Source organism: Acinetobacter sp. YH12155 (assembly GCF_013418255.1).
Lineage (GTDB): Bacteria > Pseudomonadota > Gammaproteobacteria > Pseudomonadales > Moraxellaceae > Acinetobacter > Acinetobacter indicus.
Genome location: NZ_VPCK01000007.1, coordinates 113,468 through 160,889, shown reverse-complemented (window position 1 = coordinate 160,889; position 47,422 = coordinate 113,468). Strand labels below are relative to the sequence as shown.

General features: G+C 47.0%; 48 protein-coding genes and 4 tRNA genes (1 of these 52 only partly in view). 30 read left to right on the top strand and 22 right to left on the bottom strand.

Features of this window, described 5'->3' with window-relative positions; all coding sequences use genetic code 11:
• Nucleotides 1–156 precede the first annotated feature (156 nt).
• Nucleotides 157–1,488 carry a trigger factor gene (gene tig, locus FTU86_RS07325; RefSeq protein ID WP_075167430.1) on the bottom strand — a complete coding sequence of 444 codons (1,332 nt, stop codon included), beginning with the start codon at nucleotides 1,486–1,488 and terminating at the stop codon, nucleotides 157–159.
• Between the two features lie 245 nt (nucleotides 1,489–1,733).
• Between tig and FTU86_RS07320 the strand changes: the two genes are divergently transcribed.
• The 9 genes from FTU86_RS07320 (at nucleotide 1,734) to rdgB (ending at nucleotide 13,498) form a co-directional block, all read left to right on the top strand.
• Nucleotides 1,734–3,932 (top strand): TonB-dependent receptor domain-containing protein, encoded by a 2,199-nt coding sequence (locus tag FTU86_RS07320; RefSeq protein ID WP_180048349.1) that lies wholly within the window; start codon nucleotides 1,734–1,736, stop codon nucleotides 3,930–3,932.
• A gap of 321 nt (nucleotides 3,933–4,253) precedes the next feature.
• Nucleotides 4,254–6,488, top strand: a complete 2,235-nt coding sequence (locus tag FTU86_RS07315; protein ID WP_180048350.1) for a catecholate siderophore receptor Fiu — start codon at nucleotides 4,254–4,256, stop codon at nucleotides 6,486–6,488.
• A 107-nt stretch (nucleotides 6,489–6,595) separates the two neighbouring features.
• Nucleotides 6,596–7,279, top strand: a complete 684-nt coding sequence (locus tag FTU86_RS07310) for a Fe2+-dependent dioxygenase (protein ID WP_005180172.1) — start codon at nucleotides 6,596–6,598, stop codon at nucleotides 7,277–7,279.
• Entirely contained in the window at nucleotides 7,276–8,388 is a 1,113-nt protein-coding gene (locus tag FTU86_RS07305; RefSeq protein ID WP_373684794.1) for an alpha-hydroxy acid oxidase, read from the top strand. The genes FTU86_RS07310 and FTU86_RS07305 overlap by 4 nt, the downstream gene beginning before the upstream one ends.
• A 255-nt stretch (nucleotides 8,389–8,643) precedes the next feature.
• Nucleotides 8,644–10,341 carry a 2-isopropylmalate synthase gene (gene leuA, locus FTU86_RS07300; RefSeq protein WP_005180175.1) on the top strand — a complete coding sequence of 566 codons (1,698 nt, stop codon included), beginning with the start codon at nucleotides 8,644–8,646 and terminating at the stop codon, nucleotides 10,339–10,341.
• Nucleotides 10,342–10,425: 84 nt separating this feature from the next.
• Entirely contained in the window at nucleotides 10,426–11,586 is a 1,161-nt protein-coding gene (locus FTU86_RS07295) for a homoserine O-acetyltransferase (RefSeq protein WP_005180176.1), read from the top strand.
• Nucleotides 11,586–12,179 carry a methionine biosynthesis protein MetW gene (gene metW, locus FTU86_RS07290; RefSeq protein ID WP_045796675.1) on the top strand — a complete coding sequence of 198 codons (594 nt, stop codon included), beginning with the start codon at nucleotides 11,586–11,588 and terminating at the stop codon, nucleotides 12,177–12,179. The genes FTU86_RS07295 and metW overlap by 1 nt, the downstream gene beginning before the upstream one ends.
• The gene (locus FTU86_RS07285; protein ID WP_005180179.1) at nucleotides 12,176–12,766 is read left to right on the top strand and encodes a tetratricopeptide repeat protein; all 591 of its coding nucleotides are present in this window, start codon (nucleotides 12,176–12,178) and stop codon (nucleotides 12,764–12,766) included. Before metW ends, FTU86_RS07285 begins: the two co-directional genes overlap by 4 nt.
• A gap of 105 nt (nucleotides 12,767–12,871) precedes the next feature.
• Nucleotides 12,872–13,498, top strand: coding sequence for an RdgB/HAM1 family non-canonical purine NTP pyrophosphatase (rdgB, locus tag FTU86_RS07280; protein ID WP_104494687.1), 627 nt, complete (start codon nucleotides 12,872–12,874; stop codon nucleotides 13,496–13,498).
• 195 nt (nucleotides 13,499–13,693) lie between these two features.
• Here the strand turns inward: rdgB and FTU86_RS07275 are convergent, their stop codons facing one another.
• Nucleotides 13,694–14,575 carry a permease gene (locus tag FTU86_RS07275; protein ID WP_180048351.1) on the bottom strand — a complete coding sequence of 294 codons (882 nt, stop codon included), beginning with the start codon at nucleotides 14,573–14,575 and terminating at the stop codon, nucleotides 13,694–13,696.
• A gap of 161 nt (nucleotides 14,576–14,736) precedes the next feature.
• Between FTU86_RS07275 and tatA the strand changes: the two genes are divergently transcribed.
• The 4 genes from tatA (at nucleotide 14,737) to FTU86_RS07255 (ending at nucleotide 18,603) form a co-directional block, all read left to right on the top strand.
• Nucleotides 14,737–14,961 carry a Sec-independent protein translocase subunit TatA gene (gene tatA, locus FTU86_RS07270; RefSeq protein WP_005180185.1) on the top strand — a complete coding sequence of 75 codons (225 nt, stop codon included), beginning with the start codon at nucleotides 14,737–14,739 and terminating at the stop codon, nucleotides 14,959–14,961.
• Nucleotides 14,962–14,980: 19 nt separating this feature from the next.
• Complete coding sequence (gene tatB, locus FTU86_RS07265) at nucleotides 14,981–15,427, top strand: Sec-independent protein translocase protein TatB (RefSeq protein WP_104489093.1); 447 nt, start codon at nucleotides 14,981–14,983, stop codon at nucleotides 15,425–15,427.
• Complete coding sequence (tatC, locus tag FTU86_RS07260; protein ID WP_005180188.1) at nucleotides 15,424–16,206, top strand: twin-arginine translocase subunit TatC; 783 nt, start codon at nucleotides 15,424–15,426, stop codon at nucleotides 16,204–16,206. Before tatB ends, tatC begins: the two co-directional genes overlap by 4 nt.
• 171 nt (nucleotides 16,207–16,377) lie before the next feature.
• Entirely contained in the window at nucleotides 16,378–18,603 is a 2,226-nt protein-coding gene (locus FTU86_RS07255) for a PhoX family phosphatase (protein WP_180036535.1), read from the top strand.
• A gap of 42 nt (nucleotides 18,604–18,645) precedes the next feature.
• Here the strand turns inward: FTU86_RS07255 and FTU86_RS07250 are convergent, their stop codons facing one another.
• Nucleotides 18,646–19,428 carry an NRDE family protein gene (locus FTU86_RS07250; RefSeq protein ID WP_180036559.1) on the bottom strand — a complete coding sequence of 261 codons (783 nt, stop codon included), beginning with the start codon at nucleotides 19,426–19,428 and terminating at the stop codon, nucleotides 18,646–18,648.
• Nucleotides 19,429–19,522: 94 nt separating this feature from the next.
• Between FTU86_RS07250 and lgt the strand changes: the two genes are divergently transcribed.
• The 9 genes from lgt (at nucleotide 19,523) to msrA (ending at nucleotide 25,725) form a co-directional block, all read left to right on the top strand.
• Nucleotides 19,523–20,332 (top strand): prolipoprotein diacylglyceryl transferase, encoded by an 810-nt coding sequence (gene lgt, locus FTU86_RS07245; RefSeq protein WP_016658551.1) that lies wholly within the window; start codon nucleotides 19,523–19,525, stop codon nucleotides 20,330–20,332.
• Between the two features lie 83 nt (nucleotides 20,333–20,415).
• Complete coding sequence (locus FTU86_RS07240; RefSeq protein ID WP_016658550.1) at nucleotides 20,416–20,793, top strand: hypothetical protein; 378 nt, start codon at nucleotides 20,416–20,418, stop codon at nucleotides 20,791–20,793.
• On the top strand, nucleotides 20,794–21,168 hold the full coding sequence (locus FTU86_RS07235) for a hypothetical protein (RefSeq protein ID WP_005180197.1): 375 nt from the start codon (nucleotides 20,794–20,796) through the stop codon (nucleotides 21,166–21,168). It begins immediately after the preceding gene.
• Between the two features lie 184 nt (nucleotides 21,169–21,352).
• On the top strand, nucleotides 21,353–21,844 hold the full coding sequence (locus FTU86_RS07230; protein WP_180036536.1) for a lipocalin family protein: 492 nt from the start codon (nucleotides 21,353–21,355) through the stop codon (nucleotides 21,842–21,844).
• 201 nt (nucleotides 21,845–22,045) lie between these two features.
• On the top strand, nucleotides 22,046–22,888 hold the full coding sequence (gene thyA / locus FTU86_RS07225; protein WP_005180203.1) for a thymidylate synthase: 843 nt from the start codon (nucleotides 22,046–22,048) through the stop codon (nucleotides 22,886–22,888).
• A 100-nt stretch (nucleotides 22,889–22,988) separates the two neighbouring features.
• Nucleotides 22,989–23,501 (top strand): dihydrofolate reductase, encoded by a 513-nt coding sequence (locus FTU86_RS07220; protein ID WP_016658548.1) that lies wholly within the window; start codon nucleotides 22,989–22,991, stop codon nucleotides 23,499–23,501.
• 29 nt (nucleotides 23,502–23,530) lie between these two features.
• Entirely contained in the window at nucleotides 23,531–24,601 is a 1,071-nt protein-coding gene (locus FTU86_RS07215; RefSeq protein WP_180036537.1) for a DUF4105 domain-containing protein, read from the top strand.
• A gap of 75 nt (nucleotides 24,602–24,676) precedes the next feature.
• Entirely contained in the window at nucleotides 24,677–25,138 is a 462-nt protein-coding gene (locus tag FTU86_RS07210) for an META domain-containing protein (RefSeq protein WP_005180208.1), read from the top strand.
• A gap of 65 nt (nucleotides 25,139–25,203) precedes the next feature.
• Nucleotides 25,204–25,725: a peptide-methionine (S)-S-oxide reductase MsrA gene (gene msrA / locus FTU86_RS07205; RefSeq protein WP_016658546.1), complete on the top strand. Its 522-nt coding sequence runs from the start codon at nucleotides 25,204–25,206 to the stop codon at nucleotides 25,723–25,725.
• Between the two features lie 69 nt (nucleotides 25,726–25,794).
• On the opposite strand, the gene FTU86_RS07200 is transcribed toward msrA, so the two are convergent.
• Nucleotides 25,795–26,436: a fumarylacetoacetate hydrolase family protein gene (locus FTU86_RS07200; protein ID WP_016658545.1), complete on the bottom strand. Its 642-nt coding sequence runs from the start codon at nucleotides 26,434–26,436 to the stop codon at nucleotides 25,795–25,797.
• A 36-nt stretch (nucleotides 26,437–26,472) separates the two neighbouring features.
• Nucleotides 26,473–26,970, bottom strand: a complete 498-nt coding sequence (locus FTU86_RS07195) for a YcxB family protein (protein WP_005180217.1) — start codon at nucleotides 26,968–26,970, stop codon at nucleotides 26,473–26,475.
• Between the two features lie 169 nt (nucleotides 26,971–27,139).
• On the opposite strand from FTU86_RS07195, the gene FTU86_RS07190 reads away from it, so the two are divergent.
• Nucleotides 27,140–28,438, top strand: coding sequence for an SRPBCC family protein (locus FTU86_RS07190; RefSeq protein ID WP_180036538.1), 1,299 nt, complete (start codon nucleotides 27,140–27,142; stop codon nucleotides 28,436–28,438).
• 77 nt (nucleotides 28,439–28,515) lie between these two features.
• Here FTU86_RS07190 and FTU86_RS07185 read toward each other — a convergent pair.
• From FTU86_RS07185 to FTU86_RS07170, 4 genes are all read right to left on the bottom strand, one after another.
• Nucleotides 28,516–28,592: transfer RNA gene (locus FTU86_RS07185), tRNA-Arg, on the bottom strand.
• Nucleotides 28,593–28,823: 231 nt separating this feature from the next.
• Nucleotides 28,824–28,900, bottom strand: a tRNA-Arg gene (locus FTU86_RS07180).
• Between the two features lie 49 nt (nucleotides 28,901–28,949).
• A tRNA-Arg gene (locus FTU86_RS07175) sits at nucleotides 28,950–29,026 on the bottom strand.
• 13 nt (nucleotides 29,027–29,039) lie between these two features.
• Nucleotides 29,040–29,129: transfer RNA gene (locus tag FTU86_RS07170), tRNA-Ser, on the bottom strand.
• A 265-nt stretch (nucleotides 29,130–29,394) separates the two neighbouring features.
• Here FTU86_RS07170 and rnr point away from each other — a divergent pair.
• The 5 genes from rnr (at nucleotide 29,395) to FTU86_RS07145 (ending at nucleotide 35,639) form a co-directional block, all read left to right on the top strand.
• Nucleotides 29,395–31,827 carry a ribonuclease R gene (gene rnr / locus FTU86_RS07165; protein ID WP_180036539.1) on the top strand — a complete coding sequence of 811 codons (2,433 nt, stop codon included), beginning with the start codon at nucleotides 29,395–29,397 and terminating at the stop codon, nucleotides 31,825–31,827.
• Between the two features lie 135 nt (nucleotides 31,828–31,962).
• The gene (locus FTU86_RS07160; protein ID WP_104511469.1) at nucleotides 31,963–34,002 is read left to right on the top strand and encodes a M3 family metallopeptidase; all 2,040 of its coding nucleotides are present in this window, start codon (nucleotides 31,963–31,965) and stop codon (nucleotides 34,000–34,002) included.
• Nucleotides 34,003–34,042: 40 nt separating this feature from the next.
• The gene (locus tag FTU86_RS07155; protein ID WP_171065117.1) at nucleotides 34,043–34,252 is read left to right on the top strand and encodes a YheV family putative zinc ribbon protein; all 210 of its coding nucleotides are present in this window, start codon (nucleotides 34,043–34,045) and stop codon (nucleotides 34,250–34,252) included.
• A 22-nt stretch (nucleotides 34,253–34,274) separates the two neighbouring features.
• Nucleotides 34,275–34,691 carry a hypothetical protein gene (locus FTU86_RS07150; RefSeq protein WP_075167410.1) on the top strand — a complete coding sequence of 139 codons (417 nt, stop codon included), beginning with the start codon at nucleotides 34,275–34,277 and terminating at the stop codon, nucleotides 34,689–34,691.
• A 60-nt stretch (nucleotides 34,692–34,751) separates the two neighbouring features.
• A complete protein-coding gene (locus tag FTU86_RS07145) occupies nucleotides 34,752–35,639 on the top strand; it encodes a DMT family transporter (protein ID WP_373683647.1) in 888 nt (295 codons plus the stop codon).
• A 61-nt stretch (nucleotides 35,640–35,700) separates the two neighbouring features.
• On the opposite strand, the gene FTU86_RS13880 is transcribed toward FTU86_RS07145, so the two are convergent.
• The 3 genes from FTU86_RS13880 to FTU86_RS07130 form a co-directional block, all read right to left on the bottom strand.
• The gene (locus FTU86_RS13880; RefSeq protein WP_373684728.1) at nucleotides 35,701–37,143 is read right to left on the bottom strand and encodes a TRAP transporter large permease subunit; all 1,443 of its coding nucleotides are present in this window, start codon (nucleotides 37,141–37,143) and stop codon (nucleotides 35,701–35,703) included.
• 1,014 nt (nucleotides 37,144–38,157) lie between these two features.
• Nucleotides 38,158–38,730 carry a rhombosortase gene (rrtA, locus tag FTU86_RS07135; protein WP_127799341.1) on the bottom strand — a complete coding sequence of 191 codons (573 nt, stop codon included), beginning with the start codon at nucleotides 38,728–38,730 and terminating at the stop codon, nucleotides 38,158–38,160.
• Between the two features lie 55 nt (nucleotides 38,731–38,785).
• Nucleotides 38,786–39,859, bottom strand: coding sequence for a hypothetical protein (locus FTU86_RS07130; RefSeq protein WP_005180236.1), 1,074 nt, complete (start codon nucleotides 39,857–39,859; stop codon nucleotides 38,786–38,788).
• Between the two features lie 189 nt (nucleotides 39,860–40,048).
• Between FTU86_RS07130 and FTU86_RS07125 the strand changes: the two genes are divergently transcribed.
• Nucleotides 40,049–40,228, top strand: a complete 180-nt coding sequence (locus FTU86_RS07125) for a hypothetical protein (protein WP_127801044.1) — start codon at nucleotides 40,049–40,051, stop codon at nucleotides 40,226–40,228.
• A 147-nt stretch (nucleotides 40,229–40,375) separates the two neighbouring features.
• Here FTU86_RS07125 and FTU86_RS07120 read toward each other — a convergent pair whose 3' ends face one another.
• Together FTU86_RS07120 and FTU86_RS07115 are read right to left on the bottom strand one after the other, a co-directional pair.
• Complete coding sequence (locus FTU86_RS07120; RefSeq protein WP_180036541.1) at nucleotides 40,376–40,768, bottom strand: hypothetical protein; 393 nt, start codon at nucleotides 40,766–40,768, stop codon at nucleotides 40,376–40,378.
• Complete coding sequence (locus FTU86_RS07115; protein WP_005180238.1) at nucleotides 40,755–41,012, bottom strand: succinate dehydrogenase assembly factor 2; 258 nt, start codon at nucleotides 41,010–41,012, stop codon at nucleotides 40,755–40,757. The genes FTU86_RS07120 and FTU86_RS07115 overlap by 14 nt, the downstream gene beginning before the upstream one ends.
• A gap of 183 nt (nucleotides 41,013–41,195) precedes the next feature.
• On the opposite strand from FTU86_RS07115, the gene FTU86_RS07110 reads away from it, so the two are divergent.
• Nucleotides 41,196–42,368 (top strand): acyl-CoA dehydrogenase family protein, encoded by a 1,173-nt coding sequence (locus FTU86_RS07110; protein ID WP_075167404.1) that lies wholly within the window; start codon nucleotides 41,196–41,198, stop codon nucleotides 42,366–42,368.
• Nucleotides 42,369–42,455: 87 nt separating this feature from the next.
• On the opposite strand, the gene FTU86_RS07105 is transcribed toward FTU86_RS07110, so the two are convergent.
• The 8 genes from FTU86_RS07105 to secY form a co-directional block, all read right to left on the bottom strand.
• A complete protein-coding gene (locus FTU86_RS07105; RefSeq protein WP_180036542.1) occupies nucleotides 42,456–43,946 on the bottom strand; it encodes an NAD(P)/FAD-dependent oxidoreductase in 1,491 nt (496 codons plus the stop codon).
• Between the two features lie 198 nt (nucleotides 43,947–44,144).
• Complete coding sequence (gene rplQ / locus FTU86_RS07100) at nucleotides 44,145–44,510, bottom strand: 50S ribosomal protein L17 (RefSeq protein WP_004754212.1); 366 nt, start codon at nucleotides 44,508–44,510, stop codon at nucleotides 44,145–44,147.
• Between the two features lie 19 nt (nucleotides 44,511–44,529).
• A complete protein-coding gene (locus FTU86_RS07095; RefSeq protein ID WP_005180245.1) occupies nucleotides 44,530–45,537 on the bottom strand; it encodes a DNA-directed RNA polymerase subunit alpha in 1,008 nt (335 codons plus the stop codon).
• Between the two features lie 17 nt (nucleotides 45,538–45,554).
• Nucleotides 45,555–46,178, bottom strand: a complete 624-nt coding sequence (rpsD, locus tag FTU86_RS07090; RefSeq protein WP_016658534.1) for a 30S ribosomal protein S4 — start codon at nucleotides 46,176–46,178, stop codon at nucleotides 45,555–45,557.
• A 12-nt stretch (nucleotides 46,179–46,190) separates the two neighbouring features.
• Nucleotides 46,191–46,577, bottom strand: a complete 387-nt coding sequence (rpsK, locus tag FTU86_RS07085; RefSeq protein ID WP_001040166.1) for a 30S ribosomal protein S11 — start codon at nucleotides 46,575–46,577, stop codon at nucleotides 46,191–46,193.
• Between the two features lie 19 nt (nucleotides 46,578–46,596).
• Nucleotides 46,597–46,953, bottom strand: a complete 357-nt coding sequence (gene rpsM, locus FTU86_RS07080; RefSeq protein ID WP_005012957.1) for a 30S ribosomal protein S13 — start codon at nucleotides 46,951–46,953, stop codon at nucleotides 46,597–46,599.
• Between the two features lie 107 nt (nucleotides 46,954–47,060).
• Nucleotides 47,061–47,177 (bottom strand): 50S ribosomal protein L36, encoded by a 117-nt coding sequence (gene rpmJ, locus FTU86_RS07075; protein WP_000867907.1) that lies wholly within the window; start codon nucleotides 47,175–47,177, stop codon nucleotides 47,061–47,063.
• Between the two features lie 20 nt (nucleotides 47,178–47,197).
• On the bottom strand, nucleotides 47,198–47,422 hold the 3' portion of the coding sequence (gene secY, locus FTU86_RS07070) for a preprotein translocase subunit SecY (protein ID WP_171065119.1). Its footprint extends 1,095 nt past the window's final position; only the last 225 of its 1,320 coding nucleotides appear in the window; the start codon falls outside the window, past its right edge; it ends in the stop codon at nucleotides 47,198–47,200.

Here is a 47,422-nt window from a genome sequence, read left to right as displayed (position 1 = left end):
ATAATTCAAGTGAATTTGTTTGAAAGAAGAACTTTAAAAGCTTTATTTTCACCCGATAAAATACCCATAAAACAAGAGGAAGCTCAAATGAGCTTCCTCTTGTGAAAAATTGTGGGACAGCAATGGCCTTAGGCGCCTTTTTTACTTCAGCTGAAATTAGCCTTGTTGACGAGCTTGTTGCTCTTTCAATAAGTCTTCGTAGCTGACTTGTTTGTCAGTCACTTTTGCAGCTGCAAGAATGTGATCAACCACCTGGTCTTCTAACACAACTGCTTCAATTTGAGCACGTTGCTGTTTGTCATTTTTGAAGTATTCAATTACTTCGTTTGGATCTTCATAAGAAGATGCCATGTCTTCGATGTAAGCATCAACACGTGCAGCATCCACTTCAAGTTTCGCGTCTGCTAAAACTTTGCTCACCAATACGCCAAGTTTTACAGATTTTTCAGCTTGTTCTTTGAACAGTTCGTCTGGAAGCATGCTTGAGTCAAATGCTTTCGCACCTTGCGCACCAAACTGCTGCGTGAACTGTTGGATCATTTGTTGACGTTGACGGTCAATTTCTTGCTTAACCATAGATTCTGGAACTTCGATTTCGTTCGCAGCAACCAGTGCATCAAACGTTGCACCTTTCACCTGGTTACGAAGACCGTTTTTCACTTCACGTTCCATGTTTTTACGAACGTCAGCTTTTAACTTTTCAACACCTTCTTCTTCAGTTAAACCAAAGATTTTTAAGAATTCAGCATCAACTTCTGGAAGTTTTTGTTTTTCAACTAGTTTTACATTGATTTTGAACTGAGCTGCTTTACCTGCCAGCTGTTCAGCTTGGTAGTCTTCCGGGAAAGTTACATCAATAACTTTCTCTTCGCCTTTTTTCATGCCCACGATGCCATCTTCAAAGCCCGGGATCATACGGCCAGAACCTAATACCAGTTTGAAGTCTTCAGCAGAACCGCCTTCAAATTTCTCGCCATCTACTGTGCCTTCGAAATCAAAAGTTACTTGCATGTCTTTTTTCGCCATGCCTTTGGTTTCAGCCCAAGTTGCGCGCTGCTTTTGCAGGTTTTCGATCATTTGATCTACATCTTTGTCGCTAACTTCAGATGCTTTACGCTCAACTTCCAGACCTTCGAATTTCACTTCAACTTCTGGATAAACTTCAACAGTCGCTTCATATACTAAAGCGTCGTCTTTCATTTCAGTTTTTTCAATATTTGGCATACCAACAGCATTGATTTTTTCTTGTTGGATTGCTTCAAATACGGTGTCACGAATGATGTCGTTTACAACTTCTTGATAGATACCCGCGCCATATTCACGACGTACAACGTTTACAGGCACTTTACCTGGACGGAAGCCGTTAATCTTCGCAGTTTTAGCTGTGCGTTTTAAGCGAGCTTCGAACTGCTCGTTAATACGGCTCGTCGGTACAGATACATTTAAACGACGGGCAACGCCCGAAACCGCTTCAGAAGTTACTTGCATGGCTTCCTCGATATTTAGTAATAACAGTTTTTAAAAAAGTGCCATATTATATGACAACATTTAAAGATATACAAAATAACAAGCGATCAGAACAATTTTTCGGCTTAAATTCTCCATATTCCCTTCGCTTTTTTTATCTATTGTCTAATATTTGTTGCAAATGATAAGTACTATCATTAATATTCAATAGTTTTTAACTCATATTTTTAACTATTCTTCTTATATCCCAATACTGGAATTCGGTTATGCGCACCTTTAACCTTCGCCCGCTTTCGCTCGCGATTCTTGGAATTTCTGCTAGTTCCGCATTTGCAAATACAACCACTGAAACAACAGCCGACCCGACACATCAATTATCCACAATTGTGGTCTCTGCGGCGGGTTTTGAACAAGATATTAAAAATGCACCTGCTTCTATTAGTGTGGTCACAAAAGAAGATATTGAAAAGAAAAATGCCACCAGTATTGCTGATTTGTTAGTTGATGTACCTGGTATTGATATTCGTGATGGTGTAGGCAAAACCTCCGGCTTAAATATTAAAATGCGCGGTTTAGGTAACGAATACTCTTTGATTTTAATTGATGGACGTCGCCAAACCACCTCTTCTGATGTTGCGCCTAATGGTTTTGGTGAATCGTCAAATGGTTACTTACCGCCTCTTTCATCAATTGAACGTATTGAGGTCATCCGTGGACCAATGGCAACCCGCTATGGCTCAGAAGCGATGGGTGGTGTAATCAACATCATCACCAAAAAAGTCAGTAATGAATGGAATGGCAATGTCACGGTTAGTGGCAATGCAATGGAACATAATGGTGAAGCTGATTCCTGGAAAACTAGCGTTGTTGTTAATGGTCCGATTATCAATGATCGACTTGGTATGCAACTACGTGGCTCATATTTAGACCGTCAACGTTCAGAGCGAGTACCTGGCTCAACAGGTCGTGATCCACGCCCAAGTAAAGCAGACAATTATGATGCAGGTGCTAAGCTTACTTACCAGTTAAATGATACAAATACTTTATGGATAGACGGCTTCCATTCCAGTCAAAAATATAAAAATGAAGACAACCGTTTAGGTAATATTGATAAACCTAACAAAGCAAATGGCTATAAAGATGAATTAGAGTTTAACCGTACACAAGTTTCTGTAGGACATGATGGTGACTATAGTTTTGGTCAATGGAAAACTTATGTTAGCCATACTGAAACAGAAACTATAGGCCGTACGATTCCTAATGGCACCTTCCCAAACAATGCATATGAAGGTCAAGATCGTACTTTAGAAAATACAGATTTAGTTGTTGACTCACACATTGTCATGCCTTTGGCAAATCACACCGTGACTGCAGGTGCTGAATATAAAGATGCAATAGTTGCTGATGATATTGCAGGTATTGGCCAAGAATTCTCTAAAGATTCCTGGTCGTTATACGCAGAAGATGAGTGGGCATTACGAGATAATCTCCGCTTTACCTTTGGGGGACGTTACGAAGATCACTCAGGTTTTGGTGGACAATTTAGTCCACGTGCTTACTTAGTTTGGAACACCAACGATATCTTCACTGTGAAAGGTGGTGTGAGTACAGGTTATAAAGTTCCATCTCCAAAAGCTTTACATGACGGAATTATTAACTACAGCGGACAAGGTGAAACTCCGACTTTAGGCAACTCAAACTTAAAGCCTGAAACTTCGATTAACTATGAATTAGGTTTTAATTTCCAACCTAGTGATCAATTAAATCTAACTGCAACAGCTTTCTTTAACCAAATTGAAGACAAAATTATATCTTCACGATTCAACTGCCCGGCCTCTCCTGAATGTGCCAATTTAGCTACAGGTGTGACCGAATACACACAAAGTGCCAATGCAGATGAAGCTGAAACAAAGGGTTTAGAAGTTAGCCTAAATTATTCAATATTGCCAGAATGGGATATTAAAACAGCCTATACGCTGATGGAAACTGAGATCACCAAAGGTAAAAATAAAGGCGCTTACTTCAGCAACGTACCAAAACACGCGCTGAATACGACCTCGACTTGGCATATTAACCCTGCTTTAGATATCTGGTTACAACACGAATATCGTTCAAGTAAAGACCGATTCCAGACCCAACCCAAAACACCAGCATCTGGACTTGGTTCTTCAGACTATCAAGAGTCTTTGATTTTTGGAGATAAATTTGCAGGCTATAACGTGTTTAACTTAGGTGCAAGTTATACAGTGAATGATCAGATCCGAATTAATATGGCGGTAAATAACTTATTAGACAAAGATTTTACTGAAGACAATCAAACCTACCAATATGATTCAACTGATAAGAGCGGTAATCCAATTATCGCCAGCGCAACTGCTTACAAATACTTAGACATTGCCTCTGGTATGTCTGGTACTTACCTCCCAGGCCGCAACTACTGGTTATCTATCTCTTATGACTTCTAACCCAGATTTCACATAAGAACCCAAAACCCTGCCCCGGCAGGGTTTTTTAATTCCAAAAACCGATCAAATTAAATCAAAAATACGATTATTCAAATATTCTTATTGATTTATTTCATTAAATACGAACACTCCATAAATATTTTCTTAATTGTTTAGCTTGTTTTAACCAATTTTCATATTGTTACTGAGAATTATTATCACTAAAATTCGCATTACTTATTGAACACATACAATAAGTCCATCATTACTCTGCATTTGAACTGCGCACTCAAATCATTGTGGTAAGGGAATTTTGTCATTCATATCAGGAAATACACCACCATGGCACAGATTAAGAGCCGTAAACATCAACGCACTGCATCATTCGTTGCCCTTGCAGCCACCCTGCCGCTCATGGCACATGCAACCACAGCAACCGAAGAAGTCACCCAGCTTCCTGAAATCACGGTGAAATCTCAGGCTGAAAATAAATATAAAACCAATCAGCTCAGCTCCGCGAAACAGACCCAGCCACTGGTCGATACCCCACAAACAGTTTCTGTTATTAATCAAACCTTATTAAAAGAACAAGGCGCGACGTCACTGGTTGAAGCGCTACGCAACACCCCGGGCATTACCTTACAAATGGGTGAAAACGGCAATACCAGCGCCGGCGATACCTTCCAGATGCGTGGTTTCTCAACCCAAACCTCTACCTATGTCGATGGTATCCGTGATTTGGGCGCAGTCAGCCGCGATGTATTTAACCTGGAACAGGTCGAAGTCGTGAAAGGCCCGGCCGGTGCAGAAGCCGGTCGTGGTTCAGCATCCGGTTATATCAACCTGGTCAGCAAACTGCCACATCTGCAAAACAGTAGCGAAGTCTCTGCCAGCTACAATACCGCAGAAAATGCCCGCCTCTCGGCCGATATCAACCAAGCCATCAATGACAATACCGCTTTTCGTCTCAATGTCATGGGACAAGAAGGGGGCGTGCAAGGCCGTGATGTGCTCGAACACAATAGCTATGCCATTGCCCCATCTGTTGCCTTTGGCCTGAATACTCCGACCCGCCTGTATTTATATTCACAGCACGTCCGTCAACGTAATATCCCTGATGGCGGTATTCCAACCATTGGTATGGAAGGCTTCTGGAATGCCAATCCGGATATTGCCCAAGCTGGCAAGGTTAATCGTGAAAACTATTATGGCCATGTAGATGATTACGAAGATGTCGATGCCGACATGTTCACCGCGAAAATTGAAAGTGATCTGGCAGATAATCTAAAACTGACTAATATCACCCGTTTGGGTCAAACCCAGATGAACCGAGTCCTGACCGGGATTAACACCATTTCTGCACATGATTCGACCAATCCAGCCGACTGGACCATCAGCCGTTCACGTCAGGGGGTTGATCAGGAAAATAAAATTCTGGCCAACCAGACCACTTTAAATTTGAACCTGAAAACCGGTGCTATTGAACATGATGTGGTAGCTGGCCTGGAATTTTTAAAAGAGCAGCAATACACCCGCAATCTGGCCACCCAAATGCCGGATGAGCCTGCAGTATCCACCACTGAAGCCAACCTGTATAACCCAAACCCCAATGATCCAATGGCCGACCTGATCTATAACGGTGCTTATAGCGATGGTGAAACCCAGACGGCTGCGGCTTATCTGTTTGATACCTTAAAGTTTGGCGAACGCTTCCAGTTAAACGGTGGAGTACGGGTAGATTATTACGAAACTGACTATCAAGGCCTGTCCTTACCTCGCGGCACAAATGCCCTTGTAGCTTCAGATATCAGTGCACATGACACCCTGCTGAGCTGGAAACTTGGCGGTCTGTACAAACCAACTGCTTACAGCAGCGTTTATGCTTCTTATGGCAAATCCTTAACCCCACCGGGCAGCACCAACTTTGTGATGTCTGAGTCGGGCATTAACAGTGCAGCGGCAGAACCGCAAGAAACCCATCATTATGAACTGGGTAGCAAATGGGATCTGCTTGATGGTCGTCTAGCCCTGAATGCCGCAGTCTATCGCACGGAAAATGAAAACCAGTTTACCCAGGATGCGATTACCCAGGAATCCATCCAGGAAGGTAAAACTATTGTCGATGGGGTTGAGCTGAGTGCAGTCGGCCAGATTACCGATGCCTGGAATATTTCTGCCGGTGTGGCGCATATGAAAACCAAACAGGAAGATCAGCAAAGTTTCCGTGACAATGTCATGACCCGTACCGATAGCGTGCGCTGGTCACCGGAATGGACCGCCTCATTATGGACCACCTATGACATTGCCGGCTTTAAACTGGGTCTGGGTGCACGTTATGTCGATGAGCAAAAACGTGTCGTCACCGACAGCACTGCTCCAGCCAATATGCCAAGCATTCCAAGCTATGTGGTATTTGATGCCATGGCCGGTTATCAGTTCAATGAGAATGCCTCACTGAACCTGAATGTCTATAACCTGGCAGATGAAGAATACATCAGCACCTTGAACAACGGCGGTTCGCGTATGACGCTTGGTCAGGAGCGCAGTGCCAGCCTGACCTTTAACTATAAGTTCTAAGTTTTATTTTGTTCTGTTGAAGCAGCATTTATCTGAAATGCTGCTTCATTTTTTATTTGGCTTTATGATGACAGACAGCGCTCTGTCTGAAGGATGATTCAAGTCTCATGATGCTGCATGTTCCTCAAGTTCTCAGTAAAGCGGCCGTGGCTGACATTCGTCAGCAGCTTAACCAGCATACCGCCTGGATTGATGGCCAGCACAGTGCCGGGCCACAGGCCAAGAAAAGCAAACACAATCTGCAATTTGACCCACAGCATCTGGTGTATCCAGCGCTGGCTGAACAGATTGAACAGGCACTGAGACAGCATCCGCTGGTACAATCTGCGACCTTAGCCAAACATATTCTACGGCCAATGTTTAACTGCTATCAGCAGCAAGGGACGTATGGCAATCATGTCGACAGCGCCGTGCATTATTCGGCTGCACATCAGCAGCTGATTCGTACTGATGTTTCCATGACCTTATTTTTGTCTGAACCGGAAGAATATCAGGGCGGTGAACTGGTGATTGAAGACACTTACGGGGCTCATGAAGTCAAGCTGGATGCCGGTGATGTGATTCTCTATCCTGCCACCAGCCTGCACCGGGTAGAACCGGTCACTGCCGGGCGGCGCATTGCCGCCTTTACCTGGGCACAAAGCATGATTCGCGATGACTGGCAGCGCAGCATGCTGTTTAATCTGGATATGACCATTGGCCAACTGCGTCAGCAACTTGGCGATAATGAACAAGTGCTGCAACTGACCGCGCATTATCATAATCTGCTGCGTCAATGGGGCGAACTATGATGCCTGCCCAGCCACTGCCGCCACTTACCCAGATTCCAGCCTATCTGCAAACCATTGCTGACTATGAAGCTCAGGCCAGCAAACATTTAACGCCGGCCACCTGGCACTATTTACAAGGCGGCGCCATGGATGAGCGCAGCCTGCAACAGAATCTGGACCAGTTTCAGCAGCTGCAACTGCTGCCCAGAATGCTGCGTGACCTGAGCCAAGGCCATACCCGCTGCGAACTGTTCGGGCAGGAATTTCCCCATCCAATTTTTCTAGCCCCGGTTGGCCATCAGCAACTGTTTCATCCACAGGGTGAACTAGCCACTGCCCTCGCAGCAGAAGCGGTGGGCAGTAATCTGGTCCTGAGTCATTTAAGTACTACCGATCTGCGTGAAGTTGCGCCAACAACCTCTCTTAAATGGTTTCAGCTGTATTGGCAAGGCAATCGCGAACAATCGCTGGCACTGGTGCAACTGGCAGAGCAACAACAGTTTAAAGCCATTGTGGTGACCGTCGATTCACCGCATAGCGGCGTTCGTGACCGTGAACGTCGGGCCGGTTTTCAAGTGCCGGCGCATCTGCCTCATCCGCATCTATCTTCCTTTACATCCCCCATCCTCAGGCCAGAGCAACATCCCCTGTTTGATGGTCTGATGCAACAGGCACCGACCTGGGAAGATATCGCCTGGCTGGTACAGCAAACGTCTTTACCGGTGCTGCTCAAAGGCATTGTGCATCCTGAAGATGCTCAACTGGCATTGCAATACGGTGTACAGGGACTGGTCATTTCCAATCATGGTGGCCGGGTGCTAGATGACTGCATTAGCCCACTGACAGCTCTACAGATGATACGCGCACAACTGCCGGCAAATTTTCCCTTAGTGCTGGATGGTGGCATCCGCCGCGGCTCCGATATTTTTAAGGCGCTGGCCTTGGGCGCATCCGCCGTGCTGATTGGCCGGCCGTATATTTATGGTCTGGCAGTAGCCGGTGCGTTAGGTGTGGCGCATGTGATTAAAATTTTGCAGGAAGAACTGGAAGTGACCATGGCTTTAATGGGAACGGCGCGCCTGCAAGAGATCAATAGTCGCTATATTTTTCACAAAAACCAGATCCAGTGAAATTTTTTATCTCCACAACCTTTAATGATGCAAATTAAGAGAATAATTTCCACTTCAGTTGGCTTATATTTATCTTAGGAATTTGCAAGACCGCGAACGGTACCAGCCAGGTAGCAACTCTTTCTGAGAATGTGGACTGATCCTAATATTTTCCGGAAATACGCTTGTAAATTGATACCATAGATACCATCTATATAAGTAGTACGTTGCTTTTTTATAAGCTTAAGCAACCCATGCTTCACAAGGAGTTACCTCATGATGTTGGCTGATCCAAGTAAAAAATATCGTCGCATGTATCAACGTGTTGACTTGCCAGACCGTCAATGGCCGAATAACGAAATTACAAAAGCGCCTATCTGGATGAGCACCGACCTGCGTGATGGTAACCAGGCAATTTTCGAACCAATGAGCATTGAACAGAAGTTCAAAATGTTCCAGATGTTGGTGAAAATTGGCTTTAAGCATATTGAAATTGGCTTCCCGTCTGCTTCACAAATTGACTTCGATTTCACCCGTAAATTGATTGAAGAAAACCACATTCCAGATGATGTGTATATCGAGGTTTTGGTTCAGGCACGTGACCATTTGATTCAGCGTACCTTTGAAGCATTGGAAGGTGCAAAACGCGCGATTGTACATATCTATAACTCCAACTCGCCAACCTTCCGTCAAAAAGTCTTGAATGTTGATGTCGCGGGTGCCAAACAGTTGGCCATTAACGCTGCTGAAAAAGTGAAAGAATACGCAGCGCAATATCCTGAAACCGACTGGATTTTCCAGTACAGCCCGGAATGTTTCACCGCAACCGAATTGGAAGTGGCTAAAGATGTCTGTGACGCCGTGACTGAAATCTGGGAAGCTTCTCCTGAAAACAAAGTCATCTTAAACTTGCCTGCGACTGTAGAAGTTTCGACTCCAAACGTATATGCCGACCAGGTCGAGTGGATGCACCGCAACATCAAACGTCGTGACGGGGTGATCATCTCTGTTCACTGTCATAACGACCGTGGCTGTGGTATTGCTGCCTCTGAATTGGCGATTATGGCCGGTGCTGACCGTGTTGAAGGTTGTGTGTTTGGTAACGGCGAGCGTACCGGTAACGTTGACGTGGCAGCAATTGCCTTGAACATGTACACCCAGGGCGTGGCACCAGAATTGGATTTCTCCAACATCAACGAAATTATTGCGACCGTAGAAGAATGTACCGGTTTACCTGTGCATCCACGTCATCCATATGCCGGTGATTTGGTGTTCACGGCGTTCTCGGGTTCACACCAGGATGCGATTAAAAAAGGCTTTGAATACCAGAAAAACGAAGAAATCTGGGATATGCCTTACTTGCCAATCGATCCGAAAGACTTGGGCCGTGACTATGATGCCGTGATTCGGGTGAACTCGCAGTCAGGTAAAGGCGGGATTGCTTACTTGTTAGAATCGAACTACAACGTGGTGTTGCCGCGTCGTGTACAAATCGAGTTCTCGCAAGTGGTGCAGCAAGTGACCGATGAAGAAGGCACTGAAATTTCAGCACAGCAAATCTGGTCATTGTTCCAGCAAACCTATGTCGATGCCAAAGATTCACATTATTCTGCCAAGAGCTATAAATTGTCTGATGACAATGGCAAACAGGTAATTGAACTTGAAGTGGTGGTGAATGGCTCGACACAGCAGTTGCGCGGTGAAGGTAACGGTCCGATCTCGGCCATTTTGGATGCCTTGCAGTTACCAATTGATGTCTTGAACTATGAAGAACGCGGCATCAGCTCGGGTGCCAATGCCAAAGCCTTGGCCTTGGTTGAGTTGCAGGTGAAAGGTACCGGTAAATCTGCCTTTGGTGCCGGGGTGCATGACAACATTGTGACTTCATCCATTGAAGCCATTATTGCCAGCACTAACCGTCTGATTGATCAGGGCGTATTAAGCAAAGAACAATTGGTTGCTGCTGCCGTTTAAGCACATAAAGTACTTTAGAAAGGATACCCCAAGTGGTATCCTTTTTATTTATTCATTCTAAAGATTCTAAGGCGAATTATTCCTGTGTCTTTCCCTGCTAACTCTGTGGGTGTCGTAACGCCACAACAGTTTCAATTTGAAGAGCCGTTAGAGCTGGAATGTGGACGCATTCTGCCACGTTTTGAACTGATGGTTGAAACTTACGGAAGCTTGAATGCCGACAAATCCAATGCCATTTTAATCTGCCATGCCCTGTCCGGGCATCATCATGCGGCGGGCTATCATCATGAAGATGATAAAAAGTCTGGCTGGTGGGACAGCTGTATTGGTCCGGGCAAAGCCATTGATACCTCTAAATTCTTTGTGGTGGCACTGAACAATATTGGCGGCTGTCATGGTTCGACCGGCCCGACCTCACCCAACCCGGAAAATGAAAACCGCCCTTATGGTCCAGATTTCCCGCTGGTGACGGTGCGTGACTGGGTCAAAACCCAGGCCATGCTATCAGACCGCTTAGGCATTCAAAAATGGTATGCAGTAATTGGCGGTTCTTTGGGGGGCATGCAGGCCTTGCAATGGTCGGTTGATTATCCGGACCGTCTGGAAAAATGTGTGATTATTGCCAGTGCGCCAAAACTCTCGGCACAGAATATTGCCTTTAACGAAGTCGCGCGTCAGTCGATTCTTTCAGATCCTGATTTTCATCATGGCCGTTATCTGGAACATGACAGCTATCCAAAACGTGGCCTGATTCTGGCACGGATGGTCGGACACATCACCTATCTGTCTGAAGAAGCCATGAAGCAGAAATTTGGCCGTGACCTGAAACTGGGCAAATTCATGTACGGTTTCGATGTCGAGTTTCAGGTGGAAAGCTATTTGCGCTATCAAGGTGAACAGTTCAGCCGTAACTTTGATGCCAACACCTATTTAATTATGACCAAGGCGCTGGATTATTTTGATCCGTCGCGTGAATACGAACAGTCGCTGGTACAGGCCATGGCCCATACCCAATGTCAGTTCCTGGTGATTTCATTTACCACCGACTGGCGTTTCTCGCCTTCGCGTTCGCAGGAAATTGTCGATGCGCTGATTAGCAACCATAAACCAGTCAGCTATTTAGACATTGATGCCGAACAGGGCCATGACTCCTTCCTGTTCCCGATTCCGTTATATGTCAAATCTTTAAGAGCATTTTTGGGAGGTGCTGAACACCTCAAGGCGACCCCGCAGGAGGCTGTGTAATGCGTATTGATCAGCAACTTGCCGAAAAGTGGATTAAACCCGGTTCCCGCGTTTTAGACCTTGGTTGTGGTGATGGTGAACTGCTGGCCCACATGAGTAAAAAGCACAATATTCGTGCTTACGGCCTGGAAATTGACCAAGAAAAGATTGCAATTGCCGTCAGTCGGGGGTTAAATATCATCCAACAAGACTTAAACCTCGGTTTAAGCCGCTTTGCCGACCAGTCTTTTGACTATGTGGTCATGGCACAAGCCTTGCAAGCTGTAGATGCACCTGACGTATTATTGCGTGATATGGTGCGTGTTGGAAAACAGGCGATTATTACCTTTCCGAACTTTGCCCACTGGAAGACCCGTTCTTTCCTGGCACTGAAAGGGAAAATGCCGGTTTCAGAAGCTTTGCCGTATATGTGGTACAACACCCCGAACATCCACCTCTGTACTTTCCGTGATTTCGAAGCACTCTGTGCTGAAAACAATATCCGTATTATTAATCGACTCGCTGTGAATGGGGATCAACAAGTTAGTTTACTCAGTAAACATATCCCGAATCTGTTTGGTGAAGTCGCAATTTATCGAGTGAGCGCTCTATGAAAAAATTATTATTAAGCACGACGCTACTGGTTGGACTTTTTAGCCTGCAGGCGCATGCAGATTACGTGGCACCAGGCAGCTCGGTGTCGAGCCAGGCCGCCCAGTATTCGGTGATGGACATTCAAGGTCTGATTAAAGCCGCCAAAGCCGGTCAGGCCGGTGCGCAGTTCTATCTGGCAACCAAATATCTACATGGTCAGGATGTCGCCAAAGATGAACGTCAGGCCTTTGCCTGGTATAAAGCCGCTGCCGATCAGGGACTGTCTTCAGCCCAACTGAACGTAGGCCGTATGCTGGCCGATGGCATTGGCACCAAAAAAGATGAAGTCCTGGCCCGTCAGTATTTTGAAAAAGCGGCCAGCCGCGGTGATAATCGCGCCAGCTTTAACTTGGCGATGATGGAAGAGAAAAAGAAAAACTATATGGGTGCTTATCAGTGGTATGAACTGTCTACCCGTGATGGCATGCTCGACAATAAAGTGATTTCTTTATCTGAAGGCAAAAAAACGGCTTTAGCTGCCAACCTGACCCAGGAACAGATTCGTCAGGCGCGTGACCGTGCCGACAAATGGATTCAGGCGCAATAAGCCAGGTTCAAAAACACTAGCACCTTCGGGTGCTTTTTTCATGCCTGCTGTCTGGTGGTTTTCGGTTAAACTAGCCGGCATGTTTTCAATCATGAGTAATTCGAGATGACTGCACCTGCTTGGCTCTCTCAAGGCACCCTGGTTCTGGCCAGCAATAACAAAGGCAAAATTGCGGAATTTGAAAAACTGTTTGCAGAACTGAATTTACCGGTTGATGTCATCCCGCAAGGCCAGCTTAATATTGAAGATGCCATTGAAGATGGCCTGAGCTTTGTTGAAAATGCGATTATTAAAGCGCGTCATGCCTCTAAAATTTCTGGCAAACCCGCGATTGCTGATGATTCCGGGATTTGCGTACCGGCACTGGACGGCGCACCGGGAATTTACTCTGCCCGTTATGCCGGCGCACATGGCAATGATGCCGCCAATAATGAAAAACTGCTAGCAGACTTACTGCCTTTACGCAAAGATGGAACAGCGATTGAAGGTATGTTTGTTTGTGTGCTGGCCCTAGTGCAGCATGCCGAAGATCCATTGCCACAAATTTTCCAGGGCATCTGGCAAGGTGAAATTCTGGATGCACCACGTGGTGAAAATGGTTTTGGTTATGATCCACTGTTCTGGTTACCGGAGCTGGGTATTTCCAGCGCCGAGATGAGCAAGGAAGAAAAAAATAAGATCAGCCATCGAGGTCAGGCGATGCAGCTGTTTAAAGCGAGTTTGGAGAAGTAACATCCTTTTAAAACTCCTCCCTTTGAAAAAGGGAGGCTGGGAGAGATTCTTCTATACATCTTTCTTCTGACGCTAAAATATTGCTCATTTCTACAAAGGGTTTCCGTAAATCCCCCTCTTTAATAAAGAAGGACTTTCAAAAACTTTTATACCCTCTCTCTAACTCTCTCCCAAAGGGAGAGAGAACTTTTTGATTTATAAACCCGGCACCACCGCATGCATCACCACGCCATATACGCCAATCAAAATCGCACTGGCAATCGTTCCTGAGGCAATATATTTGGCAGAATCACCGGTACCCTGATAATGGGTTTCTAGCGCCACAATATTGGCAGCCGGTGGCAGCAGAAAAAACATCAGCATCACGGCGTATATCAAGCCCTGCTGCGGAATGGGTAAACACCAGTACGCCACAGCACATAGCAATAAGGCCAGTGGAATACGTGCGACCAGTAAACCCAGGCTGCGCTTTAAGTCAGCCCAGCCAATCCGGACTTTACTCAGCCACATCCCCAGCACGCACATGCCGGCAAAGGTCACCAGTACTTTATTGCTTTGGTAAATCACTTGCACCCAGGTCTGATGTTCAAACTGGCTCACATCCCAAAAAGACAGAATACCCGCCAGACTCAGGGCAATCACCGGCGGTGAAAGCAGCACATTTTTAACAATAAACTTTAATTCTTGCTGGGTCTGGCTCACCGCCATCACCGCACAAACATTGCCAAATAAGGATCCGCCAATATACAGCGCTACAATAATACTGCTGGCCGCAGGTCCAAACAGAGCCAAGGCAAAGGGAAAACCCAGCCAGGCCCCATTTAAATAACTGAAGCACAGTGCGATCAGTTTATCTTTTTGCAAGATATAAAAGACTGCAAAGAAAAGGATGGAACTGATCAGACTAAAACCAATCAGCCACAAGCTGCCGTCCTGATAAAACACCATGTTGTAGATAATCAGTAACGGAATAAACAGCCGGGCCAGCAACATCGCTAGCACCGGACGCAACGGCTTTAAATACGCGACCCCGAAGTATCCAATCAGAAATGAAATTAGCGGAAGCAGCAGCGCCATGCGGGTACACAGGAAGGCAGAAAAGTGGTGATTATCCTAACATAATTGATGGCGAAACATGCTTTTAGCCCATCTGCTGTCTTTGAATCGCAATATTCCTGTCACCTCGCTGTCATCTAGACCTGTTGAGATATGTCTTGAATTAAAAAGAGGTAAATATTATGGCTGGTTTATCGATCTGGCACGTTCTGATTTTTGCAATTGTGGTGATTCTTCTGTTTGGTACATCTAAACTGAAAAACTTAGGCAAAGATGTGGGCGGTGCGGTTAAAGACTTTAAAAAATCAATTAAAGATGATGAAACGACCACTGCGGCCCTGAACGAGCCACGGACCATTGAACATCAAGCGACATCATCTGATGTTAACACGACTGTAAAACAATAATTTTTCAGGTAATTTTGTTATGCTCAATATTGGAATGACGGAGCTGCTGTTTTTCGGCATCATTGCATTATTGGTGCTGGGTCCAGAAAAGCTGCCTGAAGCTGCACGTTTTGTTGGAAAGTGGTACGGCAAAATTAAACGTACCATCAGCAATGTGCAAAATGATATTGATCGGGAACTTCGACTTTCTGAACTGCGTGAACAGATGCAACAGGAAATGGCACGTATTCAGGAACTTGAGCAAAAAATGCAATCTCAGATGCATGAGCTAAAACAACAAAAAATATTCGCGGAAGAACAACCGAACCAGACCGCTGCAACGGATAATAAAAATTTGCCGACGCGTTATACCTTTATTGCCCCGCAACCTTCGCTGTTGCTGCGTCCTCAGCATCAACCGCTAAATTCGGCTGAAGCTATTCCTCCGACCACGTCACAATTTACCGATTATAAGGTGGCTGTATGAGTCAAAGTTCTCCTTCTCAATTGCCAGCGGCGACAGTGGGCGAGCAGGCTGCTTTAGAAGAAATGCCGATCACCAAACATCTGGTGATTCTGCGCAAGCATCTATTTAAAATTGTGGGTCTGGTCATTGCGCTGTTTTTCTGCTTATTGCCTTTTGCCAATCGCACCTATCAGATTTTATCTGAGCCGCTGCGTGCGCAGTTGCCGACCTCATCGACCATGATTGCTACCGATGTCACGGCCACCTTTATGGCACCGTTTAAGCTGAACTTTTTTGTGGCATTGATGATTGCGATGCCGTTTATTATTTATCAGCTGTGGGCTTTCGTAAAACCGGCATTATATGAAAAAGAGAAAAGTCTGGCGCTGCCATTGCTCATAAGCAGTATTGCCCTGTTCTATATTGGGATTTCATTTGCTTACTTTATTGCACTGCCGTCAATTCTGCACTTTTTCATCAGTGTGTCACCGGAAACAGTTGCCCCGATGACCGATATTAATAGCTATCTGACTTTTTGTTTGAAACTGTTTTTGGTGTTCGGATTTACCTTTGAAATTCCGATTATTACCCTATTGCTGATTTTAATTGGTGTGGTTAGTACCCAGCAGCTGGTCGAAAAACGTCGCTTTATTATTGTCGGCTGTTTCTTTGTTTCGATGTTTGTTACCCCACCGGATGCGCTGTCGATGATTATGCTGGCCATTCCAATGTGGATGCTATTCGAATTGGGCTTATTTGCTGGCAAGCTGATTGAGAAGCGTCGGCTGACTGCAGAATAGGTTTTTACAAACCTGATTAAAAAAGAGCAGCTCCGGCTGCTCTTTTTTATTTCAATAAAACATTGTTCTCATTTAACTTTTTTGAAATATTTTCTTCAAGGTACTGTCATATTGACTCGCTAAGTTGTTAGCAACTTTAAAACAACTCAGCTAATTTTGCTAGGGAACAACATGACTGATCAACATTACCTTGATGAAAATTATGATATGAACGATTCGGGGAACCCAGAATTCTTTGAATTATTAAACAAACAAATGAATCGTCGCGATTTAATTAAAAAGACTGCAGGTGGGGCTGTCGCAATGACACTGGCTGCAAGCTTAACAGGTTGTGGTAGTGATGATAACGATAACAACAATAGTGCACCTCCAGCGACAGAAACACCGAATCCGGATGTAGATTTAACGACTCGTCCTTCATCACTTTCATTTACGCCAGTTGAAAAACATACTCGCAGTGAATTTACAGTACCTGATGGGTATGATTTTAAAATTCTTCATGCGGTAGGCGATCCACTGAATTCACGTCTTCCAGTCTGGGATGAAAACAGAATTCCAAGCGGGATCTCTTATGACCGCCGTGTAGGTGATAACCATGACGGTATGACCTTCTTTGGTATGAATCCATCTACCTTAAAATATGATGCCAATGAATCAAACCAAGGTTTATTGGTTATGAATCATGAATATATCCAGCGTTCTGACCTTCACCCTCGTGGTTCAAGCTTCAGTGCCTCAAGCATTACTGAAGATGAAGCATTCCGTGAAGTGAATGCGCATGGTGTATCTATTGTTGCAATCAATAAAAACCCGGTAACCCAAGCAATTAGTGTAGATTTAGACTCACCATTTAACCGTCGTATTACTGCCGCAACTGTAATTGATTTTGCTGGTCCAGTACGGGGTCATGATCTGGTAAAAACTGCATTTAGTACTGATGGTACATCGACACGCGGTACAATTAATAACTGTGGTAATGGTTATACACCTTGGGGAACTTACCTGACCACAGAAGAAAACTTCAACCAATATATCGCTCGTCAAGGCGATGTACGTGATGCTGAAACTGAATATGCAATTGGTACCCGTTACCGTATGGGTTCAAATGCTTCAGGTTATAACTGGCAAAGTATTACTGATCCGCAACTGACCGAAGACAAAACGTTATTCAGTCGCTGGAACAGTATCGTCAGTGGCACCAGTGCAACACGTGACTTCCGTAACACAGTCAATACTTTTGGCTGGATTGTAGAAATCGATCCATTTGACAACCGTCAACGTCCAGTAAAACGTACTGCTTTAGGTCGTTTTGCGCATGAAGACTGCCGTGTCAGCCGCGCGATTCCTGGCCAGCCACTTGCTTTCTATATGGGTGATGACTCTACTGGCGAATATATCTATAAATTCGTATCAGATGCAGTATGGGATCCTAAAGATGTCAACGGTGGTTATGCCGCTGGCGACAAATATATGAACAGCGGTAAATTCTACGTTGCTAAATTTGACTTTAATGAAGCAACGGGGGAAGCCACGGGTGAATGGTTAGAACTTTCTATGTCTAACCCAAGTATCACGGCTTATGACCGTTATAAGTTTAAAGACCAAGCTGACATTTTAGTTCACGCACGTATTGCTGCCGATGCTGCTGGTGCAACCAAAATGGACCGTCCGGAATGGGTTGCAGTAAATCCAGAAAATGGCGAAGTTTATGTTACTCTGACCAATAACTCTTCACGTGGCAGCAGCTATCCAACAGATGCAGCAAACCCACGCCGTTATGCCGATGATGATGATGCATCAGGTCGCTTACGTGGCAATATCAATGGTCACATCATTCGTTTCCGTGAACCGGATGCTGATGTTACCGCAACAACATTCACTTGGGATATCTACCTGTTCGGTGCAGAGTCTGACTCTATCGAAGGCGTTAACCTTTCTGGCCTAACCGATGCCAATGACTTCTCTAGTCCGGATGGTATGTGGTTTGACCCACGTGGTGTGCTTTGGATTCAGACTGATGATGGTGCTTATACAGATACTACAAACTGTATGATGCTGGCATCGTTACCAGGTGCTGTGGGTGATGGTTCTGTACAGAATGCCAAGTCTGGAGATGGAACTCAAAAAACACCTACAGGTGCCATTTTAGATGATTCAAAATTACGCCGCTTCCTGGTTGGGCCTAAAGGCTGTGAAATTACCGGGGTAACCATGACACCTGACTACAAAGCGATCTTTGTCAACGTACAGCACCCAGGCGGTACTTGGCCTGCAAACCAGCCGGGTCATCTGATCAGTACCGGCCGAGGTTCACGACCACGTTCTGCAACAGTTGTAATCACACGTAAAGATGGTGGTGTCATTGCAGGTGAAACTTTAGAACCATCTAAAGCTTAATCCTTCTTACACTTAAAAATACCGGCTTGATGCCGGTATTTTTTATTTCTGTAGTGGAATATTCAGCTCCACGATCTGTCCGGCGGTTTCACCCTGCTGGCTTTTCTCTAACCAGTGCCATTGCTGAGCATTTAATCTTAAAATATTGGAACAGCGTGTACCATACGCCGGACTCTGAATAAAGATCGATGACAATAACTCTTCTAGCTCGACAGAGATACCGGTTTCTGGCAATAAATCTGCAATCACCTTGCGTTCATCTTCCAGAATATCCCAGGCAGCATGCTGCAGATCTGCTTCTGGCATCTGGGCTTGCTGTAACATCGGTAAAAATTCCTGGGTAAAGCGTTTACGCAAATGGCCAGTTTTTTCCCAGTGCTCGCCCATTAAGCCATTGGACACTACATATACGCCTTTGGCTAGTACTTGCGGCGCTTCCCCTCGGTTACTCATATACACCGCCTGTTCCCGGTCGCCGACAAATAAATTAAAGCCGGCATAATCGCACTGGCGCGGCTCCAATGCTTGTGCAAAGCGAATTGGACTTAATTCAGATTCCAGAAAATCCTGAATCAGATGGCCGCGTGAGGTCGGATAATTGTGCTGATCCTGTCCATTACGAAAATTGGTAACAATGGCCCAGCGGCCTCTGGCGGTCACGCCCATCCAGGTGCCACCCGACTGCAAGTCCTGTCCGGCATAAATCGGGCTATTTTCCCAGGCATGCAACGCCGCAGTCGGACGCTGATAAAACTCATCACGGTTTGAAATTAAACATAAAGGCAACTCATCCAGAACCTGCCAGGCAAAGGCCACAATACACATAATTTCCTGCTCGCTATCTTTACACATTGAATGTACAACATTTTTCATCTTATTCAGCTAAAATCTGTGCAAAACAGAATGACAAGGAACAGGAATGCTGACCTATCCAAATATTGATCCGGTGGCGATATCGCTGGGTCCCTTACAAGTCCACTGGTATGGACTGATGTATTTACTGGCCTTTTTATTTGCCTGGGGTCTGGCCACCTATCGCGCCAAGCAGCGTGGCTGGACGCCGGACATGGTTTCGGACCTGATCTTTTACGGCGCGCTGGGTGTAGTCATTGGCGGCCGTGTCGGTTATGTGTTCTTTTATGGCTTTGAGCAGTTTCTGGCCAATCCGGTGTGGCTGTTTCAAGTCTGGACCGGGGGCATGAGTTTCCACGGTGGTTTCCTGGGGGTCATGCTGGCCATGCTGTTCTGGTGCAAAAAATACCAGATGACCTGGTTCCAAACCCTGGACTTTATTGCACCTTGTGTCCCGACCGGGCTGATGTTTGGACGTATCGGCAACTTTATTGGTGGCGAGTTATATGGCCGTCCGGTCACTGATCCAAACTTTGCACTGGGCATGATTTTCCCGACCGATCCACTACAGCTGGTACGTCATCCATCACAGTTGTATCAGGCGCTGTTTGAAGGGCTGCTGTTATTTATTCTGCTGTGGTGGTTCAGTTCCAAACCGCGTCCACGTATGGCGGTTTCGGCACTGTTCCTGATTGGTTATGGTCTGGCGCGTTTTGTGGTGGAATTCTTCCGCGAACCGGACAATGGTCAGCTATTTATTGCCTGGATGAGTAAAGGCCAATTCCTGAGTCTGCCAATGATTCTGGTCGGTCTCTGGATGATGTGGTACGCCTACCAGAAAAAAATCTATGACTGGGGCCCACAGAAAAATAGTTAAACCGGAGCGAGGCATTGGCCTCGCTTTTTTTATACCATTTTTGCTAAAGTGCATGCACCCTTGCACAATTCATCTGGTGGGCTATGCTCGAATTCTGGTTTAATCCCAACGTATCCGTACTGCAAAAACTCATGCTGTTTATTCTGATTGCAGTGGTCACCGGCGTTTTATACTGGATGCAACCGCTGGCCTATGATGCCATCCTGATGTTTATGGGCACCGGAATTATTTTTCTGATTTGCCGTTACTGCAAAATTCATTTTGCGGCACAACGTCCCACCGGTTTACTGTATCGCCTGCTGACCTGGATTCCGATTGCCCTGCTGTTGGCACTAATTTTCATGAATATGCAACAGGGTGAAATTTTATTACCGGGCGCACAAGGACTTGGCTTTATGGCTCTGGCAATTTGTCTGTTCTCGCCACTGTCATTGCTGCATCAACATCAGGATCAGGCATAAATGCTCAGTTTCTGGTATTCCGCGCGTTGTCATCGTCAGCTCAAACTGATGATCTGTATTGGTACCTGTCTGCTGATTTATCTGGCCTCGACGCAGGCACAGCTGCCACCGTTTTGGGTCATCCTCAGTCTGATTCTGGGCATGGGCTTACATCTGCTGTATCAATGGAGCAATCGTCGTTCCTGGCCAGAACATCAGCGCAGACTGATGTACGGGGGATTGAATCTGGCACCGCTGCTCCTGCTGGCCGTATTGCTGCTGTTTCTACCGAAAATGCAACTTTGGGCCATGGCCTTGCAAGCACTCGGCTTTATCTTGGTAGGACTGTTTATGGTGTCGATCTACCAGCAACGTGCCAAACGGTTTGACTCCTAAGCTTTACGTTCCTGTCCCATCTTTTGCATTTTAATAACCTGTGTAGCAGTTGCTGCACAGAAAACCGCGCTGAATTTACACTGCATACATGCCGAAACAGGAGCGCTAACAACAATAACCCGAATCCCGTTCAGCCTGCTTAGAATAACTGCAGTCTTTATGAAAATAATTCAGGAAGTTGTTTATGAATTCAGAACTGAACACCATTTCCGGTTTTAACCTGCAACGTTATTTGGGCACCTGGTACGAAATTGCCCGCTTGCCAATGCGCCATGAACCCGAAGACAGTACCGATATTTCCGCCATCTACAGCCTGAATGAAGATGGTAAAGTGCGCGTACAAAACCGCCGTCTGGATGGTCAGGGTCAACTAGATGAATCGACTGGTGAAGCCACCCCGGTCGATGCTGAACATGGCAAACTGGAAGTCAGCTTCTTGCCGGAAGGCCTGCGCTGGATTCCGTTTACCAAAGGTGATTACTGGGTTTTAAAACTTGATCCGGAGTATCAGACCGCACTGGTCGGTGACCCGAGCCGCAAATACTTATGGTTGCTGCATCGTCATCCACAGCTGGATGAAGCCACACAAAATGAATATCTGGCGCAGGCCAAAAGTCTGGGTTATGACCTGAGTGATCTGATTTACACCCCGCACACCGGCCGGCCAACCGCATAAGCTGCCACTATTTTGCTGAGGCATCTTTTTTAAGATGCCTTTTTTAATGATGATGAATATTCATCTCGGCCCGGCATCAATGTTATGATGGCTGCACTTTTATGTGCTCATTTAAAGCCAAGATCTTCAACACAGCCTGCCTTTTGCGCTGCAATGAAGGTCGACACAGGAGCCACATCACTATTTGATTGAGAGAATTTCATGCGCCAATATCTTGACCTGTTACAACATATCCTTGACCACGGCGGCGACAAAGGCGACCGTACCGGCACGGGAACCCGTTCTGTATTCGGTCATCAGATGCGCTTTGATCTGTCTCAGGGTTTTCCGCTGTTAACCACCAAAAAAGTGCATTTCCGTTCAATTGTGATTGAACTGTTATGGTTCCTGAAAGGTGATACCAACGTTCAGTATCTGCAGGACAACAAAGTTACGATTTGGGATGAATGGTCAACGGCAGAACAGACGGCGCGTTTCGGCCGTCCTGAAGGCGAGCTTGGTCCGGTATATGGCCATCAGTGGCGTAACTTTGGCGCCAGCAAAAATGCCGATAACAGCTATAATCAGGATGGTTTTGACCAGATTTCCTGGCTAATCAATGAGATTAAAACCAACCCGAATTCACGCCGTTTAATTGTATCGGGCTGGAATCCGCAGGAAGCCGGTCAGGTGGCATTACCACCTTGTCATACCCTGTTCCAGTTTTTTGTTCATAACGGCAAACTCTCTTGCCAGCTGTATCAGCGTAGTGCCGATGTCTTCCTGGGTGTACCATTCAATATTGCTAGCTATGCGCTGCTGACCCATATGATTGCCCAGGTATGTGATCTAGAGGTTGGTGATTTTGTCTGGACCGGCGGCGATACCCATTTATATGCCAACCATTTTGAACAGGCACAACTGCAACTCAGTCGTGAACCGCTGGGGCTGTGCCAGCTGAAACTGAACCCGGACGTCAAAGATCTGTTCGCGTTTAAATTTGAAGATATTGAAATTGTCGGTTATGAGTCACATCCGGCAATTAAGGCCCCGGTAGCGGTTTAAAGCCAATTAATTCCGGACAAATGCCCCATCCCCCTTTCATCGAGGGGGATTTTACATTTTAATAGGGTTAATTTTTCGCATGAGATATGGATGAAACAGCATGGCATTTCAAGGTTTAGAAGTTGTACACGTGGTGGCCATGGATCAGCAGCGCTGTATTGGAAAAGCCAATGATTTGCCATGGCATATTTCTGCCGACTTAAAACATTTTAAGGAAATTACCCAGGGCGGCGTGGTAGTGATGGGCCGTAAAACCCTGGAATCAATGGGTCGTGCCTTACCGAAACGTGTCAATTGGGTGATTACCCGAGATCCAAATTGGGCCTTTGAGGGCACCAAAGTCGCCTATTCAATTGAAGAAGCTTTAACTCAGGCCGTGGCTGATGTGCAGGCTTCAGAAAAGCCGGACAGTATTTTTATTATTGGCGGTGGTGAAATCTTTAAACAGACCATGGATATTGCCGACCGTCTGGAACTGACCCATGTCGAGCTGGATGTGCAGGGCGATGCACATTATCCGGAAATTCCGGCAGCGTTCCAGAAAGTCAGTGCCGAGCAACATTTGGATGACAAAACTGGCATTGCATTTGAGTTTGCCAGCTACCGAAAATAAAGCTTATTTTTCTGAATGAATTCATCAGCATGCAGACACCCCAACAGCCCGAACTGGCACAGCGTTTGATTCAAGGCAGTTTGCATGGCCTGTTTAGCCTGTTTGTAATTGGCAGCTCGATCTGGCTGGTGCTGATCCTGTGGTTTCAGCAGCCGTTTGGACTGCTGTTTAGCCGGATCCTGATTGGCCTGTGGATTGCCTTTGCCATGAGCATTCTGGGCATCTATATCAGCCGGCATCTGATTAGCCGTAAACTGGATGTGCTGATTTATCTGCTGGCGTTTCTGTGCAGCCAGCTCTGGTATTTTGGCCTGCCACCTCGCCAGGACCGCGACTGGAATCCCGAAGTGGCGCAGCTGTTACATTCCGAGCGTCACGGCGATCAGGTCATTCTGCACAATGTGCGTAACTTTAACTGGCACAGCGATGGTTCCTACGAGCAGCGCTGGGAAAGTCGCCATTATGACCTGAACCAGATTCGGGGCGTCAACATCATCACTTCCTACTGGATGGGACCACAAATTGCCCACACCCTGGTCAGTTTCGATTTTGCCAATGCCGCACCGCTGACTTTTTCGATTGAAATCCGCAAAGAACGCCATGAAGAATTTTCTTCGCTGGGCGGATTCTTCCGCAAATATGAACTGAGTCTGGTGGCAGCGGATGAAAAAGATATTATCTATACCCGCAGTAATATTCGCGGCGAACAGGTCTATTTTTTCCCGCTGAAGATGCCACGGGACATGCAAAAAGCCCTGTTTCTAGAATATCTGGCCAAAGCCGATGAACTGGCACAACAGCCCAAATGGTATAACACCCTGACCAGTAACTGCACCACCCTGGTCTTTGACATGGTGCAGGCAGTATCCAACCAGACCTTGCCCACCGATTATCGCCTGCTAGCTTCGGGTTATTTACCCAATTATTTGTATGATTTACAGGCGCTTGATCAGAGCTTGAGCATTGAAAGGTGGTATCAGCGCGCTTATATCAATCCGCGTGTGGAACAGCCGGGCCAGCTGGATAGTGCACAATTTTCAGCACTAATCCGGCAGGGTTTGCCCGCGCCATCCGCTCCTGGCGCTCCGTCAAATCAATGATACAATTTTAACTGGCGATCAAATTTAAAATTGGTTTAGATACATCCATCAGCTTTAAAATAAAGAGAAATCCATATGCTTAAACATCTTGCTGCCGTTGCCCTTTTAGGTTCAGCCCTAGTTTTTAGCGGCTGTGAAACTTTACCAACCCCGGGTGCTACCGTTGAAACTGCCAATCTTGTCCAGCTGCAAAACCGCACTTGGATTGTGACCCAGATTGGCAATACCGCGGTTCGCACCGAACCGACTGCCCACAATATTCCAAGCCTGCAATTTGATAGCGCCACCCAACGCGTTAGCGGTGCCGATGGCTGTAACCGGATTATGGGCAGCTACAGCGCCGGCCGTGACACGCTAACGCTAAGCCAAATGGCTGGCACCCGTATGGCCTGCCTCAACAGCAATGGCATTGATCAGAAATTCAATGAAGCACTGGCCAAAGTGACCCATTATCAGGTCTTTGGTAAAACCCTGAAACTGCTGGATCGTTATGGCAATTTGCTGATTCAGCTGGAAAGTGCCGTACAACCGCGTTAATACTGCACCGGCCTGCACCTTTGCAGACCTTTTTTATGAACGATTGAAAACAGAAGGCTGACCCTATGCAACAGGCAATTTTTGGTGGTGGATGTTTCTGGTGTACCGAAGCGGTATTTCTCCAACTGCGCGGTGTGGCCAAAGTGGTGAGTGGCTATGCCGGCGGCCAGATGGACAATCCAAATTATGAAGCGGTGTGCAATGGTGATACCGGCCATGCTGAAGTCATTCTGATTGATTTCGATGACAGTCAAATCAGCTATACCCAGCTGTTAAATGTGTTCTTTGCCACCCATGACCCGACCACGCTTAACCGTCAGGGCAATGATGTCGGCAGCCAGTATCGTTCGGTGATTTATTATTTAAATCCGGAGCAGCAGCAACAGGCCGAACAGATGATCCAGCAGCTCAAAGCCGAGGGCATTGCTGTGGTCACCGAAGTGACCGCTGCACCGCGTTTTTATCCGGCAGAGGCCTATCATCAGAACTTCTTTGCCAATAACCCGACGCAAGGCTATTGCAACTTTGTAATTCCACCCAAACTGATGAAGCTGCATAGCAAGTTTCAGGATTTACTCAAAGACTGAAACCAGGAAGGCTCGAAAAGCGCCATAAAAAAGGACTGTAATTGCAGTCCTCGTCGTCTGGGGAGGCGGTTAAGCCTGAACAAAAGTGCTCCAGACAAATTCCCGGGTTTTGCCCTGCAAACGCATACTTAACTGGTCATTGGCCTTTAAGGCACCCACCCCGGCCGGAGTACCGGTCATTACCACATCGCCCGGCTCCAAACTAAAACTGTGGCTAATTTCAGCCAGTAGCGCACCAATTTCAAAAATCAGCAGCGCGGTATGCCCCTGCTGACGCAGTTCGTCATTAATATGCAGCGTATAGTGCACATCTTTCCAGTCATTAATTTCTGCAACATCGACCCAGTCTGCCAGTACACAAGCCCCATCAAAGGCTTTGGCTCGTTCCCATGGATGGCCTTTCTGTTTCAGTTCATCCTGCAAGTCACGCAAGGTGAGGTCCAGCCCCAAAGTCACCGCCCCCACGGCCTGCAAGGCTTTTTGCGGATCGGTTTCTGCCTTTAAGGGCTGGTCAATACGCAGGCTGAGTTCACATTCATAATGACAGCTGCCCCAGGCCGGATTCCAGGCAATCCCGGCAGATAACGGACGCAGGCTGCTCGGCGGTTTGATAAACAGCACCGGACGATCAGGAACAGCATTGCCCAGTTCTTTGGCATGATCCGCATAACTGCGACCCACACAGACAATTTTCGATGGACGTGTATTCATGATCTTCCCTCTTATGATGTGATGGTTTTAACAGGCTTATTTTTTAAAGGTATTTTCAAACAGGGTCTGATCGGCTGTGCTTTCAAACACGCGTTTTGGCACAATAATCACCATGCGGTTTTTCAGCTCAATCATATAGGTCAGCTTGCCTGAAGCAAAATTCTGCACTTCGTTATAATGCACCACTTTGTCACGGCCATTGGCAGAAATCTCGGCATAATCCTGATACAGCGCAATGCCCTGTTCGCTTTTTCCAAACTGGTATTTGACAAACTGACGCTTAAACATCATCGGCAGGAACCAGTAGCGCATCAGCATCTGTAGCACCAGAAAAAATACCCCCAGCGCCAGATAGTAACGACCTACACCATCGAGGCCCAAATAAATGCCCCAGGCAATAATCCCGACACTGATTAACGGGGTAATAAAACGGGTAAACTGTTTTTTACCAAAGGTGGCCAGAGCAAAGCCATCCTGAGATTCTTCCAGATTTAAAAAATAACGTAGCGACAAGGCAGGCTTGAGTTCCGACATCGGCTCATCATCAAATCAGTTAAATTACGCTAAATATTACACCAGAATAGGTGATTTCCTTATTCTTTTTCTCGCCAGTGCTGTCATGATGCTGCACACACCATTCAAAAAATAACCCGATTCAAAACGGGATGATTCGCTCATCTCCACAGCAAAAACAGGATGTTTTATGCCACAGACGCACACCCGATTGATCGCCCTGCTTTGCAGTCTGCTGCTGCCAGTGTCTGCCTGGGCCAGTTTAGTTCGCTGGACAGGAAAAATGCCAGGCAGTTTACAAGGCTATGGCAGCAGTGCCGAGCAGCTGGCCGCGCTGACCGGAGATGGAATTCTGATTTATGCGCATGCCGCGCAACCGATTCAGCTGCCAACTTTCGCATCCACAAAACGCGGTAAATTTTATAGTGCTGCGGTGGTGCTGCCAGTGCCCAGTCACAAAGTTGCGGCACTGCTGAGTGACTATTCAGGCTATGCCCAGCTGTTTCCGACCTTAAAAAGCGCCAAGATGCTGGAGCAGCGTCAGCACATCAGTCAGGTCAAATACCGGATTCATATTCCCACACCTATTCCGGTGCTGAACTTTAAAGATGATGTGATCTTGCAACATCAGCGCACCGACAACAGTATTGAAACCCTGGTGATTGACGCGCCCATTCCGTATGGCGCCGGAAAAATAGAATGGTTTGCCTTGTCGGCCCATCAGACGCTGGTCACAGTCACCCACTGGGGAGATTTGGCGCAGCCCAAAGGTTTTTTATTTCGTACTATTCTAAATGCCCTGCCCGATGCCAAACTGGGCCTGCCGGCCGGCACCAATGCCTTTATTCTGGAAGCACTGCAACGTAAATTTAAAAACACCTCACCCCGAGCCCTACCCGCCGGTGACGTGCCAGCACCTGAATTAAGTACCAACCAGATGAACAAAATCCGGCAGATCAGCCAGAAATCGCAAGAACCTGTCTCCTTTATTTTACCGGCCTATCAGGTGTTCTATGGTGCACAGCAGGAAGTTATGCGTTTTAGCAGCAGCTATCAGTACTATGCCCAGCCAGCAAGCAAGCTAAAACCCTGGCTTGAACCGCAAGCCTACCAGCGCCTATTTCCACGGCAAATTAAACAGGTCAAGATTCAACAACCCTCTGCCCGGCAGCTGGATGCCGACTATAAAATTTCGGTCGGACTGGGTGTGATTCAGATTCCGTTTGATTTTAAACTGCGTTTTCAGGCACAAGGCGCTCTGGAGCAGCAGTTTCAGGCGGTGGGTGGAGATTTACGCTATGTGCAAGGCGGCATGCAGATTTTGCCACAAGCCGAGGGCAGTTTACTGAATGTGACCAGTGCCATGAACATTGATGCACAGGCACCGTTTTTATTACGCGCCATGCGCAGTATGCCGTATCATGAGCTGCTACCGGCATTGGGCGGCAATACCGTGCTGACCTTAAAGATTCAACAGAAGATCAAATAATGCGGGAATGTTTTGGTAAATTGCAGACACAAAAAAACCGCAACATGTGCGGTTTTTTCAGAATTCTTTATCAAGATTGGTGCGCTCAGAGAGATTCGAACTCCCGACCCCTTAGTTCGTAGCCAAGTGCTCTATCCAGCTGAGCTATGAGCGCGACGTCTTGATGGGGTGCATTATACGGGCTTTTCGCTATTTGTTAAGTCTTATTTCATAAAAATGCAACCAAATGGATAGATATTGGACAAATCATGTATTTGTGCGCTGATTTTATACAAATTTTAAATTGCAGTTGAAATTGTAACAAATAAGGAAGCCGGCGGATGCAGCTGAGTAGCCAAATTGCAGGCACAAAAAAACCGCAACATGTGCGGTTAATTGTTCAAGTTGGTGCGCTCAGAGAGATTCGAACTCCCGACCCCTTAGTTCGTAGCCAAGTGCTCTATCCAGCTGAGCTATGAGCGCGTCACTTGTGTCGTCTATATCAGACTACGTTATTTCCCGGTTTACTTATTGGTGCGCTCAGAGAGATTCGAACTCCCGACCCCTTAGTTCGTAGCCAAGTGCTCTATCCAGCTGAGCTATGAGCGCGACATAAGTAAAGTGGCGGTGAGAGAGGGATTCGAACCCTCGATACAGTTGCCCGTATGCGTCCTTAGCAGGGACGTGGTTTCAGCCACTCACCCATCTCACCGTAACGTGCCGCCATAATACAAATTTAACTGTAGCACTGCAAGCGCAGTCACTCTATTTTTTGCAGTTTTTTGCTCAATTAAATATTTTTTAAACAATTTATTGCTTCTAGCCTAGCATTTTCTGCAAATTTATGAGGAATGTGATTTTATCTACTCGCAATCATCTTAAAATAAAGACTTAAAACACATTATTGCAATCATTTACGTGCAGTCTGACGCTGCATGACTTATGCTAAACCTATCTTCTGACTTGAAGCCAAAGACATGATGAAAAACTGGGTCGATCCTGAAGCAAAAGCTGAAGCCGAACGTTACGATAATCCGATTCCAAGTCGCACACTGATTCTTGAAAGTATTGAAAAACTGCAACAGGCCCAGTCGCATGCCGACTTGGTTGAATATTTTGAAATTGCCGATCAGAAAAGTATTGATGCCCTGAGCCACCGCTTAATTGCCATGGTGCGTGATGGCCAGCTCATGAAAGACGGATTCAAGTTCCAGCTTGCCGCCGAGCAGCCTACCCATGAAGCCACGGTCTACATTAATAGCAAGGGTCTGGGTTCTGCCCATATTGACGGACAAAATGACATCCTGCTACCCGAGCGTGAATTGCGTCTGGTGTTTAATGGCGATCGCGTCAAAGTGCGCCAGACCTCGGTCGATCGCAAAGGCAAAGCCTGGGGCTTTATTACCGAAGTCCAGCAGCGCCGTGTGAAACAGATCATTGGCAAACTGTCGATGTATGACGGTGAATATTTTATTCAGCCGGGCAATCCGAACAGCCATCAGCCGGTGACTTTAGAAAAAGAGCTGGTTGAACACGCCAAACTGAATCTGGGCGATTCGGTCCGCGTCGCCATTGATGACTATCCAAGCCGTGAAGAATTTGCCACCGGCCATGTGGTGCAGTCGATGGCCGATAAAGCCGACACTGAAATCATCATTCCACAAACCATTTTAGAGTTTGGTTTGCCGTATGAATTTCCGGACAATGTCTTAAAAGATGCCGACAGTTTTAAAGAACCGTCAGCCAAAGACCGTGAGGGCCGGGTCGATTTACGTGATTTAGCTCTGGTCACCATTGATGGTGAAGATGCCCGCGACTTTGATGATGCGGTGTATGCAGAAAAACGTCCAGGGGGTGGTTACCGCGTAGTGGTCGCGATTGCCGATGTTAGCCACTATGTCCGCACGGGCAAACCGCTGGATGATGAAGCCCAGGAACGCGGCACTTCGGTCTATTTCCCGCATTTTGTCTTGCCGATGTTACCCGAAGCCTTATCAAATGGCTTATGTTCGCTGAATCCGCAGGTTGATCGTCTGTGTATGGTCTGTGACCTGAACCTGTCCCGTGCCGGCCGGGTAACCAAATTCGAGTTCTATCCTGCGGTAATGCATTCCAAAGCCCGTCTGACCTATACCCAGGTGGCGCAATATTTTGACGGCGACAGCGCTGCCATTCCGGAAGACCGGGATGTACGCAAATCGCTGAATACCCTGTTCCAGCTGTATCAGGTACTCAAAGGTTTACGTGCCCAGCGTCATGCCATGGAATTTGAAACCGTCGAAACCTATATGACCTTCGACGAACTCGGCGGGATTCAGGAAATCCTGCCACGAACCCGTAATGATGCGCATAAACTGATTGAAGAGTGTATGTTACTGGCCAACGTGGCGGCAGCAGAATTTGCGCTCAAAAATGATATTCCGATGCTGTACCGTGTGCATGAGCCACCTGAGTTTTCACGGATTCAGAAAGTTCGTGAATTTGTAAAACTGCTGGGACTGAATTTCCCGGAACAGCCAACCCAGGCCGATTATCAGGCCGTGATTGATGCCACCAAAGACCGCATTGATGCGCCAAGTATTCATGCGGTGCTATTACGCTCGATGATGCAGGCCTATTACGGCGCGGCCAATGCCGGCCACTATGGTCTGGCCTATGAAGCCTATACTCACTTCACCTCGCCAATTCGCCGTTATCCGGATCTACTCTTGCACCGTGCCATTAAAGCGCATCTGGCCCAGAAACCATATCCGATTTCGGGTGCCGCGCTGGATGATGCCGGTGAGCATTTCTCGCAAACCGAACGTCGTGCCGATGAAGCTTCCCGCTCTGTGACCATGTGGCTGAAATGTCATTATATGCAGCAGCATTTAGGCGAAGAATTTGTCGGGGTGATTTCTGCCGTGACCGAATTTGGTCTGTTTGTCACGCTGAAAGATCTGTATGTCGATGGCATGATTCACGTCAGCCAGCTGGGCGATGACTTCTTTATGTTTGATCAGGCCAGCCAGTCACTGGTCGGTCAGTCACGCGGTCAGACCTTTAGTCTGGGCGATGAAGTCAAAGTTAAAGTGGCCGGAGTCAACCTGGAAGAACGCAAGATTGATTTCGAGCTGGTCAAACAATTGACCCATGCCGGTCGTGCGATCCGCAGCCGTGCACCACGCGTGGCCAAAGCCGCGCCGCGTGCTGAAGCCACCGAAGAAATCTTTCATGATCGTCCAGTCAAGCTTGCCGTGAGTGAAGATGGCGAACAGCCGTTGAAGAAGAAAAAGGCCAAATCCAAGCCGAGTTCTTATGGCAAAAAGCCGGCGAAAAAAGTCACCGTCAAGGCTGAAAGCAAAGACAAGGTCAAGAAAAAAGCCAAAGTGAAAAAGAAAAAGTCCAATGCCAAGTCCAAGCTGGACTAAGCAGCCCGATCAGAAACAGAGCGCCACGGCGCTCTTTTTTGTATGAAGTTGAGCAATTCTGTACACACCGCTTGATTTCCCACGCTGGAGGCCCTACATCTATTGCTAAGACAGGACTTCAACATGGAAAAAGAAATGACATTAGAACAGGCAACCCTGCCAGTACCCCAGTTTGACCAGATTACGCTGCCCCAATTAAAACAACAGGTTGAACAGACCATCACCCAAGGGCAGGCCTTTTTACAGCAACTCCAAGACATTCCGGCCAGTAGTGATGCACAGTTGCAGGTTCTGGCGCAGGTCGATCATCTGGAAAACCAGATGAGCGAAAGCTGGGGCGTACTCTCGCACCTGAATGCGGTGATGAACAATGCCGAAACCCGTGAAGTCTATCAGGCACTGTTACCTGGCCTGAGCGAATACTATACCCAGCTCGGTCAGCACACGGTGCTGTATCAGACCTATCAGCAGGTTCATGATGCAGTGACGTTTAATGACTTACCCGCAGCGCAACAAAGCGCAATTAAACTGGCGCTGCGTGACTTTAAATTGTCAGGTGTGGCCTTGGAAGGTGAAGCGAAAAAACGCTATGCGGAAATTTCAGCGCGCCTGTCGCAGCTGTCCTCTGACTTTTCCAACCATGTACTGGATGCAACACAGGCTTACTTTAAACCGCTCACCGAAGCACAACTAGCCGGCCTGCCTGCCAGCAGTGTGGAATTACTCAAGCAGTATGGCCAGCAACGTGAGCTGGAGCAGCCGGTTGCGACGCTGGATTTCCCGTCCTATCTGGCCATTATGACCTATGCTGAAGATCGCAGCCTGCGTGAAGAGTTATATAAGGCTTATACCACCCGTGCTTCTGACCAGTCGGCCGATCAGGCCTTTGACAATACCGCGGTGATGGAAGAAATTTTAAGCCTGCGTCAGGAAATGGCCCAGCTGCTCGGCTTTAACAACTATGCCGAACTGTCATTAGCCAGCAAAATGGCACCAAGTGTCGAAGCAGTTGAGCAGTTCCTGGTTGAGCTGGCCGAACATGCCCGTCAGCCAGCTGAACAGGAAATTGCCGAACTGAAAGCCATTGCCGCAGCAGATGGCATTCAGCAGCTGCAACCCTGGGATACCAGTTTCTATTCAGAAAAACTGAAACTGGCCCAGTTCAATCTGTCTCAGGAAGCACTGAAACCGTATTTCCCGGCGCCGAAAGTGGTTGACGGCTTATTTAGCATCGTCAAGCGTCTATACGATGTCGATATTATCGAGCGTGAAGCACCGGTCTGGCATCCAGACGCCCGTTATTTTGAACTGCAAGATCAGGGTCAGGTAATTGGCGGTTTCTATTTTGACCTGTATGCCCGTCAGGGCAAACGCGGCGGCGCCTGGATGAGCGGTTTCCGTTCGCGCATGCAGCAAAGCCAGGGCCTGCAACAGCCAATTTGCTATATGGTCTGTAACTTCACCCCGCCCGTGGGGGATCAGCCGGCCTTACTGACCCATGATGAAGTACTGACCTTATTCCATGAATTTGGGCATGGCCTGCATCATATGCTGACGGAAGTCGACAACATTGCGGTGGCCGGCACTCACGGCGTAGCCTGGGATGCGGTGGAACTGCCAAGCCAGTTTATGGAATTCTGGGCTTGGGACAAAGAAAGCCTGGATGTACTCAGTCAGCATATCGACACACAGGCCACCCTGCCGGATGATTTACTGCAGGCGCTGCTGAATGCGCGCTTCTTCCAGTCCGGCATGCAGACCTTACGCCAGCTGGAATTTGCCCTGTTTGACCTGAATATTCACTGCATGACTCCGGCCTTGACCGCCAGCCAGATTCAGGATGTGCTGAATGAAATCCGGTATAAATATGCGGTGGTGCCAACCACCGATTACAACCGCTTCCAGCATAGCTTCAGTCACATCTTCGCCGGGGGCTATGCGGCCGGTTATTATTCCTATAAATGGGCCGAAGTTTTGGCCAGCGATGCCTTCGATCGCTTCGAAAATGAAGGGGTATTTAACACCGACACCGGAAAGCAGTTCAGGCAGTTTATTCTAGCAGTTGGCGGAAAAGATTCAGCACTTGACGCGTTTATCAATTTCCGCGGACGCGAGCCAAAAATAGATGCATTATTGCGTCATCAAGGTTGGACGAAGCCAATTAAAAACGCTTAAACTAGGGCCTTAATTTGAACACAGGATCAGTATGATGACCATCAAACGTCGTTTCATTGCAGGCGCAAAATGTCCAAAATGCCAGGCTATGGATCGGGTGGTCATGCTGACCTCAGGTGATGATGAATGGATTGAATGTATCGACTGTGGCTATAGCGAAAATCGCCCGACCCATGTCGATGAACCTCAGCCACCGGCAGCGCCTGATGAAGTGGGTGTGATTCAATTTAAACCACGTCATCCTAAGTAAAAAAATTAAGGTTCATTTATTCATGACACTTGATCAGAGAAATAGCTCAAAACTATTATGGGCCATTATTGGGGGCCTGATCGTAATCGTACTTGTGGTGCTGTCTTATCAATGGATGAGCCAAAACCAGAGTGCAGAGGTAACACCTGAAGCCGAGCTGCTAAGTCAGCCGGCCGCACCTGCGGCTAAAGCCAAAGCAGAACCAGCGGTGCAGCTGGAAGAAGTACCACAGCAACTGGTGAGTGAAGATATTCTGAAACAGCCGGTTGCTACCAACGCGACCCTGGCCAAAGAAGAAATGGCCAAACTGGAAGATCTGCAGGCACAGCTAGATGATCAGGCCGCGCTGCTCAATGCCCAGCACGCCGATGCTGATGAACTGATTCGCCTGAAAGAAGAACAGATTCAGCTGCTCGAAGCCCAGCTCAAACAGCAATAATTATGACCGGCAGTCTGCGTTAAATCGGCTAGAATACATCCTTATTCCTCGCCCGGGTTGATGATGACTGCCTCCACGCCTCAGCATGATCTGATCAAAGCCATTGGCTTACTCACCCTCTCTGCTTTTCTGTTTTCGCTGATGGGCGTGTGTATCCGCTACGCCTCGCATACGGTCGACAATGCCACTATTGTGTTCTTCCGTAATTTTATTGGCCTGTTTATTTTTCTGCCGCTGCTGTTCAATAAAGGCCTCGACTTTTTTAAAACCCGGCGTCTGTGGATGCATACCTGGCGTAGTGTGGTCGGTCTGCTGGCGATGTATGGCTTTTTCTATGCCATTGCCCAGCTTAAACTGTCCAATGCGATGGTGTTTACCTATTCTTCCCCGATCTTTATTCCGCTCATTGCCTGGTTATTCCTGAAAGAAAAAGTCAGTGCAGCCATGCTGATCGCCGCCCTGTTTGGTCTAATGGGCGTACTCTGTGTGGCCAAACCGGATGCTGGCCTGTTCAATCATCTGTCGATCATTGGTCTGGGCGCCAGTTTTCTGGCCGCAATGGCCTTTGTCACTGTGCGCGCCCTGACGCAAACCGAACCACCAGAACGGATTGTGTTTTATTTCTGCCTGATTGGCACCCTGATTTCAGTCATTCCAATGTTCTGGCTATGGCGAAGCTATCAATGGAGTGAACTGGGCCTGCTGATCAGTGCCGGGGTGCTGGCCAATATCAGCCAGATTTTTATGTCGCGGGCCTATAGTCTGGCACCTGCCGGTCAGATTGGGCCGGTAAATTATATTGCGATTATTTTTGCCGGCATCTGGGGCTTTTTGTTCTGGCAGGAATTGCCAGATCTGTCTAGCCTGCTCGGCTTTGGTCTGATTTTAATTGCGATTTTACTGTGCAGCCCGCTGTTTAAAAAAGCCAGTCCTACACAGGCGCCATAAAAATACCCTGACCTTTCGCAAAAGATCAGGGTATGGTCATCATCACGGTTGAACGGCTGGCTTACTGATACCAGCCAAACAGTTTAAAGAAGTATGGTACATAGGCAATGATCAGCATCGCTGGCAGCATCACCAGAATCGGCAGAATCCAGCGCTCAAAACGATAGTAGAAGGATTTGTGGCGCACTTCGGCATCTGCCGCCGCCACTTCTTCATCGCCAATCGACTGCCTCGCCAGCAAGTGGTTCAGCGCGACCGGCGGGGTGATATAGCCCATTTCAAAGCCAATCAGGGTAATCATCCAGAAATGCACCGGTTCAATCCCATACTGGTAGGCCACCGGTGCCACCGTGGCAGAAATCAGGATGACCGCACCAAACGGGTCCATAATCATGCCGACCAGTACCATCACCAGTACAATCAGGCTAATCACAATAAAGGTACTACTGATATCAGTCGGGAAAGCCTCCATGATTTCAATCCGTTCCAGGAAGCCGCCGACACTGACCGATAAGGCCATCAGAATCACCAGCGCGCCAATATGCCCCACGGTTTCACTAATGGAAATGTGCATCGACTTCCAGAAGCCAACCTCACGCTCCGGCTCGGACACCGCCACGCTATGATCCGCCGACATGCCAGTATCCTCAGTTGCAGTATGTACGCCATCGCGGTATTCCACACCACTGACTGCACTAGCGGTCGCCAGCGCCGGTTGCGATGAATCGGTATATTTTGCTGTCAGGCTTTCATCCCAATGACCTACTGGTGGAATTGGCGCCGGTTCATGCCGCAATTTATCAAACAGGACAATTAACAGCAGAATCACAGGCATCATCACCGGCGCGGTAAATTCGTTCAGGTTGGTGTCCAGCGCATATTTGTAGAACATCCAGATCAGCACGAAAATAATCACATACGGCACCACCGCACCCATGGCACGTAAAGATCGTGGTGCAGCCACAGCTGGTGAAGCAATCCGGAACTTACTTTCAGCAAAGAACAGCGATACCACCAGGAAAATTGTTGTAGTCAGCAGGAATACATACACGCCATAGTGGTACAGCACATCGGTGGTGACTTCCTTGTTTAAAGAGGCAACAACCACAATCAGCAGACATGGACGTAAGACTACCCCCATCGAACCAGATAAAGCCGTTGCTGCCAGGGCAAACTGACGGCGCCCGCCAGCATTCCAGACTTCTTTATAAATGATGGCACCGGCCGCGATCACGAAAATCCCCGAGGCACCGGTATAGGCTGTCGGTAATGCCGCACCAATCAGGATTAACCAGGTCAGGGTTTCGGGTGCCAGATTCCATGGCCGCATGATGTTCAGGAATTTATCCACCACACGGGTCTGTTTCAGCAGCATACCGGCCCAGATAAACAGCGCCAGATTCAGGAAGATGCTGGAGAATTCCACCAGCTGGCCCAGGTAAATCCCCTGCCCCATTGGATAATCCATGAAGAAGGTAAAGGCAATACCGGTAATAATGGCCATATAGGCATACAGCGGTACACTCAGGAAAGCCAGACCTAGACTGCCGCCTTCTCGCGTTGGTGCAGGCGGACGAACAAACTGCCATAAACTGATGAGGGTCAGCGCACTAAACAGGATCATCCACAACCAGTAAATGATCTGCATTTCACCGGTCATCGGCACCCCGGAATTCAGCACCGAACGATACTGGCTATAGGCCGAGAACGCCAGAAAGGCATTGGCCACGGTCATGCAGGTGGTATATATCCGATAATCAATTCGTGTGGCAGGCCCACGCAAACCAATATGATGGGTTTTTAAAGTGGCACTAATCGCGGCAAACACCACCATCAACACCAGCAGCAAGGCACGGTTTTCAGTACCAAATTTAAAGATGCCAAAGAAGGTGGTTTCTACACTGCGATAGGTGCGTAAACTTGGATGCGCCTGCATATGCTGCACAGCCTGATCATAAAACACATATTTTTCTTCACAGACCTGCTGCGCGGCCATAATTGAGGCACGCACATCCGATTCAGACGGGGTTCCAAAAATATCAGCAAATTCATCGGCCGCATTGGCTTTCATTTGTGCCTGCACCTGGCCGTCAATATCCGGGTTGCGGTCACAGTCAGGGGCACTTGGTTCAGCGCGCAAGAATGAATACTGCATACCGGTGGCAGGATCACCGTATAGACGTTCGCCCATACGCAACAGCTGGCCGTGAATCATCTCACCGGTTCCAATGATCAGCGTCAGCAGCAGCAGCACCAGAATCACAAAGGCAGAAATCCATTCTGTCCATATATATCTGAGCAGATCCAGTCCGGATCTGCGTTGTCCTTGATTTGACATATTTTTTCCTGTTTTTTTATTTTCGGAAACGGCAACAGGGCCGTATTTCGCGCATCCTGTAGCAAGCAGCCATCCTGCTGCTATTCAAATCTTGTTGTCATTCTTTTCGAATGTGCATCAAAGTACATTCATTTAAAATGACAATATTCATTTTCTTTTTGGTAGAAATGGTCAACTGGATCACTTTTTCAAGCTGTAGGTATAGATCAGGTAGACCATCGCCAATCCCGCACCCCAGATCACGCCCAGCAAATGTGCCTCGACCAGTACCGGGCTACCAATCAGCTCGGCCGTTTCCTTACTGCCAAAGGTATTTTCCCACAGCAGTTTGGCCAGAATCAGCAGCAATACCAGCGCAGCAAACCGGCGTTCTTGAGCATCAAGCAGATGCACTACTGCCACCGCCATATAGGCTCCATGCAGCACCCCAGACAGGCCGGCATAGGCTTCAATATGTGGAAACAGGAAATAGAAACTGAAACTGATAGCCGGAGGTAACAGCAATAACAGGCTGACAAAATGCCAGGTTTTGACCCGCGGAAAAATAAAAGGCAAACAGGCAAAGGCCAGAATATTCAGCAGATAATGCACCCAGCCCACATGCACCCAATGCGCTGTCCACAAGCGCCAGAATTCTTGTAAGAGAGCAGGACGCCAATAAATAAAATGATCCGCAAACACCTGCAAACAGGCCGCCAGCGACATAAACACGGCAATAAAAATAATTTTCTTACTGAAAAAATGAAGTGTCATGTCGTTGTCCCTGTTGAATCTTTTAAGTATAAAGCGTCCTCCTCGTAGCGACTATTTACAGATTGTTGAGTTCCGTATCTGGATCAGCGCTTGTATCTTCACCAAATAAATCATCCAGTTCAGACGCATTGTCCTGCTCATCCCAGAAACGGCTCATGCCATCATCGGCAGTACGTACCCCGGTATTTTCAGTCCAGTAACGGTCTGAAATCCCCTGCACCATGGTGGCAGCCATGCTGTCAATTAGCTTGAATTGCGGGTTAATTGGTTTTTCTTCGGTGCGTGCAGCCGCAAATGATTTTAGTGCATCACGAATCTTGGCATCATCGCCGCTGGCCTGCGCGGCCACTGCATACAGGGCATGCGACAGGCGCACACCTTTCTGCTCACCAATTTGCATCGACTGTTTCAGGGTCTGATACGGCTCCGGTTTGCCATCTCCCGCACCTGGCAACAAGGTCCAGATCACGGCACGGGTGGCTTGTGGTGCACCCCAGAATTTTTCATTGTTCAGACAGGTCATGCCACGCTCGACCACGGCAGCAATATCTTTAGGCACATGCACCGCACCGCCAGAGTTAATATCATTGGTCATGGCCTGTAAACCACTGATCATGCCAAGCAAATACACGGTCTGATCAATATCGCTGTTCATTTTCGGGCAGCCTTCACCCAGTGGTTTTCTGTATTTCTTTTCCCAGCGATTCTGGAATAACTGATAACCGGTATATTGGCGCTGTGCCGCAATAGCCGCCCAGCGTTTCTGTTCAATCCGGGCATCTTGCGCTTCACTGACCTGTCCGGCTTTTGACGCACGCAAATAACGCAGCTCGGCATCCAGGGCACGGTTTTCCGCACAGATACCGGCGGCTGAATACATCAGCACCGCAACCCGGGTCGGGTCTGCCCCCATATCTTTGGTGGCCATAATTGCAGGGGTCAGGGAATTACCACTGCTACAGACCATTTCGGCATCATCCATAGCCAGAATGGGAGGAACAATATGTTTTTCTGTAAAACCTAAAGCCACATTGGCACCGGTTTTCACCACTTGTGAACAGCCGGAAAGAAGTGTTGTTGTGAATGCAATAACCGCCACACCCTGGCAGATTTTTTGGACTTGCGACATTTTCCTGTCCTCTATAATTGTGTTTATGTCCATGGCAACAAACATATCAGATGCATTATCTGAATAAAAGAGCATTTACTCTAATCTGAGAGCTGTACTTTGACATGAAAAGCGGGCAAGAAAATTGACTGAATTTGCAGGAAAGCCAAATTTTAGGCAAAAAAAAGTAGCATTGCGACGGTTCAGCACATGCTACTTATTAACTGGAACCCAATTACGGGCATTTTATTGGTGCAATTCGTTCCTTCAGCAAGCTTCCTCATCATCCAGCCACAATTGAACACAATTGCGATGACCAGAAACATTCACGTGGCGATCACCCTGGCGATTTCCCTGTTTGCTGTTGGTGTCTTTAATATATCTGGATAATTTCCAAACACAAGAGGCTTTTGTCCAACAATCGGTATTTTTTGCCAATTTACCGTGACTGTGTAGGACAAATAAAATGATAGACTTTATAAATTTATTTAAAATCAATATCTTATTTTTATATTAAAATATACAACTGTCTGACAATTAGATGATTTTTGCCAATGTTTTTAAGGCTTTCCACTCTGCAAACGAAACTTGGTCACGCCAGATGACTGCAGATTTGACCGGTGCATGATGAAAATACAGCACCAGATACAGCTGATGATCCAGAATATGCTCGAGCAGACCGCGTTGAATCTTGGAGCCAGAATTAAACTGCAGACTCCACTCTGCCCCATCTAAATGCGCCAAGGCGGTTAATTGGGAGCGTCGCTGAAACCCGTAATAACTGACAGCCGCCAGGAGCAGACCTAGCAGCCAAAGCAGCGGATGTAATAATTGAAAACTTAAAACAGAAAATAGAATCAGCAGGCTCAGCTGAAACAGCAGCGCCAGACGGCTCGGTTTCAGCTGAAAGTCGCGCTTAGCCGTGGACATAGTGTTTTAATTTACGGATCAGCTCGCGCATTTCCGGGCGTGGCGGTTCAGACACTTCCATAAACCAGTCCAGTAAATCCGGATCTTCCTGTTCAACCAGCGCCGCAAACGTGGCTTTTTCTTCCGGATCAGCGGTTAAATAATAGTTTTTCACATAAGGATCAAAGTAGACATCAATTTCCTTTAAACCGCGACGGGCACGATAAATCACTTTACGCTCTTCTAAGCTAATGTCTTCACTCATGGTTTTGTCCACATCATATTGATATCGCAATTAGTTTAACCCAGCCCAGAAAAAGTTTCGATGAATTTATCGGACTGACCAAAACCGCCAGCAAAAAGCCAGAAATGATGTTTCTGCACATTGTACTGCCGGCTCAGTTTGCTTTAGTTTCAAGGAATAAAAATAAGTGAAGGAACTCTAACCATGCAATCTGCTGCAATTCGCCCACTCAACAACATGTTGCCACGAAAATTATTTCAGAGTGAGCATGAGGCATTCCGTGATACAGTGCGCAAGTTTTATGAAAAGGAAGTTTTGCCGAATACGGAAAAATATGAACAGCAACAGCATGTAGACCGCGATTTATGGAACAAGGCCGGTGAACTGGGGCTGCTGTGTACCACCATGCCAGAGCAGTATGGTGGCTCCGGGGTAGATCGCCTCTACAGTATGATTCTGATTGAAGAACAGGCCTATGCTGGCGACTCGGCCACCGGCTTCTCGCTGCATTCCGATATTGTCGCCAACTATATTCATAACTTTGGCAACGAACAGCAAAAACAGTACTGGTTGCCGAAAATGGCGACAGGTGAAGTGGTCACCGCCATTGCCATGACCGAACCGGGCACAGGCTCAGATTTACAGGCGGTACGCACCACAGCAGTTTTAGAGGGCGATGAATACGTCATTAACGGCTCAAAAATCTTTATTACCAATGGCTATTTATGCGATATGGCGATTGTGGTGTGTAAAACTGGCAATAGCGACAAAGGTTCGGCCAACCTGTCGCTGATTATGGTCGAGGCAAATCGTGCCGGTTTTAGCAAAGGCAAACCGCTGAATAAAATTGGCATGAAAGGTCAGGACACCTGCGAGCTGTTTTTTGATAATGTGCGAGTGCCCAAAGAAAACCTGCTCGGGATGGAAGGTATGGGCTTTATCATGCTGATGAAAGAGCTGGCCTGGGAACGCATGATTGTGGCGATTATCTGCCAGGCTGGTGCCGAAGCAGCCTTTGCGCATACCCTGCAATACACCAAAGAACGTAAAGCCTTTGGCAAACCGATTGGCGCCTTTCAGAATACCCGCTTTAAACTGGCGGAAATGCGCACTGAAATTGATTTCTGCCGCGCCTATCTGGACCGGTGTATGGAACTGCAGCTCGAAGATCAGCTAAGTGTTGATGCAGCAGCGGCGGCCAAATACAAAATCTCGGAGCTGTTTTCCAAAGTGGTGGATGAATGTCTGCAATTGCATGGCGGCTATGGCTATATGCTGGAATATCCGATTGCCCGTGCGTATTTAGACAATCGCGCCAACCGGATTTATGCCGGTACCAATGAAATTATGAAAGAGCTGATTTCCCGCTCCCTATAACGCATTACAAGCGTAGAACCCGATATAAACAACAAGGAAGCTCAATTGAGCTTCCTTTGTTCATTGCACGATCATGATGATGTGTGCTTAAGACACCAGTTTAGGTTTACGTGCAGACTCACTGACTGCTTTACGGAACTTCAGCACCGGATCAGCAAATGAAGCCTGTTTTAAATCCTTACGGTCTTTCAGGTAATTATTGCTCACCCGCCAAGGCGCATGTTTACCCTGCTTTGGCATCACATTCGCGGCACGGGCAATATAACCCGAAGTTAAACTACCCATCACAGTGTCTTCCATCAACTCTGAAGGATCACCTTCCGCAATCACTTCGGTATAGCCTTGCTGATCCATATGATTAATCAGACGGCAGATATAATCCGCAGCAATATCAACTTTTAAAGTCCAGGAGGCATTGATATAGCCAATAATCATGGCCATATTCGGCACATCGCTGACCATCACACCCTGATACAGCATATGTTTCGAGGTATCCAAAGGCTGATGATCAATGGTGGCTTTAACCCCGCCTAAAATCTGAATTTGCAGACCGGTAGCCGACACAATCACATCTGCGTCGAGATGTTTGCCAGATTTTAACTGGATGCCCTGTTCGGTAAAGGCTTCAATCTGGTCGGTTTCAACACTGGCCTGCCCTTCACGCAGCACTTTAAACAAATCTCCATCTGGCACCACACACAGACGCTGATCCCATGGATTATAGCTCGGGCTAAAGTGTTTCATATCCACTTTGCCTTTCAGCTGCATCTCAATTGACTTTAATAAAAATTTACGCAGCAGCTTCGGCTGTTTCTGTGCCAGCGCATACACACCGCGTTGCATACCAATATTTCGTGCCCGCGTCAGCTTATAAGCCAGCTCCTCCGGCAACACCTTGCGCATGTTGTTATAGATAAAATCTACCGATGGAATGGAAGCAATATAGGTCGGTGAGCGCTGCAGCATGGTGACATGCGCTGCACCGCCTTTGACCATTGCAGGCACCAAGGTAATAGCGGTAGCACCACTGCCAATAATCACCACTTTTTTACCAGAATAATCGCAGTTTTCCGGCCAATGCTGTGGATGAATAAAAGTACCTTTAAATGCCGACTGATTCGGGAAATCCGGCTGGAAGCCCTGATCATAATTGTAATAACCGGTACACCCCAGAACAAAATTGGCGATCCAGGTCTGTTTTTTGCCCTGTGCATTTTCAATCACGACAGACCATTTCTGGGTCTGGCTATCATAATTGGCAGACAGCACCCGATGCTGGAAATGAATTTTGGATTTCAGTTGATACTCTGCAATCACTTCTGACAGATAGTTCTTAATTGAAGCGCCATCAGCCAGAATGCTGTCTTGCGTCCAGGGCTTAAAATTAAAGCCAAAGGTCGACATATCCGAATCGGAACGGATACCCGGATATTTAAATAAATCCCAAGTGCCACCAAAGCTCTCACGACGCTCGATAATTTCAAAGGTGCGCTGTGGGCAGTGTTTGGAAAGATGCGCGGCCAGACCAATGCCGGAGATGCCTGCACCCACAATTAGAATATCAACATGCTTGTCCATTTTGTTTTTATACCTGTTCAACGTTCTGTTTTTATTAAAACACAAATTTGACAATACTCAATGTCAAGTTTAATAAAAGGCGATAAAATTTATATCAATTCGGGACACAGTAGAAAAATTGTCAGACAAATAGCCATAAAAAAAGGCCGGTTTAAAAAACCGACCTTTTTTTAGAACAACTGAACTGCTCTTGCGAAATTATTTAACTTCGCGATCTACAAGTTCAACGTAAGCCATCGGTGCAGCATCACCTGCACGGAAGCCCGCTTTAAGAACACGTAGATAACCGCCGTTACGTTCTTTGTAACGAGGGCCAAGAACGGTAAATAATTTACCAACAGTTGCTGCATTACGAGTACGAGCAAACGCCAAACGACGGTTTGCAACTGTATCGTTTTTAGCTAAAGTGATTAAAGGCTCAGCAACGCGGCGAAGTTCTTTCGCTTTAGGCAAAGTTGTTTTAATTAACTCGTGCTCAACTAAAGCATTGGTTAAGTTTTGGAACAACGCCTTACGGTGGCTGCTGGTACGGCCTAATTTCACACCACTATTACGATGACGCATGGTGAATAGTCCTACTTAATTAACGGCTACGATAAGCGAAGCGGTCGTCCATGCGGAGACTAGCTGGTGGCCAGTTCTCTAAACGCATGCCGAGCTGCAAGCCTTTCGATGCCAGAACATCTTTGATCTCAGTAAGCGATTTTTTACCCAGGTTAGGTGTTTTAAGTAACTCAACCTCGGTGCGCTGTACAAGATCACCAATGTAGTAAATATTTTCTGCTTTCAAACAGTTAGCAGAACGAACAGTAAGCTCTAGATCATCTACTGGACGAAGCAAAATTGGGTCAACTTCTTCACGAGGTTCTTGAGCCACAGGTGCCTGATCTTTCTGAAGGTCAACAAAGATTGCAATTTGTTGTTGCAAGATTGTTGCCGCTTTGCGGATTGCTTCTTCAGGATCAACAGTACCGTTGGTTTCAAGATCAATGATCAGCTTGTCAAGGTCAGTACGTTGTTCTACACGCGCATTTTCTACGATGTATGACACACGTTTGATCGGGCTATAAGAAGCATCTAACTGTAAACGACCCACTGGGCGAGTTTCGCCTTCAGGGAAACGTGAGTCAGATGTTTCATAACCACGGCCTTGAGCCACCTTCAAACGCATTTTTAACGCGCCTGATGCACTTAAAGTGCCGATCAAGTGTTCAGGGTTAACCACTTCAACATTGTGCGGTAAACGAAGGTCAGCTGCAGTAACGTCACCTGGACCTTGTTTTTCCAATGTCAAATAAGCTTCATTTTGATCGAATAGCTTAATAGACAATCCTTTCAGGTTCAGCAAGAGCTCGACGATGTCCTGCTGCAAGCCTTCTAAGGTACTGTACTCGTGCTCAACACCCTCAATTTCAACTTCAACCACAGCTGCGCCAGGTAAAGAAGAAAGAAGGATGCGACGTAAAGCATTACCAAGAGTATGACCAAAGCCACGCTCTAATGGTTCCAGAATAACTTTTGCCGAGGTCCCGCTAACCGCTTCGACCTTGATCGCTTGCGGAGTTAGAAACTCATTTGCAGTACGCGTCATTATTGCTACCTCAAGGATTATTTAGAATACAATTCTACAATCAAGCTTTCGTTGATTTCAGCAGGTAAATCAGAACGATCTGGTGCAGCTTTGAACGTACCTTCTAATTTAGCGTGATCAACTTCCATCCAAGAAGGGATACCACGTTGAGCAGCTAATTCAATTGCGTTTTTGATACGTAATTGTTGTTTAGCACCTTCGTGAACTGCGATCACGTCACCAGCTTTAACTTGGATAGACGCGATGTTAACACGACGGCCATTCAAAGTAATGCTACGGTGAGATACAAGCTGACGAGCTTCTGCACGTGTAGAACCAAAACCCATGCGATAAACGACGTTATCAAGACGGCTTTCAAGCAATTTCAACAAGTTTTCACCTGTTGCGCCTTTAACACGAGCTGCTTCTTTATAGTAATTACTAAATTGACGCTCTAAAACACCGTACATACGACGTACTTTTTGTTTTTCACGTAATTGTAGTGAATACTCAGATTGTTTGCCGCGCGCTTGGCCATGTTGACCAGGAGCTTTAGCGTGTTTTTTAGTTTTGACGTCAAATGGTTTAACGCCAGATTTTAGTTGCAGGTCTGTCCCTTCGCGGCGAGAGAGTTTGCATTTTGGACCAATATAACGAGCCATGAATGTTTCTCCTTACACGCGACGTTTTTTAGGTGGACGGCAACCGTTGTGAGGAATTGGAGTCACATCGGTAATGCTGTTAATTTTATAACCCACTGCACCTAATGCACGAACCGCAGACTCACGACCTGGACCAGGACCTTTTACAAGGACGTCCAAGTTTTTCAAACCGTAATCTAAAGCAGCTTTACCAGCAACTTCAGCAGCTACCTGAGCAGCAAACGGAGTTGATTTACGTGATCCACGGAAGCCTTGTCCACCTGAAGTGGCCCAAGCCAGTGCATTACCTTGACGATCGGTAATAGTCACAATGGTGTTATTAAAAGAAGCGTGAATGTGTGCAACACCTTCAGAGACGGTACGGGTGACCTTCTTGCGTGTGCGAGTATCTTTAGCCATCTTTTAGCTTCCAGAAATCTTATTTCTTAATTGGTTTGCGCGGACCTTTACGGGTACGTGCGTTAGTTTTGGTGCGTTGACCACGGACAGGCAAGCTGCGACGATGACGAAGACCGCGGTAGCAGCCTAAATCCATTAAACGTTTAATGTTCATGGAAATTTCGCGACGTAAGTCACCTTCGGTCGGAACCTTAGCAACTTCTGCACGAATCGCATCAAGCTGAGCGTCATCTAATTCACGGATCTTAGTGGTAGTAGCGATACCAGCAGCAGCTAAGATGTTCTTAGCAGTGTGGCGACCAATACCAAAGATGTACGTTAGAGAGATAACAGCATGCTTGTTATCCGGAATGTTTACACCGGCAATACGAGCCATTCAATTTTCTCCAAAAAGGCAGTTAAGATAATCAACCGCCCCACAAAAATCTTGAGGGGCGGATAATAACCTAATTAGCCTACTGAAATCAACAGGTCTTGATCAGATTAACCTTGACGCTGCTTATGACGAGGTTCTGCGCTGCAAATTACGCGGATAACCCCATTACGACGGATAACTTTACAGCTACCACAAATTTTCTTTACAGAAGCTTGTACTTTCATGATGAAACCTCTAAGTGCGCTTATCCCTTAGGATGAGCAGTCGTTTTTCTCATTAACGTTTGATTATCGTACTGGTGCGAGGTGAGATGTGCTTGAAGCTGAGCCATAAAGTCCATCACGACTACCACAACGATCAATAATGAGGTACCACCCAAATAGAATGGAATACCAAACGAGCTCTGCAATACCATCGGCATCAAGCAGACCACTGTGATATAAATCGAACCAATAAAGGTCAAACGATT

Excerpts from the sequence above, each read along its gene's own strand:
- tig (WP_075167430.1), bottom strand. The coding sequence starts at position 1,488 with ATGCAAGTAACTTCTGAAGCGGTTTCGGGCGTTGCCCGTCGTTTAAAT.
- FTU86_RS07320 (WP_180048349.1), top strand. The coding sequence starts at position 1,734 with ATGCGCACCTTTAACCTTCGCCCGCTTTCGCTCGCGATTCTTGGAATT.
- FTU86_RS07315 (WP_180048350.1), top strand. The coding sequence starts at position 4,254 with ATGGCACAGATTAAGAGCCGTAAACATCAACGCACTGCATCATTCGTT.
- FTU86_RS07310 (WP_005180172.1), top strand. The coding sequence starts at position 6,596 with ATGATGCTGCATGTTCCTCAAGTTCTCAGTAAAGCGGCCGTGGCTGAC.
- FTU86_RS07305 (WP_373684794.1), top strand. The coding sequence starts at position 7,276 with ATGATGCCTGCCCAGCCACTGCCGCCACTTACCCAGATTCCAGCCTAT.
- leuA (WP_005180175.1), top strand. The coding sequence starts at position 8,644 with ATGATGTTGGCTGATCCAAGTAAAAAATATCGTCGCATGTATCAACGT.
- metW (WP_045796675.1), top strand. The coding sequence starts at position 11,586 with ATGCGTATTGATCAGCAACTTGCCGAAAAGTGGATTAAACCCGGTTCC.
- FTU86_RS07285 (WP_005180179.1), top strand. The coding sequence starts at position 12,176 with ATGAAAAAATTATTATTAAGCACGACGCTACTGGTTGGACTTTTTAGC.
- rdgB (WP_104494687.1), top strand. The coding sequence starts at position 12,872 with ATGACTGCACCTGCTTGGCTCTCTCAAGGCACCCTGGTTCTGGCCAGC.
- FTU86_RS07275 (WP_180048351.1), bottom strand. The coding sequence starts at position 14,575 with ATGGCGCTGCTGCTTCCGCTAATTTCATTTCTGATTGGATACTTCGGG.
- tatA (WP_005180185.1), top strand. The coding sequence starts at position 14,737 with ATGGCTGGTTTATCGATCTGGCACGTTCTGATTTTTGCAATTGTGGTG.
- tatB (WP_104489093.1), top strand. The coding sequence starts at position 14,981 with ATGCTCAATATTGGAATGACGGAGCTGCTGTTTTTCGGCATCATTGCA.
- tatC (WP_005180188.1), top strand. The coding sequence starts at position 15,424 with ATGAGTCAAAGTTCTCCTTCTCAATTGCCAGCGGCGACAGTGGGCGAG.
- FTU86_RS07255 (WP_180036535.1), top strand. The coding sequence starts at position 16,378 with ATGACTGATCAACATTACCTTGATGAAAATTATGATATGAACGATTCG.
- FTU86_RS07250 (WP_180036559.1), bottom strand. The coding sequence starts at position 19,428 with ATGTGTATTGTGGCCTTTGCCTGGCAGGTTCTGGATGAGTTGCCTTTA.
- lgt (WP_016658551.1), top strand. The coding sequence starts at position 19,523 with ATGCTGACCTATCCAAATATTGATCCGGTGGCGATATCGCTGGGTCCC.
- FTU86_RS07240 (WP_016658550.1), top strand. The coding sequence starts at position 20,416 with ATGCTCGAATTCTGGTTTAATCCCAACGTATCCGTACTGCAAAAACTC.
- FTU86_RS07235 (WP_005180197.1), top strand. The coding sequence starts at position 20,794 with ATGCTCAGTTTCTGGTATTCCGCGCGTTGTCATCGTCAGCTCAAACTG.
- FTU86_RS07230 (WP_180036536.1), top strand. The coding sequence starts at position 21,353 with ATGAATTCAGAACTGAACACCATTTCCGGTTTTAACCTGCAACGTTAT.
- thyA (WP_005180203.1), top strand. The coding sequence starts at position 22,046 with ATGCGCCAATATCTTGACCTGTTACAACATATCCTTGACCACGGCGGC.
- FTU86_RS07220 (WP_016658548.1), top strand. The coding sequence starts at position 22,989 with ATGGCATTTCAAGGTTTAGAAGTTGTACACGTGGTGGCCATGGATCAG.
- FTU86_RS07215 (WP_180036537.1), top strand. The coding sequence starts at position 23,531 with ATGCAGACACCCCAACAGCCCGAACTGGCACAGCGTTTGATTCAAGGC.
- FTU86_RS07210 (WP_005180208.1), top strand. The coding sequence starts at position 24,677 with ATGCTTAAACATCTTGCTGCCGTTGCCCTTTTAGGTTCAGCCCTAGTT.
- msrA (WP_016658546.1), top strand. The coding sequence starts at position 25,204 with ATGCAACAGGCAATTTTTGGTGGTGGATGTTTCTGGTGTACCGAAGCG.
- FTU86_RS07200 (WP_016658545.1), bottom strand. The coding sequence starts at position 26,436 with ATGAATACACGTCCATCGAAAATTGTCTGTGTGGGTCGCAGTTATGCG.
- FTU86_RS07195 (WP_005180217.1), bottom strand. The coding sequence starts at position 26,970 with ATGTCGGAACTCAAGCCTGCCTTGTCGCTACGTTATTTTTTAAATCTG.
- FTU86_RS07190 (WP_180036538.1), top strand. The coding sequence starts at position 27,140 with ATGCCACAGACGCACACCCGATTGATCGCCCTGCTTTGCAGTCTGCTG.
- rnr (WP_180036539.1), top strand. The coding sequence starts at position 29,395 with ATGATGAAAAACTGGGTCGATCCTGAAGCAAAAGCTGAAGCCGAACGT.
- FTU86_RS07160 (WP_104511469.1), top strand. The coding sequence starts at position 31,963 with ATGACATTAGAACAGGCAACCCTGCCAGTACCCCAGTTTGACCAGATT.
- FTU86_RS07150 (WP_075167410.1), top strand. The coding sequence starts at position 34,275 with ATGACACTTGATCAGAGAAATAGCTCAAAACTATTATGGGCCATTATT.
- FTU86_RS07145 (WP_373683647.1), top strand. The coding sequence starts at position 34,752 with ATGATGACTGCCTCCACGCCTCAGCATGATCTGATCAAAGCCATTGGC.
- FTU86_RS13880 (WP_373684728.1), bottom strand. The coding sequence starts at position 37,143 with ATGGCCATTATTACCGGTATTGCCTTTACCTTCTTCATGGATTATCCA.
- rrtA (WP_127799341.1), bottom strand. The coding sequence starts at position 38,730 with ATGACACTTCATTTTTTCAGTAAGAAAATTATTTTTATTGCCGTGTTT.
- FTU86_RS07130 (WP_005180236.1), bottom strand. The coding sequence starts at position 39,859 with ATGTCGCAAGTCCAAAAAATCTGCCAGGGTGTGGCGGTTATTGCATTC.
- FTU86_RS07125 (WP_127801044.1), top strand. The coding sequence starts at position 40,049 with ATGCTACTTATTAACTGGAACCCAATTACGGGCATTTTATTGGTGCAA.
- FTU86_RS07120 (WP_180036541.1), bottom strand. The coding sequence starts at position 40,768 with ATGTCCACGGCTAAGCGCGACTTTCAGCTGAAACCGAGCCGTCTGGCG.
- FTU86_RS07115 (WP_005180238.1), bottom strand. The coding sequence starts at position 41,012 with ATGAGTGAAGACATTAGCTTAGAAGAGCGTAAAGTGATTTATCGTGCC.
- FTU86_RS07110 (WP_075167404.1), top strand. The coding sequence starts at position 41,196 with ATGCAATCTGCTGCAATTCGCCCACTCAACAACATGTTGCCACGAAAA.
- FTU86_RS07105 (WP_180036542.1), bottom strand. The coding sequence starts at position 43,946 with ATGGACAAGCATGTTGATATTCTAATTGTGGGTGCAGGCATCTCCGGC.
- rplQ (WP_004754212.1), bottom strand. The coding sequence starts at position 44,510 with ATGCGTCATCGTAATAGTGGTGTGAAATTAGGCCGTACCAGCAGCCAC.
- FTU86_RS07095 (WP_005180245.1), bottom strand. The coding sequence starts at position 45,537 with ATGACGCGTACTGCAAATGAGTTTCTAACTCCGCAAGCGATCAAGGTC.
- rpsD (WP_016658534.1), bottom strand. The coding sequence starts at position 46,178 with ATGGCTCGTTATATTGGTCCAAAATGCAAACTCTCTCGCCGCGAAGGG.
- rpsK (WP_001040166.1), bottom strand. The coding sequence starts at position 46,577 with ATGGCTAAAGATACTCGCACACGCAAGAAGGTCACCCGTACCGTCTCT.
- rpsM (WP_005012957.1), bottom strand. The coding sequence starts at position 46,953 with ATGGCTCGTATTGCCGGTGTAAACATTCCGGATAACAAGCATGCTGTT.
- rpmJ (WP_000867907.1), bottom strand. The coding sequence starts at position 47,177 with ATGAAAGTACAAGCTTCTGTAAAGAAAATTTGTGGTAGCTGTAAAGTT.